Source organism: Streptomyces sp. NPDC002698 (genome assembly GCF_042888945.1).
In the GTDB taxonomy this organism is placed as follows: Bacteria; Actinomycetota; Actinomycetes; order Streptomycetales; family Streptomycetaceae; genus Streptomyces.
The window spans coordinates 111,755-153,307 of sequence record NZ_JBIAQM010000018.1; the positions used below are offsets into that span (position 1 = coordinate 111,755).

33 protein-coding genes and 4 pseudogenes are annotated in these 41,553 nt (G+C 71.2%); 15 read left to right on the forward strand and 22 right to left on the reverse strand.

The genetic code is table 11. The features are described 5' to 3' along the window. Window positions 1-49: 49 nt before the first annotated feature. Window positions 50-473: pseudogene (locus ACFYW9_RS24660) on the forward strand (cyclase family protein); the annotation flags it as partial. 59 nt (window positions 474-532) lie between these two features. Then, complete coding sequence (locus tag ACFYW9_RS24665) at window positions 533-2,113, forward strand: GMC oxidoreductase (protein WP_389154205.1); 1,581 nt, start codon at window positions 533-535, stop codon at window positions 2,111-2,113. Window positions 2,114-2,249: 136 nt separating this feature from the next. Here the strand turns inward: ACFYW9_RS24665 and ACFYW9_RS24670 are convergent, their stop codons facing one another. The 5 genes and pseudogenes from ACFYW9_RS24670 to ACFYW9_RS24690 all read right to left on the reverse strand — a co-directional run. After that, window positions 2,250-4,016 (reverse strand): cation:proton antiporter, encoded by a 1,767-nt coding sequence (locus ACFYW9_RS24670; protein WP_389154208.1) that lies wholly within the window; start codon window positions 4,014-4,016, stop codon window positions 2,250-2,252. Between the two features lie 218 nt (window positions 4,017-4,234). Next, the gene (locus ACFYW9_RS24675) at window positions 4,235-5,254 is read right to left on the reverse strand and encodes a cytochrome d ubiquinol oxidase subunit II (protein WP_389154211.1); all 1,020 of its coding nucleotides are present in this window, start codon (window positions 5,252-5,254) and stop codon (window positions 4,235-4,237) included. Continuing rightward, window positions 5,251-6,717 carry a cytochrome ubiquinol oxidase subunit I gene (locus tag ACFYW9_RS24680; RefSeq protein WP_389154214.1) on the reverse strand — a complete coding sequence of 489 codons (1,467 nt, stop codon included), beginning with the start codon at window positions 6,715-6,717 and terminating at the stop codon, window positions 5,251-5,253. The genes ACFYW9_RS24675 and ACFYW9_RS24680 overlap by 4 nt, the downstream gene beginning before the upstream one ends. Then, window positions 6,714-6,968 carry a hypothetical protein gene (locus ACFYW9_RS24685; protein WP_389154217.1) on the reverse strand — a complete coding sequence of 85 codons (255 nt, stop codon included), beginning with the start codon at window positions 6,966-6,968 and terminating at the stop codon, window positions 6,714-6,716. The genes ACFYW9_RS24680 and ACFYW9_RS24685 overlap by 4 nt, the downstream gene beginning before the upstream one ends. 53 nt (window positions 6,969-7,021) lie before the next feature. Continuing rightward, window positions 7,022-7,291 (reverse strand): annotated as a pseudogene (locus ACFYW9_RS24690) (SDR family NAD(P)-dependent oxidoreductase); the annotation flags it as partial. A gap of 907 nt (window positions 7,292-8,198) precedes the next feature. On the opposite strand from ACFYW9_RS24690, the gene ACFYW9_RS24695 reads away from it, so the two are divergent. Together ACFYW9_RS24695 and ACFYW9_RS24700 are read left to right on the forward strand one after the other, a co-directional pair. Continuing rightward, on the forward strand, window positions 8,199-9,137 hold the full coding sequence (locus ACFYW9_RS24695; RefSeq protein ID WP_389154220.1) for an SDR family NAD(P)-dependent oxidoreductase: 939 nt from the start codon (window positions 8,199-8,201) through the stop codon (window positions 9,135-9,137). Further along, a complete protein-coding gene (locus tag ACFYW9_RS24700) occupies window positions 9,134-10,189 on the forward strand; it encodes a 3-oxoacyl-ACP synthase III family protein (RefSeq protein ID WP_389154223.1) in 1,056 nt (351 codons plus the stop codon). The genes ACFYW9_RS24695 and ACFYW9_RS24700 overlap by 4 nt, the downstream gene beginning before the upstream one ends. 674 nt (window positions 10,190-10,863) lie before the next feature. On the opposite strand, the gene ACFYW9_RS24705 is transcribed toward ACFYW9_RS24700, so the two are convergent. From ACFYW9_RS24705 to ACFYW9_RS24720, 4 genes are all read right to left on the reverse strand, one after another. Beyond that, window positions 10,864-12,156, reverse strand: coding sequence for an RNA polymerase sigma factor (locus tag ACFYW9_RS24705; RefSeq protein ID WP_389154311.1), 1,293 nt, complete (start codon window positions 12,154-12,156; stop codon window positions 10,864-10,866). Beyond that, window positions 12,147-12,488 carry a YciI family protein gene (locus ACFYW9_RS24710; protein WP_389154314.1) on the reverse strand — a complete coding sequence of 114 codons (342 nt, stop codon included), beginning with the start codon at window positions 12,486-12,488 and terminating at the stop codon, window positions 12,147-12,149. Before ACFYW9_RS24710 ends, ACFYW9_RS24705 begins: the two co-directional genes overlap by 10 nt. Further along, window positions 12,485-13,231, reverse strand: coding sequence for a nuclear transport factor 2 family protein (locus tag ACFYW9_RS24715; protein ID WP_389154226.1), 747 nt, complete (start codon window positions 13,229-13,231; stop codon window positions 12,485-12,487). The genes ACFYW9_RS24710 and ACFYW9_RS24715 overlap by 4 nt, the downstream gene beginning before the upstream one ends. Window positions 13,232-13,324: 93 nt before the next feature. Beyond that, window positions 13,325-14,548, reverse strand: coding sequence for a cytochrome P450 (locus ACFYW9_RS24720; RefSeq protein WP_389154317.1), 1,224 nt, complete (start codon window positions 14,546-14,548; stop codon window positions 13,325-13,327). 402 nt (window positions 14,549-14,950) lie between these two features. On the opposite strand from ACFYW9_RS24720, the gene ACFYW9_RS24725 reads away from it, so the two are divergent. Next, entirely contained in the window at window positions 14,951-15,748 is a 798-nt protein-coding gene (locus tag ACFYW9_RS24725) for a carbon-nitrogen family hydrolase (protein WP_389154229.1), read from the forward strand. Between the two features lie 103 nt (window positions 15,749-15,851). On the opposite strand, the gene ACFYW9_RS24730 is transcribed toward ACFYW9_RS24725, so the two are convergent. Beyond that, entirely contained in the window at window positions 15,852-16,133 is a 282-nt protein-coding gene (locus ACFYW9_RS24730) for an RDD family protein (RefSeq protein ID WP_389154232.1), read from the reverse strand. A gap of 499 nt (window positions 16,134-16,632) precedes the next feature. On the opposite strand from ACFYW9_RS24730, the gene rho reads away from it, so the two are divergent. Then, window positions 16,633-17,775 carry a transcription termination factor Rho gene (gene rho, locus ACFYW9_RS24735; protein ID WP_389154235.1) on the forward strand — a complete coding sequence of 381 codons (1,143 nt, stop codon included), beginning with the start codon at window positions 16,633-16,635 and terminating at the stop codon, window positions 17,773-17,775. 105 nt (window positions 17,776-17,880) lie between these two features. Further along, window positions 17,881-18,786, forward strand: a pseudogene (locus ACFYW9_RS24740) (D-alanyl-D-alanine carboxypeptidase family protein); the annotation flags it as partial. 11 nt (window positions 18,787-18,797) lie between these two features. Here the strand turns inward: ACFYW9_RS24740 and ACFYW9_RS24745 are convergent. From ACFYW9_RS24745 to ACFYW9_RS24790, 10 genes are all read right to left on the reverse strand, one after another. Further along, window positions 18,798-20,282: a glycosyltransferase 87 family protein gene (locus ACFYW9_RS24745; RefSeq protein WP_389154321.1), complete on the reverse strand. Its 1,485-nt coding sequence runs from the start codon at window positions 20,280-20,282 to the stop codon at window positions 18,798-18,800. A 182-nt stretch (window positions 20,283-20,464) separates the two neighbouring features. Further along, window positions 20,465-21,871 (reverse strand): polyprenol phosphomannose-dependent alpha 1,6 mannosyltransferase MptB, encoded by a 1,407-nt coding sequence (gene mptB / locus ACFYW9_RS24750; protein ID WP_389154238.1) that lies wholly within the window; start codon window positions 21,869-21,871, stop codon window positions 20,465-20,467. A gap of 101 nt (window positions 21,872-21,972) precedes the next feature. After that, window positions 21,973-22,914, reverse strand: coding sequence for a glutaminase (locus tag ACFYW9_RS24755; RefSeq protein ID WP_389154241.1), 942 nt, complete (start codon window positions 22,912-22,914; stop codon window positions 21,973-21,975). Window positions 22,915-23,075: 161 nt separating this feature from the next. Beyond that, the gene (locus ACFYW9_RS24760; protein ID WP_351865560.1) at window positions 23,076-23,912 is read right to left on the reverse strand and encodes an undecaprenyl-diphosphate phosphatase; all 837 of its coding nucleotides are present in this window, start codon (window positions 23,910-23,912) and stop codon (window positions 23,076-23,078) included. A gap of 83 nt (window positions 23,913-23,995) precedes the next feature. Further along, entirely contained in the window at window positions 23,996-24,370 is a 375-nt protein-coding gene (crcB, locus tag ACFYW9_RS24765) for a fluoride efflux transporter CrcB (protein WP_389154325.1), read from the reverse strand. Between the two features lie 2 nt (window positions 24,371-24,372). Next, window positions 24,373-24,837 (reverse strand): fluoride efflux transporter CrcB, encoded by a 465-nt coding sequence (crcB, locus tag ACFYW9_RS24770; RefSeq protein WP_351865562.1) that lies wholly within the window; start codon window positions 24,835-24,837, stop codon window positions 24,373-24,375. Between the two features lie 197 nt (window positions 24,838-25,034). After that, entirely contained in the window at window positions 25,035-26,015 is a 981-nt protein-coding gene (locus tag ACFYW9_RS24775) for an SMP-30/gluconolactonase/LRE family protein (RefSeq protein ID WP_389154245.1), read from the reverse strand. Between the two features lie 4 nt (window positions 26,016-26,019). Beyond that, on the reverse strand, window positions 26,020-26,307 hold the full coding sequence (locus ACFYW9_RS24780; RefSeq protein ID WP_389154248.1) for an ArsR/SmtB family transcription factor: 288 nt from the start codon (window positions 26,305-26,307) through the stop codon (window positions 26,020-26,022). 146 nt (window positions 26,308-26,453) lie between these two features. Beyond that, on the reverse strand, window positions 26,454-28,013 hold the full coding sequence (locus ACFYW9_RS24785; RefSeq protein ID WP_389154329.1) for an arabinogalactan endo-beta-1,4-galactanase: 1,560 nt from the start codon (window positions 28,011-28,013) through the stop codon (window positions 26,454-26,456). Window positions 28,014-28,615: 602 nt separating this feature from the next. Continuing rightward, a complete protein-coding gene (locus ACFYW9_RS24790; RefSeq protein WP_351865569.1) occupies window positions 28,616-30,637 on the reverse strand; it encodes a beta-galactosidase in 2,022 nt (673 codons plus the stop codon). A gap of 309 nt (window positions 30,638-30,946) precedes the next feature. Between ACFYW9_RS24790 and ACFYW9_RS24795 the strand changes: the two genes are divergently transcribed. From ACFYW9_RS24795 to ACFYW9_RS24820, 6 genes are all read left to right on the forward strand, one after another. Next, entirely contained in the window at window positions 30,947-32,269 is a 1,323-nt protein-coding gene (locus ACFYW9_RS24795; RefSeq protein WP_389154252.1) for an extracellular solute-binding protein, read from the forward strand. Further along, entirely contained in the window at window positions 32,266-33,189 is a 924-nt protein-coding gene (locus tag ACFYW9_RS24800) for a carbohydrate ABC transporter permease (RefSeq protein ID WP_389154255.1), read from the forward strand. Before ACFYW9_RS24795 ends, ACFYW9_RS24800 begins: the two co-directional genes overlap by 4 nt. After that, a complete protein-coding gene (locus tag ACFYW9_RS24805; RefSeq protein WP_389154258.1) occupies window positions 33,186-34,091 on the forward strand; it encodes a carbohydrate ABC transporter permease in 906 nt (301 codons plus the stop codon). The genes ACFYW9_RS24800 and ACFYW9_RS24805 overlap by 4 nt, the downstream gene beginning before the upstream one ends. Then, window positions 34,088-35,119 (forward strand): LacI family DNA-binding transcriptional regulator, encoded by a 1,032-nt coding sequence (locus ACFYW9_RS24810; protein ID WP_389154261.1) that lies wholly within the window; start codon window positions 34,088-34,090, stop codon window positions 35,117-35,119. Before ACFYW9_RS24805 ends, ACFYW9_RS24810 begins: the two co-directional genes overlap by 4 nt. Before the next feature lie 126 nt (window positions 35,120-35,245). Next, window positions 35,246-35,596 carry a VOC family protein gene (locus ACFYW9_RS24815; protein ID WP_389154264.1) on the forward strand — a complete coding sequence of 117 codons (351 nt, stop codon included), beginning with the start codon at window positions 35,246-35,248 and terminating at the stop codon, window positions 35,594-35,596. Between the two features lie 177 nt (window positions 35,597-35,773). Beyond that, on the forward strand, window positions 35,774-36,166 hold the full coding sequence (locus ACFYW9_RS24820; protein WP_389154267.1) for a MarR family winged helix-turn-helix transcriptional regulator: 393 nt from the start codon (window positions 35,774-35,776) through the stop codon (window positions 36,164-36,166). A 135-nt stretch (window positions 36,167-36,301) separates the two neighbouring features. Here the strand turns inward: ACFYW9_RS24820 and ACFYW9_RS24825 are convergent, their stop codons facing one another. Both ACFYW9_RS24825 and ACFYW9_RS24830 read right to left on the reverse strand, forming a co-directional pair. Continuing rightward, a complete protein-coding gene (locus tag ACFYW9_RS24825; protein ID WP_389154270.1) occupies window positions 36,302-36,715 on the reverse strand; it encodes an SseB family protein in 414 nt (137 codons plus the stop codon). 210 nt (window positions 36,716-36,925) lie between these two features. Further along, entirely contained in the window at window positions 36,926-39,895 is a 2,970-nt protein-coding gene (locus tag ACFYW9_RS24830; RefSeq protein ID WP_389154273.1) for a carbohydrate binding domain-containing protein, read from the reverse strand. Window positions 39,896-40,188: 293 nt separating this feature from the next. Here ACFYW9_RS24830 and ACFYW9_RS24835 point away from each other — a divergent pair, with 293 nt between their 5' ends. Further along, complete coding sequence (locus ACFYW9_RS24835) at window positions 40,189-41,205, forward strand: permease (RefSeq protein ID WP_351865587.1); 1,017 nt, start codon at window positions 40,189-40,191, stop codon at window positions 41,203-41,205. Continuing rightward, window positions 41,202-41,553: pseudogene (locus tag ACFYW9_RS24840) on the forward strand (hypothetical protein); the annotation flags it as partial. The gene ACFYW9_RS24835 and the pseudogene ACFYW9_RS24840, both read left to right, overlap by 4 nt.

Consider the following 41,553-nt stretch of genomic DNA (forward strand, 5'->3'; position numbering starts at 1 on the left):
GCACCTGGGGACGGGCGACGCCCTGGGCGCACTGGCCACCATCACCCCGGAGCGCGTCACCGCCGACGGCCTGCGGGCCTGCGAGCGGGACCAGGGCGTCCGGGTCGGTGAGGGCGACCTGCTGTTCGTCCGGGTCGGCCATCGCCGCCGGCGTACGGAGAACGGCCCCTGGGACGCCGCGCGCACCCGCGCCGGACTGCACCCCACCGCGATGGAGTTCCTCGCCGAGCGCCGGGTGGCCGTCCTCGGCGGCGACGGCAACAACGACACCGCCCCGAGCGTCACCGACGGCGTGGACTTCCCGTGCACGTGCTGGGCGTCCACGCGCTCGGGCTCCACCTCCTCGACTACCTCCAGTTCGAGGACCTGGTGCCGCTGGGCGAGCAGGAGGGCCGCTGGTCGTTCCTGTGCGTCATCGCGCCCTGCGTCTCCCCCAGGCCACCGGTTCCCCCGTGAACCCCATCGCGATCCTCCGACCCCCGATCCACCAACCGGCAGCACCCCTTGCCCCGACGACACCGAGGTGGCCGACATGTCCGACGACCGGCACTACGACGTCATCGTCATCGGCACCGGAGCAGGCGGCGGCACCCTCGCCCACCGCCTCGCCCCCACGGGCAGACGCGTCCTGATCCTGGAGCGGGGCGGCTATCTTCCCCGCGAGCGCGACAACTGGGAATCGACCGCCGTCTTCGTCAAGGGCAAGTACCGGGCCCCCGAGTTCTGGTACGACAAACACGGTGAGCAATTCCCGCCCGAGGTCAACTACTACGTCGGCGGGAACACCAAGTTCTACGGCGCCGCGCTGTTCCGTCTGCGCCCCGAGGACTTCGGCGAGTTGCGCCACCACGGCGGCATCTCCCCGGCCTGGCCCATCGGTTACGACGACCTGGAGCCGTACTACACGCAGGCCGAGCACCTCTACCTCGTCCACGGGCACCACGGCGAGGATCCGGGCGAGGGGCCGGTCAGCGCCCAGTACGCCCATCCGCCCGTGCGGCATGAACCGCGAATCCAGCAACTCAGCGACGACCTGGAGAAGCACGGCCTGCACCCCTTCCACCTGCCCATCGGCGTCAACCTCACCCAGGACGCCAACGGCGGTGCGACCCACGGCAGTGTGTGCATCCGCTGCAACCGGGTCGACGGATTCCCTTGCCTCGTCCGCGGCAAGGCCGACGCCCAGGTCATCTGCGTCGAGCCCGCGCTGGAGCACGCCAACGTCCGGATGGTCACCGGCGCCAACGTCCGCAAGCTGGAGACCGACGACACCGGACGCGCGGTCACCGGCGTGGTCGCCGAGCTGGAGGACGGCTCCGAGTCACGCTTCCACGGCGACATCGTCGTGGTCGCCTGCGGAGCGGTGAACTCCGCCGCGCTGCTGCTGCGTTCGGCGAACGAGCGGCACCCGAACGGCCTGGCCAACAGCTCCGACACGGTCGGCCGCCACTACATGCGGCACAACAACCTGGCCCTGATGGCGGTGTCGAAGGAGCCGAACGACACACAGTTCCAGAAGACCCTCGCCCTGAACGACTGGTACCTGGGCGCGGACGACTGGGAGTTCCCGCTCGGCGGCATCCAGATGCTGGGCAAGTCGGACACCGACCAGATCAAGGGCGAGGCACCGCGCTGGGCCGGACTCACATCACCGGACATGCCGTTCGAGGTGCTCGCCCACCACGCCGTGGACTTCTGGCTGTGCGGCGAGGACCTCCCCCAGCCGGACAACCGCGTCACCCTGGACGGCAACGGCGACATCCATCTCGCCCTGGACGAGAAGAACAACATCGAAGGGCTGAAGCGGCTGCAGCACAAGCTGCGGGGCATGCTCGGCAAACTCGGCATGCACCCGCACCACCTGCTGCCGCACAGCCTCTACCTGCACAAGGGCATGCCGATCGGCGCCACCGCCCACCAGGCCGGCACCGTCCGGTTCGGCACCGACCCGCAGACCTCCGCGCTCGACGTGAACTGCAAGGCCCACGACCTGGACAACCTCTACGTCGTGGACACCAGCTTCTTCCCGAGCATCGGCGCCGTGAACCCGTCCCTCACCGCCATCGCCAACGCCCTGCGCGTCGGCGACCACATCACCGAGCGGATCCGCTGAGCCGAACCCCTGGACCCGCGCTGCCTCTGGCCCCCACGCGGCACGCACGTCCGCCGGATGCGCCCAGGTTGCCCGCGGGCATGCGGCAGAAATGCCGTGAACGGGAGCCGTACCGCGGGCTGCCGTGAACGGATCCCTACCGCGACGGATCGGCCGTTGGCGTCAGCAGGATGGCGACGTCGCCGCCACCGGCCGTCGGCACACTCGTCTCGGTGGCCGCGAAGAGCCGCCCGTCCGGGCGCACCACGAACAGCACGTCGTGTCCGGCCGGGACGCCCCCGTCGGCCCGGTGGGTGACGATGCGCGCGCCGTTCGCGTACCGGCGCGCCAGCGCGGGCCGGTTGAGCCCCTCCCCGAACAATGCCTCGCTGCCCGTGTAGGGGGCGACGACGCCATGGCTGCGGGTGGGCGGTGCCAGGCGATGGACGGGACCTTCCACCGTCTCCTTGAGGGTCATGAACGCGAGGGCGTTGAAGTCGTCCTCGTCGGTAAGCAGCAACACATCCGTGATGCCCTCCAGTTCGGCACCGGCACCACTGGCGGCGGCGAGCAACTGGCCCGGAGCCAGGTCGAGGCCCGCGTCCGTGATACTCCGGCGCTCGCGATCGAGGCCCGCCCACATCAGCACGTCCAGGCCCGCCGAGCGCAGGGCCAGCCCCAGCTGGACCACCCAGGGGTCGCCGCCGACCAGGAGCGGGCGTGACCGGGCCGAACGACGGACGCCGAGCCACCGGGCCACCGGGAGCGCCGTCAGGCCGTACACCATGACGGTGGCGACGATCACCACGAAGGTGGCGGGGAGGATCTTCTGCGCGCCGCCGATGCCCGCCTGGACGAGCGAGACGGAGAAGGTGGAGGCGGTGGCCGCGGCGACGATGCCGCGCGGGGCCATCCAGCCGATGAACCACCGCTCCCGGAACGGTACGTCGGTGCGGAAGGTGGAGAGCAGCGCCACCAGCGGTCTGACCACCAGCACGAGGGCGGCGACGAGGCCGAGGGTCGGCAGCGCCACGTGGCGCAGGGACTGCGGGGTGACGGTGGCCGAGATAGAGATGAACAGCAGACCGATGATGAGCGAGACCATTGTCTCGAAGAAGGGCCGGCGGGCTGGCATGTCCAGTCCGGGCAGGTTGGCCAGGGCCATTCCCATGACGACGGCGGCGATGAGGCCCGTGTCGTCCCGGAAGGCGTCGCAGACCGCTGCCACCAAGACCACTGAGGCAAGTTGAAGCGTCGTGGAGAGGACCTCGTCGAGGGTGAGGTGACGCAGCAGCAGCCAGAGGAGAGTCACCCCGATGACTCCGCCGGCCAGGCCGACCGCGATGCTGGCGCTGAACTTTCCGAGCTGGCTGCCGGGGCCGTGCTGTTGGCCGGCCAGGACGCCGTGGAAGACGAACGCCCCGAGGATGCCGCCGATCGGGTCGATCAGAGAGCCCTCCCAGATGAGGACGCGTTGCAGTCTTTCCGTCGGCCGCACGGAGTTGAGCACGGGCCCGACGACGGTCGGGCCGCTGACGACGAGAATGGCGCCCAGCATCACGGCCGCGCCCCTGGACATGCCGACGATGGGGATCGCGAGCAGGGCGGCCGCCAGCCAGGTGATGAGCGCACCGAGCCAGATCAGCCGGACCACGACCTTGCGGGTGTGGCCCTTGAGGCGTCGCAGGTTCAACCCGAGTCCGGCGTCGTAGAGGATCACCGCCACGGCCAGCGAGACCAGCGGTGAGAACGCGGGGCCCAGCAGCTTCTCGGGGTTGACGTCGTCGGTCAGCGCGCCGGCGACGAAACCGGCCGGCAGCAGGAGAAGGATCGCCGGGACCCGCAGCAGGCTCGCCACCAGCTGGCAACCGACGGCGAGGGCCACGATCACCCCGATGCCGAGCAGAACCTCACTCGATGTCACTGCGCCCCCTCCTGGCGTGCCACCCTGCCCGACGAAATGGTGCATGCGCGTGCCGAGCCGGGTGCCGCCACTCGCTGCGGGCGATCAGCTCGACATCGAAGGCGAGTTCGAAGGCCGTCACCACGGTGGTTCCGCTGTTGTGCGTGGCCGGGGTTCCCGGCCACGCAGGCACCGTGGCACGGACCAGGGTCGCTGTCACCGTCGGCCGTCGTCACCGTTCATTCGGCACCGTCCTCTTCGGGGACGGGTTGCAGCACGCCGTGGGTGTCGAGGCGGTACAGCACGACCAGGGCGGGGCCGATGAACACGAGGGCGACGACCGCGACGATGATCATCCACTGCATCGTCGCGCTCGCCCCTGCACCCTGCTGGACGGTCAGCGACGTCGGCACCAGGTAGGGCCGCTGGGCGAACCCCCAGGCGGCGACCAGCAGGGCCACCACGGCCACCGAGCTGTACCGTGCCCAGCCGGCGGCCGGGCCGGCGACCAGCCAGGCCGTGACCGCCAGGGCCACCGCGGCGGCGATGACGAGGGCGAGCCCGGCGCCGTGGGTGAGCCCGTGGTGAACGTGGCTCGCGTGCGGGTCGGTCACGGTCAGGCCGATCGCTCCGAGGACCAGCAGCACGGCGGCGGCGATCCAGGAGCGCAGACGGAAGTAGCCGACGAGGTCGTGGGCCTCGAAGCGGCGGGCGTCCACGGTGAGGAACACCGCGCCGAGGAAGGCGGTGGCGGCGACGGTGATCAGGCCGGCCATGACCGAGGTGGTGTGGGCCCAGACGTCCGTCGAGGCGGTGGTGCCCGGTGCGGCCCGTCCGGAGGCCACCGCGCCGATGACCGTGCCCAGGAAGAACGGGGTGAGCAGGGACGAGACGGCGAACATGGCCCCGTAGATCCGACGTTCGGCGAGGCGGTGGGTGGGCTTGCGCAGCGCGAAGCCGGCGCCGCGCAGGACCATGCCGACGGCCGCCAGCGCGAGCGGGAGCCACAGGGCGGTGAACACGGTCTGGAAGAAGACCGGGAAACCCGTCCACATGAGGACGACGATGAAAATCAGCCAGACGTTGTTGACCTCCCAGACCGGCGCCATGGCGTGGTCGATGAGCCAGCGGGGGCGTCTGCCGCGATCGGCGCCACCGGCCAGCAGGTCCCAGAACCCGGCGCCGTAGTCGACGCCGCCGCCGCAGGCGTAGGCGGCGACCGCGAGCAGCAGGACCCACGCGACGACGGTGGCGGTCACAGGTCGCTCCCGGGTGCTCGGTGGTCACCGTGTCCGGCGGTGGCGGCCGGCTCCGGGCGCGGGCCGTACGGCGTGTGCGACTCGGGGCCCTCGGTCGGCGCTCCGGCGGAGCCGGAGTCGGCGAGGCGCCAGCGCGTACGCATCTTGAGCAGCACGGCGAGGAAGGACCCGAAGACGAGCACGTAGACCGTGACCATGACACCGAACATCGTCCACAGCGCGCCGGCGCCCGTCGGGGTGACCGCCTCGGAGACGCGCATGTTCTGGTAGACGATCCAGGGCTGGCGGCCGACCTCGGTGGTGATCCAGCCGCACTCCACGGTGATCACACTGGCGACCCCGGCGACGGCGGCGCAACGGAAGAACCACCGGGACTTCGGCAGGTCGCGGCGCCGCCACCAGCACCAGGCGTACCAGAGGGCGAGCAGGATCAGGACGCTCCCGATCGTCACCATGATGTCGAAGGCCCAGTGGGCGATCGTCGCCTGCGTCACGGTGGGGCGATCGGAGGCCGGCACCGACGTCAGCCCGGTCACCTTGGTCTTGGGACTGAACCCGGCGAGGATGGAGTCGAGTTGGGGGATCTTGAGCCCGCCCTTGATGCTGCCGTCCTCCTGGAGGCGCCCGAACATGTACTCCGGCACATGGGTGTCGGTCTTCCAGACCAGTTCCGTGGCGGCGAACTTGATCGGCTGCTTGTGGAAGACCGCCCGCGCGATGGCGTCACCGAGCACGAACTGCACGGGAGTGAGGATCGCCGCGACGGTGAACGGCACGGTGAATCCCAGGCGGTGGTAGCGGTCACGGCGGCCTCGGAGCCACCCCACCGCGTACACGCCGGCCACCACGTAGCCCGCGGTCAGGAACATCGCCACCACGAAGTGCCAGTACTGCGGGCCGAACATCGGTGTGAAGATCGCCTGCTGGACGTCGACGTTCACGGGCTTCCCACTGGCGTCGAGGGTGAAGCCCTGCGGGGTGTTCATCCAGGAGTTGGCGGCGATGATGCCGAACGCGCCCAGCAGGGCCGTCAGAGGCAGCGGGACGGCGAGCCAGAAGTGCGTCCTGGGCTTCAACCGGCGCCAGCCGTACAGATAGATGGCGATCAGGATCGCCTCCAGGAAGAACGCCCACGCCTCGACGCCGAAGCCGAGGCCGAAGACGTCGCCCCAGCGGCCCATCATGCCGGGCCACAGCAGGCCGAACTCCAGCGAGAGCACGGTGCCGGTGACGATGCCGACGGCGAACTGGACGGCCATCACGGCCGACCAGCGACGGGCCAGCAACATGGCGACCGGATCGTTCTTCCGGAGACCCCGGTAGTGCATGACCAGCGTGATGAACGGCAGTGCGACGCCGAACGGGACGAGCATGATGTGGGAGGCCAGGGTGAAGGCCATGAGTTCCCGGGCGGGCAGCAGTTGCGCGGGAGTGTTCGCCAAGAAGTGTGCGGCGGTGTTCATGCGGGCCTCGGTGGTTCGTGCCGGGCGATGGGGTCAGCCGGTGGACCGGACGGGGAGAGGACGTGCGCGGCGGCGGAATGCGGGACCGCCGCGGGGAAGGCGCGCTCGCGGCGCGATCCGGAGGCGAAGACCACCGCCCAGCTGAGCAGCGCGCCGACCCTGCTGCGGAACCCGGTGAGGAAGACGATGTGGATGAACAGCCAGATCAGCCGGCCGATCAATCCCGAGGCGTGGAAGCGGCCCATCTTCACGACGGCCCGGCCCCGCGAGATGTGGGCCGCGCTGCCGAGGTCCAGGTAGCGGAACGGGCGAACATTCCGACGAACCGGCCCTTGTCGGACACGTCCGCCTCTTGCGCGAAGGCTCGTACACCGAAGGCCTGGATCTGCCGGACGACGTCCTCGGCGGCATCCTGTCCGGCGACGTAGTTGACAACCACGTCGGCCCCCGCACGGTTCAGCGCGATCGCCGTGGCCAGTCCGATGCCCGAATTCGCCCCGGTACCCGTGGCCTTCTGGCCACGCAGGAGCGGCAACGCCGCAAGCCCCCCACCGCTGTCCACGATCGAGGTCACTTCCGTCTCCCCTCACCTGCCGTACGTCGGCACCAAGGCACTACATTCCTAGGCCGTGAGCCCGCGTGCAGGCTCCAGGACCGCCCGCTCGTCCAATCGGGCAGCGGTGCCCCTCCAACAGCCCAGTGAGCGCCGGGTCGACCTCGTCCACTCACACCGCTGTCGCCCACCGCCCCCTGGATGTCGGCCGAGACTGCCGACGGTCACGGAGAATGGCCTGGCCGCAGAGTCTCTCGTCACCAAGCGCCGCTCACCTTCTTGCTTCGGCGCCCTGAAGGCGGCGACCGCCGCGCGAACTGTGGGAGACAGCCGCTCCCGCCGAGGTCGGTGAGGCGGGTGTCGGCGAAGACCCTGCGCAGGAAGGCCTTGGGACGGGCCAAGGCAAGGACGATGCACGTGCTTGTCCGCGCGCAACTGGGCGAGGGCGTCGACGGTGGTGGCGTCGATACAGGTCACGGCTTCGAGGTTGTCGACGATCCACCGCGCTGCGGGTTGTGCTCGTCGATCACTGCCTTCACTCGGGCCGCGAAGAAGGGAACGTTGAAATGGAGGGCAGCATCAAAGCGGTAGACCACCACTGGGGGACTGGGACTGGGACGGAGCAACAGCAACCGCCCCGGTGTCGCCGCCCCGCCGGCCCCAGAACCGACCGAACTCCGCCTGACTGTGGCGGCCCCGCCCGCCGAGACCCCCACGGGTGTCGGCGGGCGGGGTTGGTCATCGTTCAGTGGGCGCTTTCACCTCTTGATTCATCCTGAATTGCCACCGTCTTCGCCCACGCCACCGTGGTCCTCGCTGACCACCCGTCCTGGCGGGCGACGCAGCAGTTGCCCTATGCGTCCTGCCGCATCCGTACGCCATCCGGCTCGTTGATCACTGGGCGCGATGGCGCACAGGGCGCACGGCCGTGAGGGATGTGAAGGCAGGCATGATGGCTTTGGCGGGCACCTCGGCCGATCGCTGCGCGGGACGCAGTGCGGTGGTCACGGGGGCGACGGGCGGTATCGGTGCGTCGACGGCGTTGCGGTTGGCCGGCTCGGGCTGGGATGTGATCGGCACCGCGCGCAGCCAGGAGAAGGCGGATGCCCTGGTTGCCGCCGCCGCGGGCCGGGGGCTCCGGCTGCGGACGGTGGTGCTGGATGTGGCGGACCCGGTCTCCTGCCGTGAAGCGATGGCCACGGTGGAGGAGATGACCGCAGGTGGCGCTTGGGCGGTGGTGAACAACGCCGGCGTGCCGCAGGCGGGCCGGGTGGAGGATGTCAGTGATGAGCAGGCGCGTCATCTGCTGGAAGTGAACCTTCTGGGTGCCATGCGGATCTGCCGGCTGGCCCTGCCGGGGATGCGGCGGCGGGGCGGGGGCCGGATCGTGAACGTGTCCTCAGGTCTGGGGCGGGTGCCGTGGCCGATGGGCGGCTGGTACAGCGCGAGCAAGCACGCTCTGAGTGCGATCACGCACTGCCTGCGGGTGGAGATGGCGCACGCCGGGGTACGGGTGTCGCTGGTGGAGCCCGGCGCCTTCGCGACGGCCATGCTGGACCGGGCAGTCGCCGACCTCGCCGGCGCGGACCCCAGCGACGGCGCGGCGGGCTACGACCGCTCGCGTGACCTGTTCACCGCCGTCAACCAACGCGTCCCCGGGCCCGGGCCGGTGGCCGGGGTCATCGCCCGCGCGTTGTCCGCCCGGCGCCCCAGGGCCCGTTACACCGTCGGCCTCGACGCCCGCTTCCTCATTCCGCTCCACACGATGTCTCCGCTGTGGCTCTCCGACCGGGTCAAGCACGCCGTCACCGGCCTGCCGCGCACCGCGCAGGGAGCGCACGGCGCGGCTGTGGAAGTGGTGGCATGAACGCCTGCAGCCAGATCACGCAGGTCGCGGTCCACCTGCCCGAGGGACGGCAGACCTGCGAGGCCATCGAGGACCGGCTGCGCGAGCACAGCCCGGCTCTGCGCATTCCCGCGGGGCTGCTGCGCCGGATGTACGGGCTTGAGGAGCGCCTCGTGGCCGACGACGGTGTCCTGCCCTCCGACCTGGCCTCCCGAGCCGCCCTCCAGGTACTGGCTCAGGCCGGGCTGGAGCCCGGCGACATCGACCTGCTGCTGTTCGCCTCCGTCAGCGCCGATGTCCAGGAACCCGCCAACGCCCACATCGTGGCTGCCAAAACCGGTCTGACCTGCCCCGTTTTCGACGTCTCGAACGCCTGCAACAGCGTTCTGAACGCCCTCGAAGTCGCCGACGCCCTTATCGTCTGCGGCCGCTACCGGCGGGTCCTCGTAGCCTGCGGCGAGACCCTGAGCCGGCTCAGCCGCTGGAAGATGACCAGCCGTCACGAGATGCGGACCGCACTGGCCTCCATGACGGGTGGCGATATGGGCGCGGCCCTCCTGGTCGAAGCCGGTACCGAGCCCGGGATCATCGCCAGCACCTTCATGGCCAACTCCACCGGCTGGCCCGCCGCCACCTTGTTCAACCCCTACCAGGCCCCCGGCCTGCCACGCGGACTGGACATCGACTCCGAGCAACTCCTGGCATCCTTCCTCGGCCTGGACGCCCGTGCCGTCCAGTGGCTCAAGGAGAACGACACCGATCCCGGCGAGCTCAGCCTCGTCTGCGTCCACCAGCCGTCCGTGCCGTTCGTGCGCACCTTCTCCGAGCGCCTCGGCGTCCGGCCCGAGACGGTCGTGCCCACCTTCTCCCGCACAGGCAACGTGGCCGCCGCCACCCTGCCCCTGCAACTCGCCCTCGCCTGCGAACAGGACCGCCTCCGCTCCGGGACGAAGATCGCCCTTTTCGGTCTGGCCAGTGGCGCCAGCGCCGGCGTGATGCTGATCGACTGGACAACTCAGCCTGATCTTTCACCTTGCGTTTTCGCTGCTCAGGGCTTGCAAAGAACCCGATGAACCAGGTCCGGCGCAGGCCTTCTTTGTCTGCGCTCCGGCGGAAGGTGTGACGGCACCGGCGGGCGATGCGTCCGGTGTCGTTGTTCATGACGCTCCATAGGGAGCGCGGCGCGGGCCGCGCTCCCTTGTCGACTCGTACGTAGTCAGGTGGAGCCGGCCTTCGGCGCTTGGGGGTGCGGTTGCGCGGGCGCCGATTTGTGGTGGGGTTCGTCTCGCCTGCGGGTTGATCGTCCACTTCGCGGTTGTTCTCGTCGGCGGCCTTCGGCCCCGGGATGGAGTCGGGTCCGGGCTCGCCACCCGGAGGCCGCGTGACTTCGGGGTCGGGCTCTTCGGCGGGTGACGGGCCTCTGTCCTGGACCTCGTCACGGCCTACCGCAAGGCCGCAGCAGCAGCAAAGGTCGGACACACCGCGCTGGAGACGGCGGAACGGCCGGAGAAGGCAGCGAACAAGAGCGCGCTGAAGAAGCGGCGCCGCCGGGTGGCCTGACCGGCTCCGTTGGACCTCATGCGGGACCCATCTTGGACCCATCAGGCCCGGTTTCCCGCTCCATTGAGCAGTGACCTAGACCATGCGTCAATCAAGGAACCAAGAAAAGCCCAGTTCAGAAGCGTTGGCCTGGGCCTTTCCTGGCGAGCCTTCTCCGGTATCCAAACTCAAAACCCACGAAGAGCCCCTACGCCGATCGACACTCCGCGAGCCGTTTCTCCAGGAATCTCCGCTCGGCCGCGTTCTCCACCCGTGCGAGGGCCCTGTCGTACGCCTCGGCGGCCTCCACCGTGCGTCCGGCGCGACGGAGCAGGTCCGCGCGGGTGGCGGGCAGCAGGTGGTACGCGTCCAGCTCGCCCTCCGCCTCCAGTTCGGCGACCAGGGCGAGCCCGGCGTCGGGGCCCTCGGCCATGCCCACGGCGACCGCCCGGTTGAGCCGGACCACGGCGGAGGGCACGAAGCGCCGCAGCTCGCCGTAGAGACCGGCGATGTCGGCCCAGTCGGTCTCCTCGGCCGTGGTGGCGGTGGTGTGGCAGGCGGCGATCGCGGCCTGGATCTGGTACGGGCCGGGGCGCCCGCGGCGCAGGGCGGTCTCCAGGAGTGCGGCGCCCTCGTCCGCCTCGGACGTGTCCCAGGCGGTACGGTCCTGGTCCTCCAGCGTGACCAGGTCGCCGGAGGCGTCGACGCGTGTGCCGCTCCGGGCGTCGTGGAGCAGCAACAGCGCGAGCAGCCCGAGGACTTCGGGCTCGTCGGGCATCAGGCGGGCCAGGACACGGGCGAGGCGGATCGCCTCCGCCGAGAGGTTCGCGCGCACGAGATCGGCCCCGGCCGTGGCGGCGTACCCCTCGTTGAAGAGCAGATAGAGCACGCCGAGGACGCCGGTGGTGCGTTCGGGCAGGAGGTGCGCGGGCGGTACGCGGTAGGGGATGCCCGCGTTGCGGATCTTCCGCTTGGCGCGCACCAGCCGCTGTGCCATCGTCGCCTCGGGGACGAGGAAGGCGCGCGCGATCTCCGGCGTGGTCAGCCCGGCCAGGGTGCGCAGGGTGAGCGCCACCCTGGCCTCGATGGCCAGCGCCGGATGGCAGCAGGTGAAGATCAGCCGCAGCCTGTCGTCGCCGACCCCGCTCCCGTCGCCGGAATCCGGTTCGTACGGGTCGTACGCGTCGTACATGTTGTACGGGTCGTACGGACCCTCGTCGCGTGCCGACACCGCCACCTCCCGCAGCTTCTGCGCGCCGACCGCCTCGCGGCGCAGCACGTCCAGGGCACGGTTGCGGGCGGTCGTGGTCAGCCAGGCGCCGGGGCGGCGCGGTACTCCGTCGCGCCGCCACCGGCCGAGCGCCTGGGCGAAGGCGTCCTGCGCGCACTCCTCGGCGAGGTCCCAGTCGCCGGTCACCCTGATCAGGGTGGCGACGACCTGGCCCCACTCCTCACGGAACGCGGCCGCGACCGCCTCCTCGACTCCGTCGTTCACTCCCAGAGCGGCCGCACCTCCACCGAACCGCCGCCCAGCGCCGCCGGATGCCGGGACGCGAGCGCGATGGCCTCGTCGAGGTCGGCGACCTCGATGATGTCGATGCCCGCGACGTACTCCTCCGACTCGACGAACGGTCCGTCGCCGAGCAGGACTTCGTCGCCCTGGACCCGGACGGTGGTGGCGTCGCCGGCCGGCCGCAGGCGGGCGCCGCCGATCACGATGCCGCGCTCGCGCGCCTCCTGGGCGTACGAGGTGAACCGGGGGTCGTCGGCGAGCTCCTCGGGGCCGAGTTCCTCGCCGCCGGCCGGCGTGCAGATGAACAGGGCGTACTTCACGGCCGTGTCTCCCCGGCCGGCGGGCGGCCCGCGGCGGACGGCACGGACGTGTGCTCGTGGACGATCTGCCAGCGGTCGCCGGCCGCGCGGTAGCCCGTGGTGACGCGTGCGGTGGTGTCCAGTGCCGTGCCGTCGACGAGCGGGGCGCGCAGACGCACCAGGGCGTGGCTGAAGGCGACGCTCTCGTCGACCCGCACCCGGAAGTCGAGCACCTCGCGGTCGGCGGGGCCGACGAGCGTCGCGAACCACTGTTCCTGCGCCTTGCGCAGGGCGTCGGCACCGCTCTGTTCGATGCCGGCCACGAGGTGGAACACCTCGGCGTCGGGGGCGTAGCAGGCCATCGCCCGGTCGATGTCCCGTTCGCGCAGGGCCTTCGTGAGCTCGGCGTCGAGGCGGCGGATCTCGCCCTCGGGGTCCTCGTCGTACCAGAACGGACGGATCTCCATGGCGCCGATCGTCGCGACGGGGTGCTTCGCGGCGGCCTCGACCGCCTCCTCCATGTCGGCGCATTCGAGGATGTCGAAGCCGGCGACGTACTCCTTGGTCTCGGCGAACGGCCCGTCGGTGCGCAGCACTTCGCCGTCGCGCACCCGGACGGTGACCGCGTCGGCGGGCAGCCGGAGCCGGTGGCCGTGCAGCCGGACGCCGCGCTCGGCGCCCAGTTCCTCGACCCACGGTCCGACGGGCGCCATCCCGGAGGCGTCGGCGGTGTCGTCGCCGCAGACCAGCAGCATGTACTTCATGGTTCCTCCTGGTGCTCGTGAACTTCCTGCACCCCACCGACGGACGGGGATCCGGCGAATCGACAGCCGGCGAAAACTTTTTCTCGTACGCCGTCAGTCGCGGGGGGTGCCGGGCCGCACGGGAAGGACCCGGACGCTGTTGCCGACGAAACTGGCCTGCTGGGTGAGCTCCCCCTCCGGCACGGCGAGGTCGAGGCCGGGGAAGCGGGTGAACAGCCGCTCCAGGGCGACGGTGGCCTCCATCCGGGCGAGCGGCGCGCCGAGGCAGTAGTGGGCGCCGTGCCCGAGGGAGAGGTGGCGGACGGCGTCGGGCCGCCGGGAGCGGGTGATGTCGAAGCGGTCGGCGTCCGCTCCGTGGGCGGTCCGGTCGCGTCCCGCGGCCGAGTAGCCGGCGAGGACGGGCGTGCCCCGGGGAATGACGGTCCCGTCGACGGTCAGGTCCCGCACGGGGTAGCGGAACGGGAAATAGCTGACGGGGGCGTCCCAGCGCAGGGTCTCCTCGACCACGTCCCCCCAGCTCGATTCGCCCTTCTGGACGGACTCGAGCTGCTCCCGGTGCCCGCACAGCGCCCGTACGGCGTTGGTGATCAGGTTCAGGGTGGTCTCGTGCCCGGCGATGATCATGAGTACCAGGGTGCCGAGGAGTTCCGGCCGGCTGAGCCGGTCGCCGTCCTCGTCGCGGGCGGCGATCAGCGCGCTGGTGAGGTCATCGCCGGGGTTCTCCGCGCGGGCGGCCGCGACGGCGCTCAGCACGGCCACCATTTCGTGGTTGGCGGCGACGGCCTGCTCGGGGCCGATGTCGGTGGCGACGACCTGGTTCGTCAGATGGTGGAGCCGGTCGCGGTACTCGGCGTCGACGCCGAGGAGTTCGCCGATGACGCCCATCGGCAGCGGGAGCGCGAAGTGGGCGCGCAGGTCGGCCGTTCCCCCGCCCTCCAGGGCCGCCGCGTGCAGACCGTCGAGCAGACGGGAGGTCAGTTCTTCGACGCGGGGGCGCAGTTGCTCGACCCTGCGCGGGGTGAACGCCTTGCTGACGAGGGACCGCAGGCGCCGGTGGTCGTCCCCGTCTGCGGTCGTCATCCCCTGCACGGTGGCGAAGGTCATGAGCGGCCAGCCGGCGGCTATGCGTCCCTCGCGCAGATCCGTGAAGTGCCGTGCGCCCTTGGCGACATCGGGGTGCGCGAGGAATTCCTTCAGTGCCTCGTGCCCGAGCACCACCGCGCCTTCCACCTCACCGGGCAGTACCACCGTCGCGACGGCACCGCGCGCGAGCAGCCGCGCGTTGTCGGCGTGCGGGCAGCCGCCCGCGGGGTCCATGCGGTGCGGTGTGACGGACGAGGTGTTCACCGTGTTCTCCTTGCTGCTGGGCCGAGTTGACGGTCGTACGACCCCGTCGGCGTCGTACGACGATCGATTGTGCCTGCTCAGAACGGCGTGCGCAGCAGCTCCGCGAAGCCCTTCGGGCGGGGTCGGACCGCCGCCGCGGCCGCCGGGGAGACGAAGAGGGCGGCGCGGAGACCGCCGGGGCGGCCGCCCTCCCGGAACGGCTCACCGAACGGCTGCCGCCGGGCGTCCGCGGACGCCCGGAGCCGGACGTCGCCGGTGAGGTCACCGCCCGGGAGCGCGCCGTCCCACCGGAGGCGGGAAACGCGGGTGCCTCCTTACGCTCGTAGGGACGGGTTTCATTGGACCGCCGGCGCGGTCCCGGAGGTGACAGCCATGCGTGCCTCGCTGATCCAGCTGTCCGTGGACTCCTCGGACTCCGCGGACGAGCGCCGACATCGGGCGGCCGCGCTGATCCGCGGCAGGGCGGGGGACGATCTGGTGGTCCTGCCGGAACTCTGGGCGGCCGGCGCGTGGGCCTACGACCGCTGGGAACACGAAGCCGAGGGGGTCGACGGCCCCACCGCGGCGGCCATGTCCGCCGCGGCCCGCGAGTCCGGAGTGTGGCTGCACGCCGGATCCGTCGTCGAGCGGGGCGAGGACGGGACGCTGTACAACACGGCACTGCTCTTCGACCGGGACGGTGACCTGCGGGGGCGCTACCGCAAGATCCACCGGTACGGCTTCGACACCGGCGAGGCGACCCTGATGGGCGGGGGCGACGCCATCGTCACCGTGCCCACCGACTTCGGCGTGGTCGGCCTCGCCATCTGCTACGACCTGCGCTTCCCCGAACTCTTCCGGGGCCTGCTCGACGCGGGCGCGGAGCTGATCGCGGTGCCCGCCGCGTGGCCCGCCGCCCGGCTCACCCACTGGCGGCTCCTGACCCGCACACGGGCCCTGGAGGAGCAGGTCTTCCTGCTGGCCTGCTGCGCGACGGGCACGCACGGCGACATGCCGCAGGCCGGCCACAGCGTGGTCGTCGACCCCTGGGGAACGGCCCTCGGCGAGGCCGGCACCGCGGAGGAGACCCTGACGGTGGAATGCGACATGGCCCAGGTCGCCCGGATGCGTTCCGAGCTCCCCGTCCTGCGCGATCGCGTGCTCGCCATCGAGCCTCCCCTGCGGCGGTGAATCCGGCGGCCGGGCGTGCGGACGGAGGCGCCCGGCAGGGACTGTCGCTTCCCGCCGGCCCGCGCCCCCGCCACCCCACCCCGTGGAGAGCATCCGGGCGACGTCAGTGGCCGCCGTCCTCGTTCGGGACCACCCTGGTCCCCGCGAACCGATCGGCCAGGAGCGGGCGCTGCGGTCCGGCCCGGAGGAACAGGACCAGGTCCACGACCCGGACCAGGACGAGCCACGGAAATCCGTGCAGCACCCAGAAGACCAGCGCCCTCAGCACTCCGCGCGGGCCCGGGCGCGCTCCGCCTTCCTTGCTGACCACGCGCGGGCCGACCGCCCGCTTCCCCACCGTGCGCCCGAACAGGGCCGGCGCACCGCTCTCGTAGACGAGGGACACCCCCCGTGTATCCCGTGCCCCGCATCGACATCAGCAGGTACGGGACATTATGGGGACTCCGTGACCCTGGCCGGAGCCCGTCCGGCCAACCGTACGGATCTACGAATGTCGTCGGCGTCGGACCCGAGCGCGGGCCGTGGAGGACACCCCGGCACGGACGGCCCGCGGCCGATCGCGCGACGCGGCGCCGGGCGCCGCACGCCCGCCCCTGAGGCGCGGATCACACCCGAACCCGCCTCACTCGTGGTAATCTGCGGTCAGCACTCGTGTACGCCTCCTCCTTCAGGCGCCGGTGTCAGTTCCCTTCTCCCGCCGTCACACCGTCGATTCCGACGGACGGACCGGCTTCTCGGCACCACCTCCCGCACACCACCGGGATCCTTCCCGCCGTGTCCGAGGTGATGTTCCCGCCGCACCGAGGCGCGCTCCGCGCCCTCCCTTCGCGGCCTCCCCCTTCCTCACGCACACCCATGCGATCCCGTCCCCGAGAGGACACCCCATGACCACCACCACACTCGAACACCCTCCCGTACAGCAGCTGCCCCAGGCCCGGACCGCCACCGGTGTCCTCGACATCGACGGCAACGGGAAGGGGCACCTGCGCTCCCCGAACCTCCTTCCGTCACCCGACGACCTCCAGGTCTCCCCCGCGCTGATCCGCCGTCACGGCCTGCGCAAGGGCGACACCGTGGAAGGTGTCCGCGGCGGGTCCCGGACCCTCACCGAGGTCGAGCGGATCAACGGCCGCACCCCCCAAGAACTGCGCCGCCGCCCGCACTTCGGCGACCTCACCCCGCTGCACCCGCGTGACCGGCTCCGGCTGGAGCACCCGGCGAGCGGACCGGCCGGACGGCTCATGGACCTGGTCGCGCCCGTCGGCAAGGGCCAGCGCGGCCTGATCGTCGCCCCGCCCAAGACCGGCAAGACGGTACTGCTCCAGCAGATCGCCGCCGCCGTGGCCGGCAACCACCCCGAATGCCATCTCATGGTGGTGCTGCTCGACGAGCGGCCCGAGGAAGTCACCGACATGCGGCGCTCCGTACGCGGCGAGGTCTACGCCTCCACCTTCGACCAGACGCCCAGGCAGCACATCGCGCTCGCCGAGCTCGTCGTCGAGCGGGCCAAGCGGCTCGTCGAAGCGGGCCGGGACGTCGTGATCCTGCTCGACTCGCTCACCCGGCTGTGCCGGGCGCACAACAACGCGGCCGCCGCCGGCGGCCGCACCCTCAGCGGCGGAGTCGACGCCGCCGCCCTCCAGGGCCCCAAGCGGGTCTTCGGCGCGGCGCGCCTCGCCGAGGAGGGCGGCTCGCTCACCATCCTCGCCACCGCCCTGGTGGAGACCGGTTCCCGCGCCGACGACTTCTTCTTCGAGGAGCTCAAGGGCACCGGCAACATGGAGCTCCGACTGGACCGGACCCTGGCCGCCCGGCGGGTCTTCCCTTCGGTCGACATCACCTCCTCCGGCACCCGCCGCGAGGAACTCCTGCTGTCGGCGGCCGAGTCGACCGCGGTACGAGGGCTGCGCCGGGCCCTGCTGACCCGGGACGGGCAGACCGGCCTGGAAACGCTCCTGGAGCGGCTGCGCGCCACACCGGACAACGCGACCTTCCTGCGCCACATCCAGCCCACCCTGCTGTCCTGACCCGCCGCTGTCCTGACCCGCCGCGCTTGCGGCATCCGGGTGCTCGACGGCGCCGCTCGGCCCGGCCACCCCGGCGTGTCCCGCGTCCGTTCCTACGTTTGCGGTATGACCATCGGATTTTCATTCCGGACCGTCGCTTCTCACTCCGCGGTCGCGCGTGCCGCCCTGACCTGTTCCGCCGTCTGCGCGGCCGGTCTGCTGGCCGCGGCACAGAGCCCGGCCACCGCGCTCGCCGACGCGGGCCCCGGGGCGCCTCGGCCCGCCGCGCCTCCGCCTTCGACGCTCTATCAGCAAGGCACACAGGTACGGCCCCGGGCCGACGCGCCCGAGGCCCCCGACGTCTCCGCGCTGTCCTGGGTGGTGGCCGACGCCCGCACCGGCGACGTCCTCGGCGCGCACAACGCCCACCGCAGACTGCCGCCCGCGAGCACCCTCAAGACCCTGTTCGCCCTCACCGTCCTGCCGATGCTGCCCGGCACCACCCTGCACACCGTCAGGGAGCGGGAACTGGAGGGCATCGGCGCCGGCAGCAGCATGGTCGGCGTGGCCGAGGGCATCACGTACCGCGTGGCGGACCTGTGGCGCGGTGTCTTCCTCAACTCCGGCAACGACGCCGTGCACGTGCTCGCCTCGATGAACGGCGGCTGGACGAGCACCGCCGCCCAGATGCAGGCCAAGGCCCGCTCCCTGGGCGCGAACGACACCTACGTCGTCTCGCCCGACGGGTACGACACACCCGGGCAGGTCTCGTCGGCGTACGACCTGGCGGTGTTCGGGCGGGCCGGACTGCGCAACCCCGACTTCGCCCGGTACTGCTCCACCCCCGAGGCGATGTTCCCCGGCGAGGGCAGCGCCACGTACGGGATCCAGAACACCAACCGGCTGCTCACCGGCGCCAACGGGGTGGAGCGGTACCCGGGTCTGATCGGTGTCAAGAACGGCTACACCACCAACGCGGGCAACACCCTGGTCGCCGCCGCCAAGCACGGCACGCGCACCCTCGTCGTCACGGTGATGAACCCTCAGGCGGGCGGCGGACTGGCCGTGTACGAGGAGGCGCGCGCGCTGCTCGACTGGGGCTTCGCGGCGGCCGGCCGTGTCGATCCCGTGGGGACGCTGCTCGACACGCGTGCCGTCCCCGCGGCCGGACCCTCCGCCCCCGCCGGACCCTCCGCCCCCGCCGCTCGCCCCGATCGCGCGGCCCGGCCCGCGGCCACCGCCCGGCCCGACACCGCCCAGCCCGTGAACAGCGCACGGCCGATGGCCGCCGCGCCCCCCGAGGACCAGGGGCTCGGCTGGTCCGGCGCGGCCGAGATCGCCGGTGCCGCCGTGCTGGGGGCGGCGGGCGTAGCACTGGCCCTGCGGCTCAAGGCGGGCCGCTCAGGGCGCGGCTGACCCACCGGCAGCCACAGCAGGAGCCCGAGTGTGATCCACGCGTACGTGTTGCTGCCGAGGAAGCCGTCGAGGCCCGAAGCGTCGTCGAACCACAGCCACACCACGCTGCTGCACAGCACCGCGTACAGGGCCGCCGCGACCCGCAGCCGACGCCGCCGCAGCAGCACGGCGAAGGACGGCAGCAGCCAGACGAGGTGGTGCACCCAGGTGATCGGGCTGACGAGGCAGGCGGCCAGCCCGGTCAGGGCGAAGGCGGCGATCCAGTCCTCGTCGGCGAGAGCACGCGAGGTCCGCCGCGCCCAGACGCACAGGACCAGCAGGGCCAGCGTCGCCCACAGCGCCCCGCTCGGCTCCTGCGGTGCCACGAGCCGTGCCAGCACCCCCTGAAGCGACTGGTTGGAGACATAGTCCAGACGCCCGATGCGGGTCGTGTCCCACAGCGCGTCGGTCCAGTAGAAGCGCGAGGCGTCCGGCATCGCCCAGGCCGCCAGTGCGGTGGCCGCCCCGGCGACGGCCGTGGCGACACCGGCGGCACGCCGACGGCGGCCGAGCAGCAGCAGCACGATGAACAGCGCCGGAGTGAGCTTGACCGCCGCGGCGAGGCCGATGCCGACGCCCGCCCAGCGGCCCCGCCCGCGCGACAGCAGCCAGGCGTCGCTCAGGACGAGGGCGAGCAGCACCAGGTTGACCTGACCGAAGCTGAAGGTGTCGCGGACCGGTTCGAGCAGGGCCAGCAGACAGGCCGCCAGAGCACAGCCGAACCAGCGGTAGCGGCGCAGTTCGGGCCCGGCCAGGATGCCCGTGACCAGCGTGAGCGCGGCGAGGTTGAGCAGCAGGGCGGCGGCGATCGCCGTGTGCAGCCCGACCAGGGCCATCGGCAGCATGCCGAGAGCCGCGAACGGCGGGTAGGTGAAGCCGTACGTCGTTCCCGGCACCCGGTAGTCGTAGATGCTGCCGCCGTGGTGGACCCAGGTGTCGACCGCCCCGTAGTACACGCGCAGGTCGAACCAGTCGCGCAGCAGGGGCACGGTGGCCGTGAACACGCCGACGACGACGGCCAGTCCGAGGACGAGGAGGAGTCGCCGGCGGTCGGTGGCGAGCAGCGCCGCCATACCGCCGGAAACCCGCCCGGCACCCGGCGCTCTCGCTCCCGTCGCCGTGCCGCTCGTGCCGCTCGTGCCGCTCGTGCCGCTGGTGCTCATCGCCCTCGTCCTGGTCGCACCGCTCGTCTCCCCCGTACCGCTCGTCCCGCCCGGGGCCGTGCCGCGCTCCGTGCCGTCCGTCGTGCCGTCCGTCATGCCGTCCGCTCCAGTCCCGGTGCCTGCGGCTGTGCCGCCTGGCGGGCCTGCAGGAGCACGACGAGTGCGAGCAGGCCTCCGGAGACGGCGAGGATCACCTGTCCGGCGTCCGCGGGCGACCCACTGGGCAGCACCGCGAGCGCGAGCACCGCGCTGGCGGCCGCGACCCGGCCGCGCACCGAGCCCGTGGGCGCCGCCGCCGCGATGAGGAACAGGCCCCACAGCGCGTACCACGGCCGGATCGCCGGACCGAACAGCGCCACCGCGGCCAGGCTCAGGCCCAGCGCGTAGACCGGGTGCGGGCGCAGCCGCAGCCATATGAACAGCAGCAGTCCCACGGTCACCACGAGTCCCGCGGCGTGCCAGACGGGCATCGCGAACGGCGCGAGTCCGCTGCCGAGCTTCTGGAGAAGGGCGCCGGTGGCGCGCCCGAGGACGCTGGTGGGTGACCAGTTGTGCGGTGAGACAGGGGTCTTCAGGGCGGCTATCCAGCCGTAGCCCGTACCGGCCACCGCCGTCGCGGCGACGGTCGTGGCGGCCGCGACCACGACGGTGGTCGCCGTGGCCCGCGCGATGCCCCGGTGCCCCTGCCCGCGCCCGCGCAGCGCGATCACCGCCACCAGGCCGAGCGCGGCGGGCGCCTTGACGAGGGCCGCGAGGGTGACCAGGACGATGCCCGCGACGGGCCATCGGCCGCGCGCGGCCACCAGGCCGACGCCGAGCAGCCCGAGCATGATGGCGTCGTTGTGCGCACCGGCCACCAGGTGCAGCAGGACCAGGGGGTTCAGCGCGCCCAGCCACAGTGCGGCGGCCGGATCGGCGCCGCTGTGCCGGGCGAGGCGGGGCAGGGCCGCCGCCATCAGGGCGACACCGAGCAGGGCGACCACGCGCATGCCGAGGAGTCCGGCAGGTATCTCCCCGCGGGTCAGCGACGACAGTCCGCGGGCGACGGCGAGGAAGACCGGGCCGTACGGGGTCGTCGTCGTCTGCCACACGGGCGCCACCTCGTCGGCGAGCGGGCCGCCGAGCCTCGCGGGGCCGTAGGCGTAGACGTCGATATGGGCGTCGACCATGGCGCCCTGCGCGAGATAGCTGTAGACGTCCCGGCTGAAAAGCGGTGGCGCGAGCAGCAGCGGCGCCGCCCAGGTGGCCAGAACGAGCAGCAGGGCACGCGGAGTCGGCGGTTCGGGCCCGCTTACGACGGTACCCAGCAGCGCCCAGGCGGCTATCAGCAGGACGACACCGAAGTACACCCCGACCAGGCCGAGTACGGCCCTCCCCGACCCGGGGGCGAGGAGGTCCCGTGCGGGCAGGGCCCCGGCGGTCTCGCCGCCCAGCGCGAGAACGGCGGTACCGGCCAGGCCCAGAGCCTGGCAGCGGCGGAGATCGACGGGGAAAGCCATGGCCAACACTCCGCAAGCGTGTCAACGCCGGGTGGCCGGAAGGCGACGTGGCGCTCTCCGGGCGGGGTCAGGAGCGTGACCTCCGTGTGGTGGGGCGCGCCTCAGAACACCGACAGGCCGGTGAGGGTCGTGAAGCGGTCCAGGGCCGCCACCCCGGCCACCGAGTTGCCGCGTTCGTCGAGACCCGGGCTCCAGACGCACAGGGTGCACCGGCCGGGCACGACGGCGATGATGCCGCCGCCGACCCCGCTCTTGCCGGGGAGCCCGACCCGGTAGGCGAAGTCGCCCGCGGCGTCGTAGGTCCCGCAGGTCAGCATGATCGCGTTGATCTGCTTGGCCTGGCTCCGGGAGAGCAGCCGGCCGCCGTCGGCCCGGATGCCGTGCCGGGCCAGGAATCCGGTGGCGAGGGCGAGATCGGCGCAGGAGGCGGCGATCGAGCACTGGAGGAAGTACTGGTCGAGCAGGTCCGGCACCGGGTTGTCGATGTTGCCGTACGAGGCCATGAAGTGGGCGAGTGCCGCGTTGCGGTCGCCGTTCGCGGTCTCGGAGGCGGCGATGTCCCGGTCGAAGCCGAGCTCCGCGTTGCCGCTCTCGGCCCGCAGGAACTCCAGCAGGACGCCGGCCGCGTCGCCGGTCCGGGTCTGGAGCCGGTCGGTGACGACGAGGGCTCCGGCGTTGATGAACGGGTTGCGCGGGATGCCGTTCTCGTACTCGAGCTGGACCAGGGAGTTGAACGGGTTGCCGGAGGGCTCCCGCCCGACGTGCTCCCACAGGGCGTCGCCCTCGCGGGCCAGGTCGAGGGCGAGGGTGAAGACCTTGGTGATGGACTGCGTGGAGAACGGCTGCCGCCAGTCCCCCACGCCGTACACCGTGCCGTCGAGCTCCGCGACGGCCATGCCGAAGCGGCGTGGATCACAGGCGGCCAGCGCCGGGATGTAGTCGGCCGGCCTCCCTCGTCCCGGTGTCTGCGCGATCTCGGTGGCGACGCGCTCCAGGATCGGCTGGAAGGTGTGGGAGGACGGGTACGGCGATTTCCCGGGCATGATCGCCATTGTGCCGTCCGCCCCGTCCCGCGGCCCGGCGTCCTGCTCGGACGGGGTGCGGGTAACAGCACAGGGGGCGCGGAGCCGGATTCCGGCTTCGCGCCCCCTGTGAGCGGACCTCTCGTGCCCGGAGCCGGTTCGCACCGGCGCCCGGAGCGGTGTCAGCTGTCGATGACGCCCGTGCCGAGCAGCCCGAAGAGCAGCACGCCGATGACGATGCGGTAGATCACGAAGGCGTTGAAGGAGTGCTTGGCGACGAACTTCAGCAGCCAGGCGATCGAGGCGTAGGCGACCACGAACGACACGACGGTGCCGGTGATCAGCGGGGCGGCGCCCACGCCGGTGCCCAGGGCGTCCTTCAGCTCGTACAGGCCCGCGCCGGTCAGGGCCGGGATGCCGAGGAAGAAGGAGAGCCGGGTGGCGGCGACGCGGTCCAGGTCGAGGATGAGGCCCGTCGACATGGTGGCGCCGGAGCGGGAGAAGCCCGGGAAGAGCAGGGCGAGGATCTGGGAGCTGCCGACCAGCATCGCGTCCTTGAACGAGACGTCGTCCTCACCGCGCTTGTGGCGGCCCATCTGGTCGGCCGCCCACATCACGCCACTGCCGACGATCAGCGAACCGGCCACCACCCACAGGGAGGCCAGCGGACCCTCGATGAGGCTCTTGGCGCCGAGACCCACGGCCACGATCGGGATCGTCGCGTAGATGACCCACCAGGCGAACTTGTAGTCGTGGCTGTGGCGCTCGTTCTTGTCGCGCAGACCACGTCCCCAGGCGGAGACGATCCGCACGATGTCCTTGAAGAAGTACACGAGCACGGCGGCGATCGCGCCGACCTGGATGACCGCGGAGAAGCCGACGACGGCGTCGTCGTCGACGGGGATTCCCATCAGGCCCTCGGTGATCTTGAGGTGGCCGGTCGAGGACACGGGGAGGAATTCGGTCACCCCCTCGACGATTCCGAGGACGACGGCCTGACCGACGTTGATGACGCTCATGGGATCCAGTTCTGAAAAGTTGGTCGACAGTGCTGTAGACGGTGCAGGGGACAGTGTTACCTATACGCGCGGACGTCCGACACCTAGGTCCACAAAGCTTGGGCAAACGAGACCCCGGCGAACGCCGCGCCGAGGCCCGCCGTCACGCTCACGATCACGTTGGCGGCAGCGTAGAACGCCGCCCCTGTCTCGGTCAGCCGCAGGGTCTCGTACGAGAACGTCGAGTACGTGGTGAGCGCCCCGCACAGGCCGGTCCCGATCAGCAGCTGCAGGTGTCCGGACACCTGCCCCGCCGAGACGGCACCGGTCAGCAGACCGAGGATCAGGCACCCTGTCACGTTCACGACGAGGGTGCCCCAGGGGAAGACCGTATCGCGCTTCCCCTGTACCGCCCGGTCGGTCAGATACCGCAGGGGAGCGCCGACCGCGGCACCGATGATCACCAGCAGCCAGTTCACCGTCATCGCCGCCTCAGTGCCAGGGCGCGGCGGGCCGTCGTCGTCCCGAGCCACACCGCCGCGAGGGCCGCGCACGGGGTCGCGGCGAGATAGCCGAGCCCGGTGCCCGGGTGGCCGGTGCCGACCAGGTTCCGGATGTCGACGGCGTACGTGGAGAAGGTGGTGAAGCCGCCGAGGACCCCGGTGCCGAAGAAGGGGCGCGCGAGGCGGTGCACCGCCCGCATGTCGGTGATCAGCACCATGAGCGCTCCGATGGCGGCGCAGCCCACGACGTTGATCGTGAACGTGGTCCAGGGGAAGGCGCCGTCCGGCGTGGGCCACAGCAGTCCCGCGCCGTAGCGGGCCGAGGCGCCGACGGCGCCGCCCAGTGAGACCGCCGCGACGACCGGGCCCTGGCCGTGCCAGGGGGACGCCGTGCGCGCGGGCGTACCGGACTCGCCGACGCGCTCGGGGTGCGGGACTGTCATGTTTCCGGGCTCCTACTCGCCGGGCCGGTGCGGGCGCACGGCATCGCAAGCAGGGACCGTCGGCGGCATCCGTGCCACGGTTCGGGTACGGCGGGCCCCACCGCCGCGCCGCGCTGGAAGACCGCGGCCGGTGACCAGGGTAACGCCGGGCACGCGGGCCGCGCGCACCTGGCCCTTTCCCCGAAAGGCCCGGACGCTCAGCCGGTGGCGCCCGGGAGGTCGCAGACCGCGAGGCCCCGTTCCCAGATGCTCCCGAGGATCAGCCGGCCGTCGCACTCGCAGACGCTGGTCACCATCCGGAACCGTGCTCGGCGGCTCTCCAGGTGGTGCAGGACGGTGCCGTCGTCGTCGACCGCGAGGACACCCGTGGTGCCCGGCGGTCTGAAGGGCGCGCGCACCGCGATCCGGGCCGCGGCGCGCCGGACGGCCGGGCCCCGGCGGTGCAGGTGTTCCAGGGCGCCGACGCGGGGGCCCGCCAGGGCCACCCAGATCGGGCCGTCCGGGGCACGCCAGAGGTTGTCCGGCTGGCCGGGGAGGTCGTCGGCGAAGGTCTCGGACCGGCCCGCGAGCGGCCCGGTGAGCCAATAGCGGACGAGACGGAACCGGCCGGTCTCCGCGAGGACGAGGAACGACTCGTCGGCCGAGGCGGCGAGACCGTTCGCGAACTGAAGCCCTTCCAGGAGGATTTCGGGTTCCTTCTCCCCCGGCGCGAGGCGCAGCAGACAGCCGGATCCGGTGTGCTCGACGAGATCGCCGATCCACTGCTTCAGGGGGTAACTCCGGCTGGAGACCGTGAAGTACACGGTGCCGTCCGAGAGGGCGACCACATTGCTGCAGAAGCGCAGCGGTACTCCGGCGACCCGGTCGGCGAGGACGCGGACCACTCCGTCCTCCAGCCCGACCCGCAGCAGTCCGCGTTCGGCATCGCACACCAACAGAGCGTTGTCCGGAAGGAGTTCGAGGCCGAGCGGCCTGCCGCCCGTCTCGGCGACGACCTTGACACCGGTACGGGCGGGGTCGCCGAGGCCTTCGACGCGCACGATGCGGCCGTCCTCCAGACCGGTCAGCACCCCGCCCCGGGTGTCGGCCACCACGTCCTCGGGGCCGCGGCCGCCGAGCGACACCGCGCGCCGGGGCGAAAGGGCGGTGACCGCCGCGGTGTTGGACCCGTCTCCCACGCGCCTACCAGCCCTTCTCGAAGTAGTGGCTCACTTCGGCGATACGGTACTCGTCAGGGCGGTAGTAGGTCCGTCGCCCCACCTTCCTGGCCCGCAGCAGACCGACTCCGGTGAGGAGGTCGAGGTGGGTGCGTGCCACGGCCCGGCTCACTCCGAGTTTGACGGCGAGAGCCTCTGGAGTGACGCCGTCCTCGACGAGGTCGGCGGGGCGCCGGTGCGGGAAGTGCGTCACGGGGTCGCGCAACCACTCCAGGATGTCCAGTCTCTGCCCGCCGCCGGGCCCCTTGAGCATGTCGTCCCCCTCCGTCGTGACGGTCTCCCGCCACTGTCCCGCAGCCGGCGGGGGCACGCACTGCCTTCCGGCGACCCTGGCCGGAGCCGGACGGCTCGGAAAACGCACGGGGCCCGGCCGCACCGGCGGCCGGACCCCGTCGCCGCTCAGCGGTGACCGAACAGGGACATGGCCGGAAGCGCCTTGTCGTCGAAGCCGAACAGGGCCTGGTTCTCCCATCCGTTGCCGGAGGCGGAGTCGGCCGGGTCCCAGCCGTTGCCGGTGACCGCCGTCCAGGTGGCCTCCCAGTAGAAGACGCCGAGACCGCGGCCGTTCGGCACGGCCTCCACGATGTTCATGACGTCCCGCAGCCAGTTGGACTGCCCGCTGGTCGTGGCCGCGTAGCCGGAGACCAGTTCGGCGGTCGTGTCGATCTGGTTGACGAGCGCGTCGTCACTGTCGAGACGGAAGGGGTAGGCCGTCTCGGCGAGGAAGACCGGCTTGGCGTAGCGGGAGGCCGCGTCGTCCAGGGTGGTCTGGAAGTCGTAGAGCGAACCGTGCCAGTAGCCGTAGTAGGACAGGCCGATGGCGTCGAACTTCACGCCGTTGGCGAGGGCGGTGTCGAACCACCAGCGGGTACCGGTGAGATCGCCGCCCTTGGCGAGGTGCAGGGCCACGACGGTCGAGGAGCTGACCGCCTTGGCCGCGTCGTAGCCGGAGTTGAGCAGTCCCGCGAGCTGCGCGAAGTTGTCCGTGGAGCCCTCGGACCAGAGCATGCCGCCGTTGATCTCGTTGCCGATCTGCGCCATGTCGGCCGTGGTGCCCTGCGCCTTCAGGGCGTTCAGGACGTCGTACGTGTGGTTGTAGACGTCCGTCTTGAGCTGGCTGTACGAGTGTCCGGCCCAGGCGGCGGGCTTGGTCTGGGTGCCGGGGTCGGCCCAGGTGTCCGAGTAGTGGAAGTCGACCAGGAGCTTCATGCCCTGCGCCTTGATGCGCTTGGCCGTCGCCAGGACCCGGGCCTTGTTGTTGTAGCCGTCGGCCGGGTTCACCCAGACCTTCAGTCGCGCGTAGTTCATCCCGGAGGACTTGAGGATGGCGAGCGCGTCGCCGGTGGTGCCGGAGCTGGTCTTGTAGACCCCGCCGTAGGCCTCGCTCTTGGCGAGGGAGGAGATGTCGGAGCCCTTGACGGTCAGTCCGGTGGTGCCGGAGGTGAACGTCAGGTCGTCGACGTTGATCCAGTTTCCGGCGTTGGCGTCGGAGTAGACGCTGACCGTGCACTGGTTGCTCGTCACGGAGACGGGCACGACCAGGTGGATCCACCCGCCGGCGGAGACGGGCAGATCGGTGCGCTGCTCGGTGCCGCCGCAGTTCTTCAGGGCGAGGTAGGCGGAGTTCTGTCCGCCGCCCGAGCGCACCCACGCGGTGAGCTTGTAGTTCCCGTTGGTCAGCCCGGTGAGGGTCTGGTAGGTCTCCGCCTTGTAGGCCGAGGCGGAGTAGTGGCTGAGGCGGTAACTCCCGCCGTGGCCACCGGCTTCGACGTACGAGGCGGCGGCGGTGCCGGACTCCGACCAGCCGCTGGGAACGGCGGTGCCGGTCCCGTCGGCCTCGAATCCGGCGTTGGTCAGGGTGCTCGCCGCCTGCGCGGTCTGCGCGGGGAGGGCGGTGAGGGCGAGCCCGGCCGCGAGCGGCAGCAGCAGGGCCCTGAGTGTGCGTCTGGGATGGAACATCATCGTCCGTCGTCCCTTCGACGTGGTGGGGAGAGGTGCCCGGCGGATCCGGGGGTGGATCCGGGGGCGAACCCCTCCGCCCGCGGCTTCACGGCTCGCACGGGCGGAGGGGGGTCGGGGCGCCGCCGAGTTCTGTGACACGGGCGGCGGTTGAAGCGGCCGGCGGGCCGTGCGGCCCTGCCGGTCGGGGGATCGCCGGGTGGTGACCCGGAGGACTCGGTGCGGTCGCCGGGAGCGCGGGCCCGGAGGGTGACCGGGCGTGCCCGCACGGGTCCGGACGACCGGTGCCGGAGGTGCGACCAGTGCGACTGGTACGGCTGGTGCGGTCGAAACGGGCGCCGACCCGTGTCCGCCGGGTCGGCCTGGTCAAAGTCCGCGCAACCACGCCCGGTCGGACACGGATCCGGGCACACCCCTTGCGATGAAAGCCGGTTGACCTGATCCCACCGGGGCGGCCCCCTGCCTCGGGCGGGCGGTCGCCCCGAGGCCCGGATGAGGCCCGGACCCGCCTCCGGTCGCGCCGGGACCCGGTCAACGCTCATGCGGGACGAGCTGGTCGGGACCGGCCGCGGGGAAGGACGAACCCTGCGGACCGTGCCCGCTCAGCCGTCGAGGCGTACGACCCGTACCGCGCCCGCCGGGACCGCGAGCCGGCCGGCGGCGCGTTCGCCCGTGAGGAGCTCGGTGCCGTGCGCGTCCAGCGGCACCTTGGCGTCGGACGCGGTGTGGTTGACGGCGAAGACGTAGGTGCCGGACTCGCCGGTACGGCGCACCACTTCGACGTCGCGGGGCAGATCGGCGCGCGGCGCGATGCGCGCGTCGTCGGCCACCCAGCCGATCAGGGCGTCCAGTCCCTCGGCCGCGAGGCGCGTGGACACGTACCAGGCCGAGCCCGCACCGCTCTGGTGCCGGGTGACCGCCGGATGCCCGGCGGTGAGCCCGTCGGCGTACGTCCACACGGTCTCGGCACCGCGCGGCACCACGAACTCGGTCCACACGTCACCGGTGAGTTCGGAGCCGTCGGGCCCGGTGATCCGGACGAGTTCCCCCTGGAGCAGCGGGGAGAACTCCTCGACGGTCAGGCCGAGTACGTCCCGCAGGGCGCCGGGATGGGGGCCTTCGTGGAGGGCGTCGTGCTCGTCGACGATGCCGGAGAAGTAGGAGACGAGGAGGGTACCGCCGCTGTCGACGTACTCCCTGAGGTTGTCCGCCGCGGCCTCGGTCATCAGGTAGAGGGCGGGTACGACGACAAGGGGATAGGCCGACAAGTCGGCTTCCGGGTGGGCGAAGTCGACGGTGAGGTGACGGTCGTAGAGGGCCTCGTAGAAGGCGTCGGCGCGCTCGCGGGCGTCGTGGTCCTCGCTCGGGCGCCATTGCAGGCTCTGCGCCCACCAGGACTGCCAGTCCCACAGGACGGCCACGTCGGCGACCGTGCGGGTGCCCTTGACGGAGGCCAGCGAGTCGACGGACGCGCCGAGTTCGACGACCTCGCGCCACACCCGCGTGTCGGTGCCGGCGTGCGGCAGCATCGAGGAGTGGAACTTCTCGGCGCCGCTGCGGGACTGCCGCCACTGGAAGAACATGGCGCCCTCGGAACCGCGGGCCACGTGGGACAGCGAGTTGCGGGCCATCTGGCCGGGCGCCTTGGCGGGGTTGCGGGGCTGCCAGTTCACGCCCGAGGTGGAGTGTTCGAGGAGCAGCCAGGGCGCGCCGCCGGCGACCGAGCGGGTGAGGTCGGCGGCCATCGCGAGGTTGACGTGGGTACGGCGGCCGTCGGTCATCAGGTAGTGGTCGTTGGTGACCAGGTCGACCTCGCGGCCCCAGGCCCAGTAGTCGACCGAGTCGCACTGGCTGAGGGCCGTCATGAAGTTGGTGGTGACGGGGACGCCCGGCGCGAGGCGGTGGAGGATGTCCCGTTCGGCCACGAAGTTCTCGCGCATGGTGGCGTCGGCGAACCGCTTGTAGTCCAGCGCCTGGGCCGGATTGCCGACGGTCGGGGTCAGGCGCGGCGGGTCGACCTGGTCGAAGCCGGTGTACCGCTGCCCCCAGAAGGCCGTCCCCCAGGCCTCGTTGAGCTCGTCGACGCTCCCGTAGGTGCCGGTCAGCCACCGGCGGAAATGCGCGGCGCAGGAATCGCAGTAGCAGGCCGAGACGGGGACGCCGTACTCGTTGTGGACGTGCCACAGCGCGAGGGCGGGGTGGTCGGCGTACCGGGTCGCGAGCCGGGTCGTGATGGAGGCGGCGGCGGCGCGGTAGTGGTCGTTGCTGTGGCAGATGGCGCCGCGTGAACCGAAGGCGTAGCGGGTGCCGTCGGCGGCCACGGGGAGCGCCTCGGGGTGTTCGCGGTAGAACCAGGCGGGCGGTGCGACGGTCGGGGTGCCCAGGTCCGCGCGTACGCCGTTCTCGTGGAGCAGGTCGAGGACGCGGTCCAGCCAGCCGAACTCGTAGGTGCCCCGGGCCGGTTCGAGCAGGGCCCAGGAGAAGATCCCGACGCTCACCATCGTGACGCCCGCCTCCCGCATCAGCCGGACGTCCTCGGGCCAGACGCTTTCCGGCCACTGCTCGGGGTTGTAGTCCCCACCGAAGGCGAGCCCGGTGAGGCCCTTGGGGTTGGTCTCCGGCATGGATCTCTCCCATGTAATCGATCATTTGGGAACGTGCACACACAACGCCAGCGGCGTGAGCCCAACATAACCGCACAGCAACAACCATTGACAAGTGTCCGGGATGTTTCTCTACTGTGAACGCTCACAGAAGCACCGCGAGTGAGCCGAAGGGACGCTCAGGTGTCGGCAGGCGAGCGCGTGAGGGCCCCGGGGCCCGGTGCGCGCTCGCGGTCACCGGTACCGCCGGCGCACCCCCGCAAGCGAATCGCGCAAGAACAGGGCAGGCCTCCGCAGCAGGCGGAGGCCCAGGTCAGGGGAGAACGTTCCATGCCCAACACGAAGCACAACCGCCTCGTGGCCAGCACCATCGCCGTCGTCCTCGGCGCCACCTCGCTCGTCGCCTGCGGCTCGTCCGACGACGACAAGAGCGAATCCCAGTCCGGACCCGCGACACTGACGTTCTGGACCTGGGCGCCGGGCATGGACAAGGTCGTCGACCTCTGGAACAAGGGGCCGGGGAAGAAGCAGCAGATCACCGTCACGGTGAAGAAGCAGGCGTCCGGCGACACGCTCGTCACCAAGATCCTCACCGCGCACAAGGCGAAGAAGGCACCGGACCTGGTCCAGGCCGAGTACCAGGCGCTGCCGACCCTGGTCAGCAATGACGCGCTGGCCGACATAGCCGCCGAGTCCAAGGAGGCGAAGACCAAGTTCGCCGACGGCGTCTGGCAGCAGACGACACTGGGGACGGACGCGGTCTACGCGATCCCGCAGGACATCGGCCCGATGATGTTCTACTACCGCGCGGACCTGTTCAAGAAGTACGGCCTGACCGTTCCGACCACCTGGGAGCAGTTCGCCGAGACCGCCCGCGCGCTGAAGAAGAAGGCCCCGGACAAGGCGCTCACCACCTTCTCCGCCAACGACTCCGGTCTGTTCGCGGGTCTGGCCCAGCAGGCCGGCGCCAAGTGGTGGACCACCTCCGGCGACAAGTGGAAGGTCGGCATCGACGACGCGGCCACCCGGAAGGTCGCCGACTTCTGGGGCGGTCTCGTCAAGGAGGGCGCGATCGACAACCAGCCGATGTACCAGCCGGCCTGGAACAAGGCGCTGAACACCGGCAAGCAGATCGCCTGGGTCAGCGCGGTGTGGGCACCCGGCACCCTGACCACGGCGGCCCCGCAGACCACGGGCAAGTGGGCGATGGCCCCGCTGCCGCAGTGGTCGGCCGGCGAGAACGTCACCGGCAGCTGGGGCGGCTCCTCGACGGCCGTCACCACGGACTCCCCGCACAAGGCGGCCGCCGCGAAGTTCGCCGCCTGGCTGAACACCGACCCGCAGGCGGTGGCCGCGCTGGCGAAGGAGAGCGGCATCTACCCGGCCTCCACCAGCGCCCAGAGCGGTGACGCGTTCGCGCAGCCGCCGGCCTTCTTCTCCAACCAGCCGGACTTCTACACCAAGGCCTCGGAGATCGCGAAGACCACCGCCCCGTCCGCGTGGGGCCCGAACGTGAACGTCGCCTACACGACCTTCAACGACGCCTTCGGCGCCGCCGCCAAGAACAAGTCGGACTTCGGTGCCGCCCTGAAGAGCATGCAGGACGCCACCGTCGCCGACCTGAAGAAGCAGGGCTTCGGGGTCGCTCAGTGACCGAGGCACGCCGGAAGCCGTACGGGGTCAAGGGGGCCCCGTACGGTTTCCTCCTCCCCGCGACGATCCTCTTCGTCCTCTTCTTCGCGCTGCCCATCGGCTACGCGATCTGGCTGAGCCTGCACAAGGTCCAGGTCAAGGGCCTCGGCCTGGGCGCCGGTGCCCGCAAGGAGGTCTGGGCGGGCATCGGGAACTACACCGACGCGCTGACCGACAGCGAACTCGTCGACGGCGCGCTGCGCGTGGCCGGCTACGGCGCCATCGTCGTGCCGGTGATGCTCGGCCTCGCGCTGCTCTTCGCGCTCATGCTCGACGCGGAGAAGGTACGCCTGGCCCCCTTCACCCGGCTCGCGATCTTCCTGCCGTACGCCATCCCGGGCGTCGTGGCCGCCCTGCTGTGGGGGTTCCTCTACCTCCCGGACGTCAGCCCCTTCTACTTCGTCCTCGACAAGCTGGGACTGCCCCAGCCGAACCTGCTGGACGGCGGCCCGCTGTATCTCGCGCTGTCGAACATCGCGGTCTGGGGCGGCACCGGCTTCAACATGATCGTCATCTACACCTCGCTCCAGGCCATCCCGGCCGAGGTGCGCGAGGCGGCGAAGCTGGACGGCGCCACCCCGCTGCAGACCGCCCTGCGGATCAAGATCCCGATGGTGGCGCCCTCCCTGGTGCTCACCTTCTTCTTCTCGATCATCGCCACGCTCCAGGTGTTCAGCGAGCCGACCACCCTCAAGCCTCTCACCAACTCCGTCTCCACGACCTGGAGTCCGCTGATGAAGGTCTACCGGGACGCGTTCAACACCGGTGACATCTACGCGGCCGCCGCCGAGGCAGTGATCATCGCCGTGGCCACGCTGGTCCTGTCCTTCGGTTTCCTGCGCGCCGCGAACTCCCGTACCAAGCAGGAGGAAGCACGATGAGTTCTCTTGCCGTCCGCAAGGCGGCGCCGGCCGCGGGCACCACCCCCGGCACCGCCCAAGGGCCGCCCCCGCGCGGCCGGATCGCCCTGGTCCCGACCCTCACCCTGCTGCTCGGCGCGCTCTACTGTCTGCTGCCCGTGGCCTGGGTGGTGATCGCCGCCACCAAGTCGGGCCGCGAGCTGTTCTCGACGTTCACGTTCCTGCCGGGCACCGGCTTCACCCGGAACGTCACGGACCTCAACGCCTACCGCGACGGCATCTACTGGAAGTGGATGGGCAACTCCGCCCTCTACGCCGGTCTCGGCGCCCTTCTGTCGACGGCCGTCTCGGCGATCAGCGGCTACGCGCTCGCGATCTACCGCTTCCGGGGCCGCGAGACCATCTTCAGCGTCCTCCTGGCGGGCGTTCTGATGCCGCCGGTGATCCTCGCGATCCCGCAGTACCTGCTCCTCGCCGAGGCGGACCTGACGGATTCGTACGCCTCCGTGCTGCTGCCGCTCGTCCTGTCCCCGTACGGCGTCTACCTCGCCCGGATCTACGCCGCCGCGGCCATCCCCGGTGACGTGGTCGAGGCCGGCCGGATGGACGGCGCCGGCGAGTGGCGGATCTTCACCCGGGTCGCGCTGCCGATGATGGTGCCCGGCCTGGTGACGGTGTTCCTGTTCCAGTTCGTCGCCGTGTGGAACAACTTCCTGCTCCCCTACATCATGCTCAGCGACGACGAGAAGTTCCCGATCACCCTCGGCCTGTTCACGCTCCTCGAACAGGGCTCCAACACCCCGGCCCTGTACACCCTGGTCATCACCGGCGCCCTGCTGGCGATCATCCCGCTGGTCGCGCTGTTCCTGGTCGTCCAGCGCTTCTGGAGCCTCGACCTGCTGTCAGGAGCCGTAAAGTCGTGACCATGAGCAACACGGGGGGCCGGCGCAGGCCGCCGACGATCCACGACGTCGCGCGTGAGGCGGGTGTCTCGCGGGGCACCGTCTCGCGTGTGCTCAACGGCGGGCACTACGTCAGCCCCTCGGCGGCGGAGGCGGTCAACGCCGCCATCCGCAGGACGGGCTACGTCGTGAACCGGCACGCCCGCTCACTGATCACCGGACGGTCCGACTCGGTCGGCTTCCTGCTGACCGAGCCGCAGGAGCGGTTCTTCGAGGACCCGAACTTCAACGTCCTGCTGCGCGGCTGCACCCAGGCACTCGCCGCGCACGACGTGCCGCTCCTGCTGATGCTCGCCGGCACCCAGGACGAGCGGCGGCGCATCACGCGGTACATCACGGCCGGCCACGTCGACGGGGTGCTGCTGGTCTCCAGCCACTCCGGCGATCCGGTCGCCGAGGAGCTGCGCGAGGCGGGCGTGCCGCTCGTCGCCTGCGGCAAGCCCATCGGACTCGGTTCCAAGGTGAGTTATGTGGCCGCCGACGACCGCGACGGCGCCCGGGACATGGTCACGCACCTGCTCTCCCTCGGGCGGCGCCGGATCGGCATGGTCACCGGCCCGCTGGACACCCCCGGCGGTGTCGAGCGTCTGGCGGGCTACCGGGAAGTGCTCGCCGAGGCGGGCGTCGAGGCCGACGACCGTCTCATCGCCTCCGGCGACTACAGCCGCGCCAGCGGTGAGGCGGGCGCCGAACAGCTCCTGGACCGCGCACCGGACATGGACGCCGTGTTCGTCGCGTCGGACCTGATGGCCCAGGGCGTGCTGACCGCGCTGCGCAAGGCGGGCCGCCGGGTCCCGGAGGACGTCGCGGTCGGCGGCTTCGACGACTCCCCCGCCGCGACCGCCGCGACCCCGGCCCTCACCACCATCCGCCAGCCCTGGGACCGCATCAGCTCCGAGATGGTCCGGGTCCTCCTCGCCCAGATCGGCGGCGAGGATCCGGCGGCGGTGATCCTTCCGACGGAGCTGGTGCGCCGCGAGTCCACCTGAGAGCCGCACCGGTCAGGATTCGAGAAGCCGCGCCCGCCCGCCCCGGCTTAGCGTGAAAGGGCCGCCGGATCGCCGACGGCACCACAGCCGGCCGCCACGGCCGCCACGCACCGCACAGGAGTCGAGATGACCGCCGGAGTCAAGACCATCATCTACCCCGTCAAGGACATCGCGAAGGCGAAGGCCCTGTTCACCCGGCTGCTCGGGGTGGAGCCCTATGTGGACGAGCCGTACTACGTCGGTTTCAAGGACGCGGGCCAGGATGTCGGCCTCGACCCGAACGGCCACTCCAAGGGCCTGACCGGCCCGGTCCCCTTCTGGCACGTCGACGACATCAAGGCGACCCTGGCGGCCCTGCTCGAAGCGGGCGCCGAGACGCTCCAGGAGCTCCAGGACGTGGGCGACGGCCGGCTGGTCGCGTCGGTGAAGGACGCGGAGGGCAACCAGTACGGGCTCATCGAGGACCCCACCACCTGACAGGGGGCACGGGCGGGGCGGGCGGCGCGGAGGCCGAAGATGCCGCGGGTGCCGCGGGTGGTACGGGCGGCGCGGAGGCCGGAGGCGGTACGGGCGTCGGGGGTGTCGCGGGTGACTGGATGCAGGCACACTAATTGCACGCTCAACTAATGGCCGGATCTCTGTTACCGTTCAGTTATGGCAACGAAGACGCCCGGTTCCCGGCTGGAGGACCAGTGGCGGGACATCCTCTCGGTGCACGCCCGCACGATGTGCGAGATCGACCGCGTGCTGCACCCGCACGGCCTGGGAGCCAGCGACTTCGAGGTCCTGGACATCCTCGTATCGGAGACGGTCGCGGAGCCCGGCGAGCATTGCCGGGTGCAGAACATCGCGGACCGGGTCCATCTGAGCCAGAGCGCGCTGTCCCGTCTCATCGGCCGGCTGGAGAAGGACGGCCTGGTGGAACGCACCATGTGCCAGGAGGACCGCCGCGGGGTATGGGTCGCCCTCACCCGAAAGGGCCGCGAACTGCACGCCGAGGTGCTCCCCCTTCAGCGGTCCGCGCTCGCCCGCATGCTGAACGGCTGATCCACCCGCCCCGTCCTTCCCACGGCTCTCTCCCAGGCCTCGCCGCAGCACGCCTCCGCTCCGTCCGGCAGCCCGGCGGCGCCGGGGAGCGGAAGGTTCCCCGCGCCGCCGACCGTGCCGCCGCCCACCGCGCCGCTACCGCGCCAGCAGCGTGCGCACTCCCTCGGAGGTGAGCGTGAGGCCGTGCGGTGAGGCCGCGTCGATGACGAGGGCCAGATCGCCCGAGGGCCACTGGGAGGCGAGCGCGGCCAGCGGCACGAGACGGTAGCGGGAGACGGAGGGCAGGAGCTCGGTCAGCTCCAGCTCCGAGGTGAACACCGGAACCACCTGTCCGCCTTCGGGATCGTCCAGGACGGGCAGTGCCACGGCGTGGGGATCGGCGATGTCCTCGTCCGAGGCGTCGTCCGGCACGGGCACCAGGACGTCGCTGCCGGCGAGGGTGTCCAGCGCGGCGGTGTCGTCGGTGTCCACGGCGAGGGTGTCCAGCGCCTCCTGCGCGGGTGTCACCGCGGGTGCGGCGGGGTGGTTGTTGTTCAAGGGCGTGTCCATGGCAGATCCCCGGATCGTGGCGGGCGGGCGGCCACCCGGGCCGGTCTCGCTCCCGGGCATGTCGACGGTCGCGTACCCAGCGCTCCGCACGCCATTCATCCTGGGCCCCGCCGGGTGCGGTGGCGGCGGCCGAGGTGTCCCGCCCGGGCGTGGGGCGCCCGGGCGGGACCACGGCGACCGCCGCTTCCGTACGTGTCCGACGGCCGCGGGCTACTTGAGGTAGGGCCCGTCCGTTCCGATCTTTCCGGGGCCGTTCAGCACGTAGACCCGCAGGTTTCCCTTCCCCGGCGCGGCCACCGACAGCGTGCCGCCGGTGACGGTTCTCACCGCGCCGGTGACGGCGTCCGTGTAGATGCCGTTCGGGACGCCGGTGAACGTCGCGTCGCCGGTGACCGTGACGAGGGCGAAGCTGTCGGTCGACCCGCTGGTGTAGCGGCGCTTGAAGGCCATCGAGCCGCTGATGCCGTCCGTCGAGTACTGCCCCGACTGGAGGGCCGGGATCGCCCGGCGGATCCGGTTGAGCCGCTGAAGGTGCTTGACCAGCGGCTGTGCGAGGGTCGTCGCGACCTCACCGCTCGCGGAGTCGGCCTTGCCGAAGTCGGAGGCCGTGACGCTCCCCGCGAGATGGCCGCCGTAGTAGGCGCGCCCGGTGGTCGCCAGGGGGCAGGTCGGCCCGCAGTCGATCTGCTTGCCCGCCTGGAACTCGATCTCCGATCCGTAGTAGAGCGTGGGGATGCCGCGGAAGGTCCACATCAGGGACATGTTCTCGGCCCAGGCGTCGGTGCCGCCGCTGTAGCGGGTGCTCGACTTGTTGGGTCCGTAGTCGTGGCTGTCGACGTAGACGACGTTGTACGTGGCGTCGTTGACGGAGTCGTCGGAGTCCTTGCCGTTGCTGTAGGCGTTCTGCGCGTCACCGAAGTTCATGTGCATGCGCATGTCGATGATGTTCATCCCGGAGAACTGGCTGCGGTCCGGGGTGTGGTAGCTGTTCCCGCTCAGGAAGGCGTTGGCGGAGGTGGGCTGGCTGCCGGTGCCGAGCTGCTCCTCGTAGTTGTACTGCTCGATCGCCGCCGTCACGTCGTCCGCGCTGTACTCCTTGCGTTCCTTCCAGGTGAAGAACTGCGCCGAGTGGTTCACCGAGCCGCGGTTCCACTTGTCGTTGACGAAGGCGCCCACCTCGCCGAAGACGAAGAAGTTCTTCGCGGCCTCCGTGCCGAACCGCTGGGTGACCCGGTCGTGGATGGCGGGCAGGAAGCGGCGGTTCCAGGTGACACGCGGGATGTGGACGGCCGTGTCGACGCGGAACCCGTCGACACCCATGTCGATGTACTTGTCGTACGCGCCGATCAAGTAGTTCTGGACGGTGGCGTTCTCGGTGTTGAAGTCGGCGAGGTCCTCGTGCAGCCAGCACGAACGGGAGTCCTCACCCTCCCAGTTGCCGATCCAGCACTGGTGGTAGTACGCCTTCGGGAACATGCCCGAAGTGGGGCTGGGCCACTGGCAGTTGTACACGGTGTAGCCCTCGGCGCTCTTGCCTCCGGTGGGTTTGCCCCAGTTGAGGCAGGTGTTGCCGGAGGGTTCGGCGGTCGACCACAGGTCGCCGTTGTAGTACGACTTCCCGGACTTGGGCTCGACGGTGAGGCCGTCGTACTCGAAGCCCTCGTTCTTCTCGTCGTAGTACCAGCTCCACTGGGAGTCGCGCACGCCGTACACGGTCGGGGTGAACAGGCCCTTGGCGCCCCAGCGGGAGCTGTGGTTGTAGACGACGTCCTGGTAGATCTTCATGCCCTTGGCGTGGGCCGCGTTGATCAGGTCCTGGTAGGAGGCGCCGGCCGACTCCAGGCGCGGGTCGACCTTGTAGAAGTCGTAGCCGTGATAGCCGTGGTAGTCGTAGTCGGAGCGGTTGAGGACGACCGGGGTGATCCAGACGGCCGAGAACCCGAGCGCCTTGATGTAGTCGAGTTTGCCGACGAGACCCTTGAAGTCGCCGCGGAACATGGGGTCGTCGTTGGCCGCGTTGCCCGACTTGACGTCCTGGCTGCCGCCGCGGTCGTTGGAGCTGTCCCCGTCGTAGAAGCGGGCGGTGAGGACGAAGTAGATCGGATCCTTGCGCGGGTCGGTGCCGAGCGGCGTCCCCGAGGCCGGCGCGGGAGCCTTCTCCCCGGTCGTGACGGTGGCCGCGGCGGAGGCGGGCGAGGCGTTCCCGGCCGCGTCGACGGCCTTCACCGTGTAGGTGTACTGGGTCTTCTCCTCGAGTCCCGTGTCGGAGTACACCGTCGAGCCGACGTCGGTGACGACGCTTCCCTTGGTGCCGCCCGTGCGCGTGAGCTGATACTTCGTCACGGCGGTGTCGTCGGTCGCCGGGTCCCAGCTCACGACCACCGAGGTGCTGGTGGCGGTCGCCGTGACCTTCGTGGGCGCGGTCGGCGCCTCGGTGTCGGGCTCTTCGGCGGCGCACGGGTCCTCGGCGTCGGCGGTGACGGTCCGGTCCTTCACCGTCGTGGTGCCGGCCGGGATCGCGTAGTCGGTGCCGTTGTTGTTGTCCCAGACGCCGTTGCCGTTGTTGAAGGCCGCCTTGAGCGAGGTCGCCGTACCGATGTCGAGGGTCTTCTTCCACCAGCCGGTGCAGGCGGTCTCCATGCCGACGCCGGGGGCCGTCGTCCAGGAGCCGCCGGTGGGCGCGTAGTGGATGTTGGCCGTGGTCCAGCCGGAGGTGGCGGTCGAGTAGTACACGGTGGCCTGGTTGCCGCCGCCCGTACCGGTGTCGGCGCACGGGTCGCTGTGGGCGATCACACCGTCCTTGACGGTGATCGTGCCCGTGCCCAGCGCGTAGTTGCCGCCGCCGTTGTTGTCCCAGGTGCCGCTTCCGTTGTTGAAGGTGGCCTGGAGCCCGGCGGCCGAACCGAGGTCGACGGTCTTCTTCACCCAGTCCGTGCAGGCCGCCTCCATCCGCACTCCCGGCACGGTGGTCCAGGAACCGCCGTCCGGGGCGTAGTGCAGGTAGGTGGCCGGCCAGTTCTTGGTCTTCGTGTAGTAGAAGACGGTCGCCGTCGTGGAGGTGGCGGCCGTGCTCTCCATGGGGACGGCTCCCGTGTCCGGCGGGGTGAGTCCGGACAGTCCGGTCACCGCCAGGAGCGCCATGAGCACTCTCAGCGGCGGTCGTTGACGTCTGCGGCGCATGGGGCGGCTCCGATGCGGTTGCGGGGAAGGGGAGTTGCGTTGCAAGAAGAACCGGCAAGTTCCTGAAAGGGTTTGCGGCCCGGAAGCTACAGGTCCATGACAGCCACGTAAAGAGATGTGACACGACCTCCACGCGCCGTGCGCCCCGGCACCCCCGGGCCGGTGAAGGTCAAGAAACCCCCGGGCGCGGGCAATCCCCTCGTCACGCGGTGAGAAGCTGTGGCCGGACCGGCGTATTCAGGGCGGGAGGGCATACTCGGCCGCGCCCTTCCCCGACCGGAGGTACCTCGAGCATGACCGTCACCAAGGAAGCCCCGCCGCCGGTCCGGCGGCAGGACGCGGACGACCAGGCCCGGCAGGGCTGGCACCTCGACTCCCCGCTCGCCCTGACCATGCTCCTGTTGCTGGTCGTCGCGTCGCAGGGGCCGATCCGCGGAGCGCTGTCCGCACCGGTGATGCAGAGCTGGATGACCGTGTTCGTCGCGGTGGTGGTCCAGGCCCTGCCCTTCCTCGTCCTGGGCGTCCTGCTGTCCGCGGTCATCGCGGTGTTCGTCCCGCCGTCGTTCTTCGCCCGCGCGCTGCCGAAACGGCCGGCGCTCGCGGTGCCGGTCGCGGGGATGGCCGGGGCCGTCCTGCCCGGCTGCGAGTGCGCGTCCGTACCGGTCGCGGGGGCGCTGGTGCGCCGCGGGGTCACTCCGGCCGCGGCCCTGGCGTTCCTGCTGTCCGCCCCGGCGATCAACCCGATCGTGCTGACCGCGACGGCCGTCGCCTTCCCCCGCAACCCCGAGATGGTTCTCGCCCGCTTCGTGGCCAGTCTCCTCGTGGCCTGTTCGATGGGCTGGCTGTGGCAGCGTCTCGGCCGCGCCGACTGGCTGCGTCCACCGGCCCGCCCCGCGCACGACGGCCTCGGCAAGGGGGCCGCGTTCTGGGGCTCGGTGCGGCACGACATCATGCACGCGGGCGGGTTCCTCGTGCTGGGCGCGATGGCCGCCGCCACGCTCAAGTCCGTCGTACCGGCGAGCTGGCTGCACGCCGCGGCCGGGAATCCGGTGGTGTCCGTCCTGGCCCTGGCGATCCTGGCCGTGCTCCTGTCGATCTGCTCCGAGGCCGACGCGTTCGTCGTCGCCTCGCTGACCCAGTTCTCGCTCACCGCCCGGCTGGCGTTCCTCGTCGTCGGCCCGATGATCGACCTGAAGCTCTTCGCCATGCAGGTCGGCACGTTCGGCCGCGGGTTCGCGGCACGATTCGCGCCCACCACCTTCGCCCTGGCGATCCTCATGTCCGTACTGATCGGGGCGGTGCTCCTGTGAACCGGCAGGCCCAGGCGGCCGTGCTCTTCCTCCTCGGCGCGGCGGTGCTGCACGCGAGCATCACGGATCTCTATCTGCGCTACGTCAAGGCCGGGTTGCGGCCCCTGCTGCTCGCGGCCGGTGTGGTGCTCGTCGTCACGGCCCTCGCCACGGTCTGGTACGAGGTACGCGAACACCGGAAGGCCTCCGCCGGCCGGTCCGGCGACGGACACGACGCCGAGGACGGGCACGGACAGGACGCCGAGCCCGGGCACGGGCACGGGCACGGGCACGGGCACGGGCACGGGCACGGGCACGGGCACGGGCACGGGCACGGGCACGGGCACGGGCACGGGCACGGGCACGGGC

Coding starts and splice junctions, on each gene's coding strand:
- rho (WP_389154235.1), top strand. CDS start 16,633: ATGACCACCACCACACTCGAACACCCTCCCGTACAGCAGCTGCCCCAG.
- ACFYW9_RS24745 (WP_389154321.1), bottom strand. CDS start 20,282: ATGGCGGCGCTGCTCGCCACCGACCGCCGGCGACTCCTCCTCGTCCTC.
- ACFYW9_RS24825 (WP_389154270.1), bottom strand. CDS start 36,715: ATGGACACGCCCTTGAACAACAACCACCCCGCCGCACCCGCGGTGACA.
- ACFYW9_RS24785 (WP_389154329.1), bottom strand. CDS start 28,013: ATGTTCCATCCCAGACGCACACTCAGGGCCCTGCTGCTGCCGCTCGCG.
- ACFYW9_RS24795 (WP_389154252.1), top strand. CDS start 30,947: ATGCCCAACACGAAGCACAACCGCCTCGTGGCCAGCACCATCGCCGTC.
- ACFYW9_RS24700 (WP_389154223.1), top strand. CDS start 9,134: ATGAACGCCTGCAGCCAGATCACGCAGGTCGCGGTCCACCTGCCCGAG.
- crcB (WP_351865562.1), bottom strand. CDS start 24,837: ATGACAGTCCCGCACCCCGAGCGCGTCGGCGAGTCCGGTACGCCCGCG.
- ACFYW9_RS24780 (WP_389154248.1), bottom strand. CDS start 26,307: ATGCTCAAGGGGCCCGGCGGCGGGCAGAGACTGGACATCCTGGAGTGG.
- ACFYW9_RS24755 (WP_389154241.1), bottom strand. CDS start 22,914: ATGCCCGGGAAATCGCCGTACCCGTCCTCCCACACCTTCCAGCCGATC.
- mptB (WP_389154238.1), bottom strand. CDS start 21,871: ATGGCTTTCCCCGTCGATCTCCGCCGCTGCCAGGCTCTGGGCCTGGCC.
- ACFYW9_RS24815 (WP_389154264.1), top strand. CDS start 35,246: ATGACCGCCGGAGTCAAGACCATCATCTACCCCGTCAAGGACATCGCG.
- ACFYW9_RS24835 (WP_351865587.1), top strand. CDS start 40,189: ATGACCGTCACCAAGGAAGCCCCGCCGCCGGTCCGGCGGCAGGACGCG.
- ACFYW9_RS24820 (WP_389154267.1), top strand. CDS start 35,774: ATGGCAACGAAGACGCCCGGTTCCCGGCTGGAGGACCAGTGGCGGGAC.
- ACFYW9_RS24665 (WP_389154205.1), top strand. CDS start 533: ATGTCCGACGACCGGCACTACGACGTCATCGTCATCGGCACCGGAGCA.
- ACFYW9_RS24715 (WP_389154226.1), bottom strand. CDS start 13,231: ATGAAGTACATGCTGCTGGTCTGCGGCGACGACACCGCCGACGCCTCC.
- ACFYW9_RS24805 (WP_389154258.1), top strand. CDS start 33,186: ATGAGTTCTCTTGCCGTCCGCAAGGCGGCGCCGGCCGCGGGCACCACC.
- ACFYW9_RS24680 (WP_389154214.1), bottom strand. CDS start 6,717: ATGAACACCGCCGCACACTTCTTGGCGAACACTCCCGCGCAACTGCTG.
- ACFYW9_RS24725 (WP_389154229.1), top strand. CDS start 14,951: ATGCGTGCCTCGCTGATCCAGCTGTCCGTGGACTCCTCGGACTCCGCG.
- ACFYW9_RS24720 (WP_389154317.1), bottom strand. CDS start 14,548: ATGGACCCCGCGGGCGGCTGCCCGCACGCCGACAACGCGCGGCTGCTC.
- ACFYW9_RS24830 (WP_389154273.1), bottom strand. CDS start 39,895: ATGCGCCGCAGACGTCAACGACCGCCGCTGAGAGTGCTCATGGCGCTC.
- ACFYW9_RS24790 (WP_351865569.1), bottom strand. CDS start 30,637: ATGCCGGAGACCAACCCCAAGGGCCTCACCGGGCTCGCCTTCGGTGGG.
- ACFYW9_RS24760 (WP_351865560.1), bottom strand. CDS start 23,912: ATGAGCGTCATCAACGTCGGTCAGGCCGTCGTCCTCGGAATCGTCGAG.